55 protein-coding genes and 1 pseudogene (1 of these 56 cut by a window edge) are annotated in these 55,277 nt (G+C 63.9%); 20 read left to right on the top strand and 36 right to left on the bottom strand.

What is annotated here, in order from left to right; all coding sequences use genetic code 11:
* Positions 1–270, top strand: a pseudogene (locus tag FJ492_RS13290) (UTP--glucose-1-phosphate uridylyltransferase); the annotation flags it as partial.
* A gap of 82 nt (positions 271–352) precedes the next feature.
* Here the strand turns inward: FJ492_RS13290 and FJ492_RS13285 are convergent.
* Positions 353–2,128, bottom strand: coding sequence for an outer membrane beta-barrel protein (locus FJ492_RS13285; RefSeq protein WP_181166651.1), 1,776 nt, complete (start codon positions 2,126–2,128; stop codon positions 353–355).
* A gap of 249 nt (positions 2,129–2,377) precedes the next feature.
* Between FJ492_RS13285 and FJ492_RS13280 the strand changes: the two genes are divergently transcribed.
* Positions 2,378–3,379: a KpsF/GutQ family sugar-phosphate isomerase gene (locus FJ492_RS13280; RefSeq protein WP_140712800.1), complete on the top strand. Its 1,002-nt coding sequence runs from the start codon at positions 2,378–2,380 to the stop codon at positions 3,377–3,379.
* A gap of 202 nt (positions 3,380–3,581) precedes the next feature.
* On the opposite strand, the gene FJ492_RS13275 is transcribed toward FJ492_RS13280, so the two are convergent.
* From FJ492_RS13275 to FJ492_RS13210, 14 genes are all read right to left on the bottom strand, one after another.
* The gene (locus FJ492_RS13275) at positions 3,582–4,046 is read right to left on the bottom strand and encodes an NfeD family protein (protein WP_140712798.1); all 465 of its coding nucleotides are present in this window, start codon (positions 4,044–4,046) and stop codon (positions 3,582–3,584) included.
* 14 nt (positions 4,047–4,060) lie between these two features.
* On the bottom strand, positions 4,061–5,011 hold the full coding sequence (locus FJ492_RS13270; protein ID WP_140504234.1) for an SPFH domain-containing protein: 951 nt from the start codon (positions 5,009–5,011) through the stop codon (positions 4,061–4,063).
* 121 nt (positions 5,012–5,132) lie between these two features.
* Positions 5,133–6,344, bottom strand: a complete 1,212-nt coding sequence (locus FJ492_RS13265; protein WP_140770247.1) for an FAD-binding oxidoreductase — start codon at positions 6,342–6,344, stop codon at positions 5,133–5,135.
* 52 nt (positions 6,345–6,396) lie between these two features.
* A complete protein-coding gene (gene hemH / locus FJ492_RS13260; RefSeq protein ID WP_140770245.1) occupies positions 6,397–7,458 on the bottom strand; it encodes a ferrochelatase in 1,062 nt (353 codons plus the stop codon).
* Positions 7,459–7,604: 146 nt separating this feature from the next.
* Positions 7,605–9,659, bottom strand: a complete 2,055-nt coding sequence (locus FJ492_RS13255; protein WP_140770243.1) for a bifunctional UDP-sugar hydrolase/5'-nucleotidase — start codon at positions 9,657–9,659, stop codon at positions 7,605–7,607.
* Positions 9,660–9,848: 189 nt separating this feature from the next.
* Positions 9,849–10,229, bottom strand: a complete 381-nt coding sequence (locus tag FJ492_RS13250) for a hypothetical protein (protein ID WP_027146250.1) — start codon at positions 10,227–10,229, stop codon at positions 9,849–9,851.
* A gap of 187 nt (positions 10,230–10,416) precedes the next feature.
* Positions 10,417–11,862: a homospermidine synthase gene (locus FJ492_RS13245; protein WP_140770241.1), complete on the bottom strand. Its 1,446-nt coding sequence runs from the start codon at positions 11,860–11,862 to the stop codon at positions 10,417–10,419.
* 210 nt (positions 11,863–12,072) lie between these two features.
* On the bottom strand, positions 12,073–13,308 hold the full coding sequence (locus FJ492_RS13240; RefSeq protein WP_140770239.1) for a hypothetical protein: 1,236 nt from the start codon (positions 13,306–13,308) through the stop codon (positions 12,073–12,075).
* A 1-nt stretch (position 13,309) separates the two neighbouring features.
* Positions 13,310–14,239: a DUF3445 domain-containing protein gene (locus FJ492_RS13235; RefSeq protein ID WP_140770237.1), complete on the bottom strand. Its 930-nt coding sequence runs from the start codon at positions 14,237–14,239 to the stop codon at positions 13,310–13,312.
* The gene (locus tag FJ492_RS13230) at positions 14,236–14,523 is read right to left on the bottom strand and encodes a YciI family protein (protein ID WP_140770235.1); all 288 of its coding nucleotides are present in this window, start codon (positions 14,521–14,523) and stop codon (positions 14,236–14,238) included. The genes FJ492_RS13235 and FJ492_RS13230 overlap by 4 nt, the downstream gene beginning before the upstream one ends.
* A gap of 19 nt (positions 14,524–14,542) precedes the next feature.
* Positions 14,543–15,205 carry an aminotransferase class IV family protein gene (locus tag FJ492_RS13225; protein ID WP_140770233.1) on the bottom strand — a complete coding sequence of 221 codons (663 nt, stop codon included), beginning with the start codon at positions 15,203–15,205 and terminating at the stop codon, positions 14,543–14,545.
* Entirely contained in the window at positions 15,154–16,296 is a 1,143-nt protein-coding gene (locus FJ492_RS13220; RefSeq protein WP_140712782.1) for an aminodeoxychorismate synthase component I, read from the bottom strand. Before FJ492_RS13220 ends, FJ492_RS13225 begins: the two co-directional genes overlap by 52 nt.
* A gap of 168 nt (positions 16,297–16,464) precedes the next feature.
* A complete protein-coding gene (locus FJ492_RS13215; RefSeq protein WP_140770231.1) occupies positions 16,465–17,244 on the bottom strand; it encodes a proton-conducting membrane transporter in 780 nt (259 codons plus the stop codon).
* 358 nt (positions 17,245–17,602) lie between these two features.
* Complete coding sequence (locus FJ492_RS13210; RefSeq protein ID WP_181166650.1) at positions 17,603–19,444, bottom strand: M3 family oligoendopeptidase; 1,842 nt, start codon at positions 19,442–19,444, stop codon at positions 17,603–17,605.
* A 172-nt stretch (positions 19,445–19,616) separates the two neighbouring features.
* On the opposite strand from FJ492_RS13210, the gene FJ492_RS13205 reads away from it, so the two are divergent.
* Complete coding sequence (locus tag FJ492_RS13205) at positions 19,617–21,152, top strand: sigma-54 dependent transcriptional regulator (RefSeq protein WP_140712778.1); 1,536 nt, start codon at positions 19,617–19,619, stop codon at positions 21,150–21,152.
* Positions 21,153–21,560: 408 nt separating this feature from the next.
* A complete protein-coding gene (locus tag FJ492_RS13200) occupies positions 21,561–23,375 on the top strand; it encodes a DUF882 domain-containing protein (RefSeq protein WP_246676016.1) in 1,815 nt (604 codons plus the stop codon).
* A 249-nt stretch (positions 23,376–23,624) separates the two neighbouring features.
* Here FJ492_RS13200 and FJ492_RS13195 read toward each other — a convergent pair whose 3' ends face one another.
* Entirely contained in the window at positions 23,625–24,263 is a 639-nt protein-coding gene (locus FJ492_RS13195; RefSeq protein WP_140770227.1) for a 2-dehydro-3-deoxy-phosphogluconate aldolase, read from the bottom strand.
* Positions 24,264–24,463: 200 nt separating this feature from the next.
* Here FJ492_RS13195 and FJ492_RS13190 point away from each other — a divergent pair, with 200 nt between their 5' ends.
* The 4 genes from FJ492_RS13190 to FJ492_RS13175 all read left to right on the top strand — a co-directional run bounded on the left by FJ492_RS13190 (position 24,464) and on the right by FJ492_RS13175 (position 27,308).
* Positions 24,464–25,396, top strand: a complete 933-nt coding sequence (locus FJ492_RS13190) for a rhodanese-related sulfurtransferase (RefSeq protein WP_140770225.1) — start codon at positions 24,464–24,466, stop codon at positions 25,394–25,396.
* 116 nt (positions 25,397–25,512) lie between these two features.
* Complete coding sequence (locus FJ492_RS13185; RefSeq protein WP_140770223.1) at positions 25,513–26,250, top strand: tellurite resistance TerB family protein; 738 nt, start codon at positions 25,513–25,515, stop codon at positions 26,248–26,250.
* Positions 26,251–26,373: 123 nt separating this feature from the next.
* Positions 26,374–26,556, top strand: coding sequence for a hypothetical protein (locus FJ492_RS13180; protein WP_140745384.1), 183 nt, complete (start codon positions 26,374–26,376; stop codon positions 26,554–26,556).
* Entirely contained in the window at positions 26,553–27,308 is a 756-nt protein-coding gene (locus FJ492_RS13175; protein ID WP_140504205.1) for an SDR family oxidoreductase, read from the top strand. Before FJ492_RS13180 ends, FJ492_RS13175 begins: the two co-directional genes overlap by 4 nt.
* Here FJ492_RS13175 and FJ492_RS13170 read toward each other — a convergent pair whose 3' ends face one another.
* Positions 27,309–27,683 (bottom strand): YciI family protein, encoded by a 375-nt coding sequence (locus tag FJ492_RS13170; RefSeq protein ID WP_140770221.1) that lies wholly within the window; start codon positions 27,681–27,683, stop codon positions 27,309–27,311. It abuts the gene before it with no gap.
* A gap of 48 nt (positions 27,684–27,731) precedes the next feature.
* The gene (locus FJ492_RS13165) at positions 27,732–28,916 is read right to left on the bottom strand and encodes a pyridoxal phosphate-dependent aminotransferase (protein ID WP_140770218.1); all 1,185 of its coding nucleotides are present in this window, start codon (positions 28,914–28,916) and stop codon (positions 27,732–27,734) included.
* A gap of 82 nt (positions 28,917–28,998) precedes the next feature.
* On the opposite strand from FJ492_RS13165, the gene FJ492_RS13160 reads away from it, so the two are divergent.
* From FJ492_RS13160 to denD, 4 genes are all read left to right on the top strand, one after another.
* Positions 28,999–29,685 (top strand): GNAT family protein, encoded by a 687-nt coding sequence (locus FJ492_RS13160; RefSeq protein WP_140770216.1) that lies wholly within the window; start codon positions 28,999–29,001, stop codon positions 29,683–29,685.
* 14 nt (positions 29,686–29,699) lie between these two features.
* Positions 29,700–30,683, top strand: coding sequence for a cation diffusion facilitator family transporter (locus FJ492_RS13155; RefSeq protein ID WP_140712760.1), 984 nt, complete (start codon positions 29,700–29,702; stop codon positions 30,681–30,683).
* An 89-nt stretch (positions 30,684–30,772) separates the two neighbouring features.
* Positions 30,773–30,985, top strand: coding sequence for a hypothetical protein (locus FJ492_RS13150; protein ID WP_140745392.1), 213 nt, complete (start codon positions 30,773–30,775; stop codon positions 30,983–30,985).
* A 12-nt stretch (positions 30,986–30,997) separates the two neighbouring features.
* Positions 30,998–31,975 (top strand): D-erythronate dehydrogenase, encoded by a 978-nt coding sequence (gene denD / locus FJ492_RS13145; protein WP_140770214.1) that lies wholly within the window; start codon positions 30,998–31,000, stop codon positions 31,973–31,975.
* A gap of 40 nt (positions 31,976–32,015) precedes the next feature.
* On the opposite strand, the gene FJ492_RS13140 is transcribed toward denD, so the two are convergent.
* From FJ492_RS13140 to FJ492_RS13125, 4 genes are all read right to left on the bottom strand, one after another.
* Positions 32,016–33,191 carry a nickel/cobalt transporter gene (locus FJ492_RS13140; protein ID WP_140770267.1) on the bottom strand — a complete coding sequence of 392 codons (1,176 nt, stop codon included), beginning with the start codon at positions 33,189–33,191 and terminating at the stop codon, positions 32,016–32,018.
* Positions 33,192–33,205: 14 nt separating this feature from the next.
* Positions 33,206–33,874: a DUF1007 family protein gene (locus FJ492_RS13135; RefSeq protein ID WP_140770212.1), complete on the bottom strand. Its 669-nt coding sequence runs from the start codon at positions 33,872–33,874 to the stop codon at positions 33,206–33,208.
* 136 nt (positions 33,875–34,010) lie between these two features.
* On the bottom strand, positions 34,011–34,910 hold the full coding sequence (locus tag FJ492_RS13130) for a LysR family transcriptional regulator (RefSeq protein WP_027144786.1): 900 nt from the start codon (positions 34,908–34,910) through the stop codon (positions 34,011–34,013).
* 3 nt (positions 34,911–34,913) lie between these two features.
* Complete coding sequence (locus FJ492_RS13125) at positions 34,914–36,110, bottom strand: amidase (RefSeq protein ID WP_140770210.1); 1,197 nt, start codon at positions 36,108–36,110, stop codon at positions 34,914–34,916.
* Positions 36,111–36,652: 542 nt separating this feature from the next.
* Here FJ492_RS13125 and odc2 point away from each other — a divergent pair.
* Together odc2 and FJ492_RS13115 are read left to right on the top strand one after the other, a co-directional pair.
* The gene (gene odc2, locus FJ492_RS13120; protein WP_140504186.1) at positions 36,653–37,786 is read left to right on the top strand and encodes an ornithine/lysine decarboxylase; all 1,134 of its coding nucleotides are present in this window, start codon (positions 36,653–36,655) and stop codon (positions 37,784–37,786) included.
* A 264-nt stretch (positions 37,787–38,050) separates the two neighbouring features.
* A complete protein-coding gene (locus FJ492_RS13115; protein WP_140712824.1) occupies positions 38,051–38,605 on the top strand; it encodes an N-acetyltransferase in 555 nt (184 codons plus the stop codon).
* An 83-nt stretch (positions 38,606–38,688) separates the two neighbouring features.
* On the opposite strand, the gene FJ492_RS13110 is transcribed toward FJ492_RS13115, so the two are convergent.
* The 5 genes from FJ492_RS13110 to FJ492_RS13090 form a co-directional block, all read right to left on the bottom strand.
* On the bottom strand, positions 38,689–38,973 hold the full coding sequence (locus tag FJ492_RS13110; RefSeq protein WP_027144782.1) for an SCP2 sterol-binding domain-containing protein: 285 nt from the start codon (positions 38,971–38,973) through the stop codon (positions 38,689–38,691).
* Positions 38,974–39,161: 188 nt separating this feature from the next.
* Positions 39,162–39,683 carry a hypothetical protein gene (locus FJ492_RS13105; protein WP_140504183.1) on the bottom strand — a complete coding sequence of 174 codons (522 nt, stop codon included), beginning with the start codon at positions 39,681–39,683 and terminating at the stop codon, positions 39,162–39,164.
* A 29-nt stretch (positions 39,684–39,712) separates the two neighbouring features.
* Complete coding sequence (locus tag FJ492_RS13100; protein WP_027144780.1) at positions 39,713–40,138, bottom strand: hypothetical protein; 426 nt, start codon at positions 40,136–40,138, stop codon at positions 39,713–39,715.
* A gap of 13 nt (positions 40,139–40,151) precedes the next feature.
* Complete coding sequence (locus FJ492_RS13095; RefSeq protein ID WP_181166649.1) at positions 40,152–40,724, bottom strand: rod-binding protein; 573 nt, start codon at positions 40,722–40,724, stop codon at positions 40,152–40,154.
* 122 nt (positions 40,725–40,846) lie between these two features.
* A complete protein-coding gene (locus FJ492_RS13090; RefSeq protein ID WP_140770208.1) occupies positions 40,847–42,826 on the bottom strand; it encodes a BTAD domain-containing putative transcriptional regulator in 1,980 nt (659 codons plus the stop codon).
* A 173-nt stretch (positions 42,827–42,999) separates the two neighbouring features.
* Between FJ492_RS13090 and FJ492_RS13085 the strand changes: the two genes are divergently transcribed.
* The 3 genes from FJ492_RS13085 to FJ492_RS13075 are packed head-to-tail and all read left to right on the top strand — an operon-like array spanning position 43,000 to position 45,649.
* Positions 43,000–44,043 (top strand): DMT family transporter, encoded by a 1,044-nt coding sequence (locus tag FJ492_RS13085; protein ID WP_246676015.1) that lies wholly within the window; start codon positions 43,000–43,002, stop codon positions 44,041–44,043.
* Positions 44,040–44,735, top strand: a complete 696-nt coding sequence (locus FJ492_RS13080) for a hypothetical protein (protein ID WP_140770206.1) — start codon at positions 44,040–44,042, stop codon at positions 44,733–44,735. Before FJ492_RS13085 ends, FJ492_RS13080 begins: the two co-directional genes overlap by 4 nt.
* Positions 44,736–44,779: 44 nt before the next feature.
* Complete coding sequence (locus tag FJ492_RS13075) at positions 44,780–45,649, top strand: DUF1194 domain-containing protein (protein WP_140770263.1); 870 nt, start codon at positions 44,780–44,782, stop codon at positions 45,647–45,649.
* A gap of 29 nt (positions 45,650–45,678) precedes the next feature.
* Here the strand turns inward: FJ492_RS13075 and FJ492_RS13070 are convergent, their stop codons facing one another.
* The 3 genes from FJ492_RS13070 to flhA are packed head-to-tail and all read right to left on the bottom strand — an operon-like array spanning position 45,679 to position 48,900.
* A complete protein-coding gene (locus FJ492_RS13070; RefSeq protein WP_140770204.1) occupies positions 45,679–46,062 on the bottom strand; it encodes a hypothetical protein in 384 nt (127 codons plus the stop codon).
* 1 nt (position 46,063) lies between these two features.
* Positions 46,064–46,816, bottom strand: a complete 753-nt coding sequence (gene fliR / locus FJ492_RS13065) for a flagellar biosynthetic protein FliR (RefSeq protein ID WP_140745409.1) — start codon at positions 46,814–46,816, stop codon at positions 46,064–46,066.
* The gene (gene flhA, locus FJ492_RS13060; RefSeq protein WP_140770202.1) at positions 46,813–48,900 is read right to left on the bottom strand and encodes a flagellar biosynthesis protein FlhA; all 2,088 of its coding nucleotides are present in this window, start codon (positions 48,898–48,900) and stop codon (positions 46,813–46,815) included. The genes fliR and flhA overlap by 4 nt, the downstream gene beginning before the upstream one ends.
* 115 nt (positions 48,901–49,015) lie before the next feature.
* Here flhA and FJ492_RS13055 point away from each other — a divergent pair, with 115 nt between their 5' ends.
* The 3 genes from FJ492_RS13055 to FJ492_RS13045 all read left to right on the top strand — a co-directional run bounded on the left by FJ492_RS13055 (position 49,016) and on the right by FJ492_RS13045 (position 51,763).
* Complete coding sequence (locus FJ492_RS13055) at positions 49,016–49,315, top strand: putative quinol monooxygenase (RefSeq protein ID WP_140770200.1); 300 nt, start codon at positions 49,016–49,018, stop codon at positions 49,313–49,315.
* A 20-nt stretch (positions 49,316–49,335) separates the two neighbouring features.
* On the top strand, positions 49,336–49,665 hold the full coding sequence (locus FJ492_RS28765; protein ID WP_181166648.1) for a hypothetical protein: 330 nt from the start codon (positions 49,336–49,338) through the stop codon (positions 49,663–49,665).
* A 316-nt stretch (positions 49,666–49,981) separates the two neighbouring features.
* Positions 49,982–51,763, top strand: coding sequence for a chloride channel protein (locus FJ492_RS13045; RefSeq protein WP_140770198.1), 1,782 nt, complete (start codon positions 49,982–49,984; stop codon positions 51,761–51,763).
* A 23-nt stretch (positions 51,764–51,786) separates the two neighbouring features.
* Here FJ492_RS13045 and FJ492_RS13040 read toward each other — a convergent pair whose 3' ends face one another.
* The 6 genes from FJ492_RS13040 to FJ492_RS13015 all read right to left on the bottom strand — a co-directional run.
* Entirely contained in the window at positions 51,787–53,430 is a 1,644-nt protein-coding gene (locus tag FJ492_RS13040) for an MFS transporter (RefSeq protein ID WP_140770196.1), read from the bottom strand.
* Between the two features lie 184 nt (positions 53,431–53,614).
* Positions 53,615–53,881, bottom strand: a complete 267-nt coding sequence (gene fliQ / locus FJ492_RS13035; protein ID WP_013893193.1) for a flagellar biosynthesis protein FliQ — start codon at positions 53,879–53,881, stop codon at positions 53,615–53,617.
* 13 nt (positions 53,882–53,894) lie between these two features.
* A complete protein-coding gene (gene flgD, locus FJ492_RS13030) occupies positions 53,895–54,302 on the bottom strand; it encodes a flagellar hook assembly protein FlgD (protein ID WP_140504163.1) in 408 nt (135 codons plus the stop codon).
* Positions 54,302–54,745: a flagellar biosynthesis repressor FlbT gene (gene flbT, locus FJ492_RS13025; protein ID WP_140770194.1), complete on the bottom strand. Its 444-nt coding sequence runs from the start codon at positions 54,743–54,745 to the stop codon at positions 54,302–54,304. Before flbT ends, flgD begins: the two co-directional genes overlap by 1 nt.
* The gene (flaF, locus tag FJ492_RS13020) at positions 54,742–55,089 is read right to left on the bottom strand and encodes a flagellar biosynthesis regulator FlaF (RefSeq protein ID WP_140504160.1); all 348 of its coding nucleotides are present in this window, start codon (positions 55,087–55,089) and stop codon (positions 54,742–54,744) included. The genes flbT and flaF overlap by 4 nt, the downstream gene beginning before the upstream one ends.
* 32 nt (positions 55,090–55,121) lie before the next feature.
* Positions 55,122–55,277, bottom strand: the 3' portion of a protein-coding gene (locus FJ492_RS13015; protein WP_140504158.1) for a flagellar hook-associated family protein. The gene runs 888 nt beyond the window's last position; only the last 156 of its 1,044 coding nucleotides appear in the window; the start codon falls outside the window, past its right edge; its stop codon occupies positions 55,122–55,124.

The following is a 55,277-nucleotide window of genomic DNA, read 5'->3' as shown; positions in this document are numbered from 1 at the left end:
GAGATCTTTGGGATTCTGGATGGGCAGGAGAAGGGCGCCGGCAACGAGATCCAGCTCACCGCCGCGATGCTGAAGCTGGAGAAGCAGCAGGCCTTCTACGGCTACCACTATCAGGGCCGCACCTTCGATTGCGGTTCGCCGGAAGGTTTTGTCGAGGCCAATGTCGCCTTCGCGCTGTGGCGCAGCGACATGAATGAGAACATGGCCGGCGTCATCCGCACGCTTCTCGACGAGGTGAGCCCATCCGAGCGCCGCGGGGCCGCATTTTAGTCACCGCACTTTCGTCATCCTCGGGCAAAGCAGGAGCGTAGCGACGTCGCGGAGACCCCAGGATGACGAAGCTTATAGGCCTTCAGCGCTGCACTTTCACGCCGAGGTAGATGCTGTTGGCGGTGTAGTCGCGGCCGGGCAGGTTGCTGGTCAGCTTCTCGGTTCTCACCCGGGTGGTGAGGCCGGCATACCGGTTCAGCCACCAAGTCAGTCCGGCCTCCGCGCTCAAAATCCTGTCATGGCCGTCGATGCCGACATAGTCGCGCCAGTCCAGGCCCAGAGCCGCATTCGCGGTAAGATTGGATCGGATCACACGTTCGCCCGTCAGGCGTCCGGAGTAGAGGATATCGCCGCTTTCGCCTGACGTGGTCGTGGTCTCGACAGTTGTCTTGCCGGTCAAGCCGATCATGGTGCCGCGTTGCGGTGACCATTTGACATCCGCGTTGACGGTGGCCCCCGAAATCGCTTCCAGGCTCTTGTCGTCGACCGCTTCCCTGAGCCAGCCGGCCGAGAATTCACCCGACAGCTTCTCGCCCATGTCGAGCTGCAGGCCCGCGCGGGCGCCAAGCCGCGTCGAGGAGCGCTCGAAGCCTTCATTGTCGATGCGCTGGTCGTAGGCCCGGCGGCCGACCTCGATTTCGGTGAAGGGCGTGAGCGCCGGGGAAATCTCGTAGCCGGTGCGCAAGGTTGCTGTGTAGAGCGTGTTGTCCTGGTCTTTCTGCGACAGCGAGGTGCCGTCCGAGAGCTTGGCGTCGCCATAGAAGTCGTGTGAGACCGCCCCGGTCAATGTGTACTGCATCTTGCCGACCGCCTTCTCGACGCCGATGCTGCCGTCGATCGACTGCCGCAGGGGTTGGGTGCTGACGCCGGCGATGGCATCGGGCGAAGACGCGGATTCCGGCACGGCTTCGTAGCCGAGCTTGGCGATGGCGCGCATTTCCTTGTCGAGGTCGACATTGAGCTGGCCTTCGATGCGGCCCTGCGCATCGTGAACCCGGTAGCCCGACACCGTTTCGCGGAAAATGCCGTAGCCGTCGATGGTCGCGGAGTTTTCACGCCAGTCGGAAGCGGCGGTAAAGCGCAGCGCCGTCTCGGACAGCAGCGCCGATGTGCCGGCACTGCTTGAGTCGCCGTTCGTCGTGGCCGTCAATCCCTGTTCGATGGTCGGCCGGATGACGAAGGAGCCCCATTTGACCCCGGTGGCGGCGAACGGATCGTCCTCGGGTTTCTTGTTCCGGCCCTCGATCGCAGTGGTGCGCTCGGCGCCAGCGTCGAGTTTCTGCCTGTCCGCACTGTCGATGGTGAGTGCACGGCGGTTGGCCGCGTCCTGATCCGCCGCGATGCTGTCGGTGTCGTCCGTTGTGGCCGTCGTGGCAGTGGTGGTTGGATCCGTAGCCGCCGTAGTGCTCTTTTTCTTCTTCGACTTGTCGGCCGCCCTGTCCTTTGCCTTGTCGGCCGCATTCTGCCTGGCGATCGAAGTGCGGCGCGGCTTGGGCTGCGTGGGCGCATCAGCGGAGGTATCGTCGCTAGCCTGGGGCGGGTCGAAGACGCTGGTGGTCGAGTTCGCGGCGTCCGTGTCGTCAGGCACGGCGTCGGCGCTGGCCGGCAAATAGGTGCGCGCCGGCGCATTGTCCCGCGCGTCAGCGTTGGCCGCCGTTTGCTGGGCGAGAACCAGGCTTCCCGCCTTGCGCTGCTGGTCGGACAGGATCGCCGATTCGGATACTTCTCCACGCAGTTCCGTTTCCTGGGCATGGAGGGGCGCAGGGCGCAGCAAGGCAAGGATGCTGGTCGCCAGCAGCAAGGCGCAGGCCGCCTTGTCCCGTCGTCCTCTCAATTTTTCTGGCTGGACCCCGGACATCGCCACCACTGCTTGCGCGGCGCATGCGCGCCATACTTACCGAACCGTAAATGGGGATGGTTAATGGAGGGTTGAGGCGGCACGCATCCCCCCCGGCTCGAACGCGATTTTCGCGGGCGACAATGCCGGTCCGGGTCGTGCCCTCTGTCTTGATCCTTGTCCTTGCTCCAACCGCCGCACACTCGACCTTGATGCCGGAGGGCCATTTCCGTTGGACAGGCGGGCGGCAAAGCGCTAATCGCATGATCCATGCATGCGAGACCTCTCGATAAGAAGCCTCTGGACAGGCAAGCGTCGATCGAATCGGCGCTGAGAACGGTGGCAACTGAACAGGCCGGGATCGCGGCCCTTGCCGAGGCACTCGAGAACGGACTGGCAGCACCCTTTGCCCAGGCCGTCGAGATGATCTCGAAGATCGAGGGCCGGCTCATCGTCACCGGTATTGGTAAAAGCGGCCATATCGGGTCGAAAGTCGCGGCGACGCTGGCCTCGACCGGCACGCCGGCCTTCTTCGTCCACCCCGTCGAGGCCAATCATGGCGATCTCGGCATGATCGCCAAGGACGACGCCGTCATCGCGATTTCGTGGTCGGGCGAGAGCAAGGAGATGATGGGCATCGTCGCCTATTCCAGGCGTTTCTCCATCCCGCTCATCGCCGTGACCTCCGGAGAGACGTCGGCGCTGGCGCGCGCGGCCGACGTGGTGCTGCTTTTGCCACGCACCCCCGAGGCATGCCCGCATGGCCTGGCGCCGACGACATCGACGCTGCTGCAACTGGTCATCGGTGACGCGCTGGCGATTGCGCTGCTCGAGGCGCGCGGCTTCACGCCTGACCATTTCCGCACCTTCCATCCCGGCGGCCAGCTCGGCGCCAACCTGACCATGGTCTCCGAGATCATGCGGGCCGGCGACCAGATGCCGCTGGCTTCGCTCGGCACCAAAATGCCGGAAGCTGTGATGACATTGTCGCAGAAGAAGGTCGGCTGCGTTCTGATCGTCGACGCGAATGGCGAACTGGCCGGGATCATCACCGACGGCGATGTCGCGCGCAACCTGCACCGCAACCTGGCCGACGTCATCGTCGACGACGTGATGACCCGCACGCCCAAGACGGTCGACCCGCAGACGCTTGCAGGCACGGCCATCGCGCTGCTCAACGAGCACAATATCGGCGCGCTGGTGGTGACCAGGAACAACATGCCGCTGGGCGTGGTGCATTTCCATGACCTGTTGCGCATCGGCGCTGCCTAAGGCGTGTCGGTATTCAGGTCAGGCCGGCCTGCGGACGGCAGCCTCCTGCGCTTCCCCGTTCTACTGCGTCGCAGTAGAACTGAGCTCACGGACTTAATGCCCGCTCCGCTCCGGTTCTCGGAAGCCACCATTCTCGGCTCGGCCTGACCTGAATCTCAACACACCTCGTGCCGGTGCTATTCAGGTATTGGGGGCCGGAAACTCAGACCTGTTCCACCGTCAATTCCAGGTCGGTGTCGGCAGCGGCGGTGACGCGCACCTGTGTGCCGGCGGGCAAATCCGGGCCGGAAACCCGCCACAGCGTGTCGCCGAGCTTGATGCGGCCGCGGCCGTCGCGGATCGGCTCGGCGAGCGTCGCCATCCTGCCGATCATCTGCGCACCACGGCGGTTGAGCAGCGGCTGATCGCTCGGCTGGTCGTGTCCGCCCATGAGTTTCTTGCCGGCAAAGGCTGAAACCAGCGACAGCACGAGGAAGAGCAGCACCTGGACCTGCCATGTCCAAATGGCGGCACCCCAGACCAGCAGCGACACCGCGCCGACGATCAGAGCGGCGATGCCGATCCAAAGCATGAAGAAGCCCGGCGCGATGACCTCTACCACCAGCAGCACGAAGCCCAGGACCATCCAGTTCCACGGGCCGAGTTCAGAAACGATGCGGTCGATCATGAGAGTGGCCTATCTCAATTCTCGCTCGGGCGGACCACCGGCGGGCGGGCTGCCTGCCTCTGCGCACCGGTCGTGCCTTCGCTGCGGAAGACCTCCTTGGCGATTTCGCCAATGCCGCCAAGTGAGCCGATCAGAGACGACGCCTCGAAGGGCATCAGCACGATCTTGCTGTTGGTGGCGGTGCCGATCTTGCCCAGCGCCTCGGTGTATTTCTGGGCGACGAAGTAGTTCAGCGCCTGCACGTCACCCTTGGAAATCGCTTCCGACACGACCTGGGTGGCGCGGGCTTCGGCTTCGGCGGAGCGTTCGCGCGCCTCGGCATCGCGGAAGGCGGCTTCCTTGCGGCCCTCGGCTTCGAGGATCTGCGACTGCTTGAGGCCCTCGGCGGCCAGGATCTGCGCGCGCTTGTTGCGCTCGGCGGTCATCTGGCGGCCCATCGATTCGATGAGGTTGGCCGGCGGGTTGATGTCCTTGATCTCGACGCGGGTGATCTTGATGCCCCACGGGTGCGCCGCCTCGTCGACGACGCGCAGCAGGCGCTCGTTGATGGCGTCGCGGTTGGACAACAGCTCATCGAGGTCCATCGAACCCATGACGGTACGGATGTTGGTCATCGTCAGGTTGAGGATGGCGTTCTGCAGGCCGGCAACCTGATAGGCGGCCTGTGCCGCATTGAGGATCTGGTAGAAAGCGATGCCGTCGACACCGACGATGGCGTTGTCGCGGGTGATGATCTCCTGGCTCGGAACGTCGAGCACCTGTTCCATCATGTTCATCTTGGCGCCGATGCGGTCGACGAACGGCGTGATGAGGTTGAGGCCGGGGCTCAGTGTCTTGGTATAACGACCAAAGCGTTCGACGGTATAGTTGTATCCCTGCGGAATTGTCTTGATGCCCTTGAACAGCACCAGCACGACAAGCGCGACAAGAACAACGATCGCAATATCGAAACCACTGAAATCCATTTGGCTCTCCCTCAGAGGCAGGCCGCGCAAGCCATTCCCGCGCAGCCAACTTCACCAAAGACTTAAGTGTGTTTCAAGAACGTTACAATCAGGTGATGAGGGATTGTTTGCGAGTATACACTCAGCGGTTGAAGGCAAACAGGCTTGCATCCGTGTCTTCAAGCCCGTCGATCGACGCCGAGACGATCTCCGCAGCGATCCGCGAGAAGGTGATGCCATTGCCGCCATAACCCAACACGGCGTGGATGCGCGGGTGCCTGGGAATGGCGCCGATATAGGGCAGGCCTGACGTCGTGATGCCGAAGGAGCCGGCCCAGGCAAATTCGGGCCTGACGTCGAGATGCGGAAACATCAGGCCTAGCTTTGCGGCGATGCGTGCGCTCTTGTCGCCGATCAGTTCATCGCGCCGCGTCTCGTCGATGAAATCCTCGTCCTCGCCGCCGCAGATGACCCTGCCGTCGACCGTTGCCCTGACGTAGAGATAGGGATCGGAAGCTTCCCAGACAAACGCCGCACCCGGCCAGAGTTTTCGCGTTTGCGGGCGGGTTGCGATCGCCCATGTCGATATGACCCGGTGAGCAGCCGCCGGCACCATGTCGACCAGTTCGTAACCCGTGGCCAGGACAACATGCCGTGCCGTGATGGCAGGGCCATCCCTGGTCGTCACGATCACCTCGTCGGCACTGTCCTTGATCGCCGCCGCTTCGACCGGCGTATAGAGACGTGCCTTGCGCTCCCGAGCCTTGAGTAGCAACCCGGCCGTCAGCTTGCGCGGGTCGAGCGCGATGTTGCCATGGCTTAGGATGGCGCCAGCGCGATCGATGCCGAATGTTTCGGCCAATGGCGCCGGTGTGAGATAGGTCGCGCCGATGCCGGCCATCTGCCGCGCCTCGGTTTCGTCCCGGAGTTCCGAGGGGCCGAGCGCGGTACCGGCCAAATAGAGCGATTGGGTGCGGCTCATGCCGCATTTGAGGCCGAGTTCGGCGATGCGGGCGGCGAGATTGGAAATAGCCAGCCGCGAACGTCGCCAGGCCTGCCGTGCCTGGGCCGTGCCAATCATCCTCGACAGAGCCGAAAGCGGCTGGTCGATTTCGAACTGCACCAGCGCCGTGGTTGCCGCTGTCGATCCTTTCAGCGGCCCCCGCCGGTCGATGCAGATCACGGAGTGACCATCCGCTGTCAGCGCCTCGGCCATCATGGCGCCGCTGATGCCCATGCCGACGATCAGCACATCGGTCTTGACGTCCCGGATCAGACTGCCCGTCGGCACCGCGGGCGCCCGATAGGCGGACCAGACGGGCCGGCCAGTGCTGAGGTCGAGTTTGCGGAGCATTGAATTCTCCGGAGGCGCTGCTCAACGCTTCGGAGCTTGTGTTGTTCCGGCGTCAGACCCAGCCCGACAGTTCGCGCCGCACCATTGCTTCGATCACCGCCATACCCTCGGGGCTGTCGTTGAGACAAGGAATGTGGGCGAAGTTTTCGCCACCGGCATGATGGAAGGTCTCGGCTGCTTCGCGGCCGATCTCGTCCAGCGTCTCGATGCAGTCGACGGAAAAGCCTGGATTGACGATGGCAATCGATCTGATGCCGTCCTTGGCCAGTTTCTCGACCGTCTTGTCGGTGTAGGGCTGCAGCCACTCCTGCGCCCCGAAGCGCGACTGGAAGGTGGTGATCAGCTTGTTCTCGCCCCAGCCGAGTTTCTCGCGCAGCAGCCGCGTCGTATGCAGGCAATGCGCCCGGTAGGGATCGCCCTTGTCGGAATAGGGTTTCGGGATGCCGTGATAGGAGGTGATGACCACCTCCGGTTCGAAATCGAGCGTCGCCAGATGCCGTTCGATCGAACTGGCGAGCGCTTCGATGTAGACCGGCTCGGCATAGTAGGGCGGCACGCTGCGGACGGCAGGTGCCGCGCGCATCTTCATCAACGCCCGGAACAGCTGGTCGTTGGCGGTTGCCGTGGTGGTCGCCGAATATTGCGGATAGAGCGGAAAGCTCAGGATGCGGTCGCAGCCTTGCGCCACCAGCCTTTCGGCGACGCTTGATGTCGAAGGGTTGCCGTAACGCATCGCCCAGTCGACGATGACATTGGGCAAGTCGCGCAATGCCCCGGTCAGCTTTTCGGATTGCGCGCGCGTGTAGGTGCGCAAAGGCGACTCGTTCTTCTCCCGGTTCCAGATCCTGGCATAGTTGGCACCCGACTTCTTCGGCCGCGTGGTCAGTACCAGCCCATAGAGGATCGGATACCAGATCGCCTTGTTGAGCTCTATGACGCGCGGGTCGGACAGAAATTCGCGGAGATAGCGCCACATAGGCTTGAATTCGGTACCGTCGGGCGTGCCGAGATTGACCAGCATGACGCCGACCTTGCCGGCCCTGGCCGGCGCGTGTCCCGCCGTCGCGGCGACCGGCTTGACCGTCTTGGGGTCGACAACATTGGTAGGCGTCATAAGGGTTCTCCGGAGACGGCGTGAAACTAGTGATGGCGCGCCGCTTTTCAATGCTGCGTCTGGCCGCACCATACCGCCTTTCCGTCTGGAAAAAGAACACTCGCCAGGTTTCCCCGGCGGGTGTTCTCGCTGGAAGCGAAATGAGGTTACTTCGCGGGGATGGTCAGTGTCGCGCCCGGCGCAAGCCGATGCGGCCTTTGACCCTTGTTCGCCTCATAGATGAGTTTCCACCTGGTCGCATCGCCATAGGCTTTCTTTGCCAGATCCCAGTAGGTATCGCCGGCCACGATGACATGGCTGCCGGTGGCTGGCGCGGCTTCAGCGGGCGTTGTCGGTTCTGCTGGCGCCGCCGAAGCGGGAGCGGCAGGCGCGGGAGCGGTCTCGGCAGGTGCCGGCGGCGGGGGTGCCTTTTCCGTCGATATGGCTGGCGGCGTGTTGGCGATATCGCCTGAGTTGGCAGGCAGTTCAGGCATCGCCGGTGCGGCCGGTTTGGCGGCTTCGGCCGGTGCCGGCGCTGCCGGTGCGGTCTCCGCGGGCTTTGCTGGTTCGGCAGGCTTGGCCGGCTCGGCGGCGGGAGCTGCCGCTGTCGTCGCGGCGATCTCGGTGATACGGCCGTCGAGCTTTGGCGTATAGGGCCGGTGGGCGCCGAGATAGTCGGCGACGACCTGTTCGAGGCCAGGGCCGTAATCATAAGCATTCCTGGCCTTTTCGGCGAAGACCTTGTAACCGTCGCCGCCCTGGCGGACATAGTTGTTGGTGGCGACCAGATAATCCTTGTCGGGATTGATCGGCGTCCAGGCGCCGTTTTCCATCACCTCCACCGACTTCACGCGGCCGGCATTGGGCGCGACCGACCTGTCGAAGGAATATTTGAGCCCCGCGACCTGCGGGAAGCGGCCGGCGCCGTCCTCGATCTGGCTGAGACCGGCTTCGAGCCCGGCGACCAGATCCTTGCCGGAAATCTGGAAGGTCGCCAGCGTGTTCTGGAACGGCAGCACGGTCAGCACCTCACCCATGGTGACGGTCCCCTTGTCGATCGAGGCGCGCAGGCCGCCACCGTTGGAGATAACGATCTCGACGCCCTGTCCCTTGACGCGGTCGAGTATGGCGTCGGAGACGAGATTGCCCATCTCGCACTCCTTGGCGCGGCAGCTTTCGCGGCTGCCGTCGATCACGTCGGTCGTCTCGGCCACTTCCTTGTTCTTCAGCGCCTCGATCGGCGCGCCGAGTTCCTTGATGCGGGCGAGCACCGCGGGATCGGGCGTGATCGACTTGTCGAGATAGATCGGGTCGCCGCTCGCCGATTTGACGACGCCATTGTCGTCGAACACCACCTTGAACTCGCCGAGATATTTCGAATAGGACGCCGCCTGCACCACCGGAACCTTGTAGCCGCCAGGGTTGTCGACCATGGTCGGGTAGGGGCCAGCCGCCTTCGGATCGGTGTTGGACAGGAGCGTGTGGCTGTGGCCGCCGACCACGACGTCGATGCCGGGGATCTTGGCAATGATGTCGCGTTCCCTGTTGTAGCCTATATGGGTGACGGCGATGATCTTGTTGACGCCTTCTCCCTTAAGTTTCTCGACTTCGGCCGTGATCGACTTGACGTCGTCCTCGATCGTGATGTTGGGGCCGGGGGAGGCGAGTTCGGGCGTGTCGTTGGTGACGGCGCCAATGATGCCGATCTTCTGGCCGCCGACCTCGATCACGATCGACGGCTTGACGCGGTCGCCGAGCTTGGACTGCGCGTTTGCCTTGACGTTGGCGCCGAGCACCGGGAATTTGATCATGTCGAGGAAGGGCGCAAGGGCGGCTTCGCCGTCGTCGAATTCATGGTTGCCGAGCGCCATGGCGTCGAACTTCATGTCGTTGAGGAACTCGCCTTCGACCTTGCCCTTGTAGGTCGTGTAGAACAGCGAGCCTTGGAAATTGTCGCCGGCGCTGAGCAGCAACACGTTCTGGCCTTCCAGCTTCTTGCGTTCCTGGGCGATGGCGGTGATCAGCCGGCCGGCGCCGCCGATGCACTCGCCCTTGGTCTCCTCCTCGGCAGAGCAGGTCGACTCATATTTGTTGTTGCCTTCGATGCGGCTGTGCCAGTCATTGATGTGCAGGATGTTCAGTGTGTAGTCGGCAAAGGATGCCCCGGCCGACAGGCCAAGCGTCGACGCGGAAAGGGCGGCAATGGCGGCAAGCTTCTTCATCTTCGTCTCCCGGTAGGCTGATCGGACGCGTCTACGCCCTTGCTTGACTGGGATAGTACAGCCAGCGTTTCGATCATGTTCCCATCGCGTTCCGGCTGACGCAAGCGGAAATGCGGCGGTATTTCCAGGCGCAAAAAAGGACGGCGACCAAGCGGCCGCCGTCCTTTGTGACTGGAATGTTCGCCGGGTTCAGGTGCGCCGCGTCAGCACGAAATTCTGGCCGGCGGAGCTGGTGCAGTTGAGCTGGCTGGTAGACACCATCAGACAATTGAAGCTCACCGGGGTTTGGCGGATCAGCGAGGTGCCGTTGATCTGCACCGACGTGGCGCCGGTCATCGTGTAGCTGCCGTCGGCAAGCTTCTGTCCCGTGTCGGTGGCGACGGTCGTGAAGGTGCCGCCGCCGGTGAAGGTCGACAGGCCGGTACCCTTGGCATCGATCCAGGAACCTTCGACGCCTTTCGGCGTGGCAGCCATCGGCGGCTGGTCGGGACCGCTGGTGGCACAGGCAGCAAGCATCGAGGCAAGGGCACCCGCCATGCCCATCGAAAGAACTTTGCGCGCAATCGTCATATGAAATCCTCTCCAAACGCGTCGGTCCAAAAATCGGGCCGATTTCTGGGAAGCACGACGCGAACGTCCAAAGTGCTGGGGTATGCTTTAAGCGTCCAACGGACGCACATCGCCACCCCAGGCCGCATCCCTTCAATCGCCCGATTTCCGGGCGATTGCAAGGCAATGGCACATGGTCCGGGTGATGCTATCGGACGAGGATGTTGCGGAATTGCCACGGGTCGCTGCGGTCGAGGTCTTCCGGGAAAAGGCCCGGGCGTCTGTCGAGCGGCGTCCAGTCGGTATAGTAGCCCTTGACCGGTCCGAGATAGGGCGACTGCACGTCCAGGCAGCGCTTGTAGTCCATCTCGTCGGCCTCGACGATGCCGGCGGCCGGATTTTCCAGCGCCCAGACCATGCCGGCCAGAACCGCCGAGGTGACCTGCATGCCGGTGGCGTTCTGATAGGGGGCCAGCTTGCGCGCCTCGGCAAGCGACAGCTGGGAACCGTACCAGTAGGCATTCTTGTCGTGGCCGTAGAGCAGGACGCCGAGTTCGTCGACACCGTCGACCAGTTCGTTCTCGTCGAGCACGTGGTGCACCGGCTGCGGCTTGCCGGCGGCACCGAACATCTCGTCCAGCGACAGCATGGCATCGTTGCAGGGATGATAGGCGTAGTGGCATGTCGGGCGGTATTGAACCTTGCCCTTCTTGGAGTGCACGGTGAAGAAATCGGCGATCGAGATCGCCTCGTTGTGCGTCACCAGCAGGCCATATTGCGGTCCCGGCGTCGGGCACCAGGAGCGCACGCGGGTGTTGGCGCCAGGCTGCTCCAGATAGATCGCGGCCCTGGAGCCGTGCTTGTGCTTCTTGCCGTTCTTGGGCATCCAGGTCTCATGCGTGCCCCAGCCGAGCTCGGCCGGCTGCAATCCCTCGGAGATGAAGCCCTCGACCGACCAAGTGTTCCAGAACACATCCATCGGCTTGGGCTTCTTGGTGCGCTGGGTGTCGCGTTCGGCGATGTGGATGCCCTTGACCCCGGCCTTCTTCATCAGTTTCCCCCAGCCCTCGCGGTCTTCCTGCGCCGGCTCGGAGAACTCCATGCCAAGATCGGTGGCCAGATTAACCAGCGCCTGCTTGACGAACCAGGACACCATGCCGGGATTGGCACCGCAGGTGGAGACGGCGGTGGCGCCGCCGGGCTTGTCGTGCTTTTCCTTGAGCAGCGCCTCGCGCAACGCATAGTTGGTGCGGCTGGCATTGTCGGCCTTGGCGTCGAAATAGAAGCCAAGCCAGGGCTCGACGACGGTGTCGATGTAAAGCACGCCGAGCTTGCGGCAGAGTCGCATCAGGTCCACCGAGCCGGTGTCGACCGACAGGTTGACGCAAAAGCCCTGGCCACCGCCATTGGTCAGCAGCGGCGTCAAAAGCTTCTTGTAATTCTTCTCGGTCACCGCTTCCTGGACGAAGGTGATGCCGCGCTCGTCGAGCAGCTTGCGATCGGTATCGCGCGGATCGACGACCGTCATGCGCGACTTGTCGAACTTGAAATGGCGTTCGATGAGCGGCAACGTTCCGTGTCCGATCGAACCAAAGCCGATCATCACCACGGGGCCGGTGATCTCACCGTAAACGGGCCAGTTTTCATTCGCCATTTTATCGAGCACTCCTTCAAAACCCAGGAAACCGGGAAACACGCGCAAAACCGGGCATTTTTTGGCCGGCGGCCATGCGCTACATCACAGATCATTGTCACAAACCAGCAAAAAGCGCCAACCACAGCCCGGGCACCATTGGCCACTTGGTTAAGGACGCCAACCTGCCGCGGCCGATTGGGCCACTGCGCTCTCGATGCGCTTTCCTGGCTATAATCGGCCAAGCAATCGTGCAAATTCCGGCTTCAACAGGGCGCTGGCATCGGCGGCGGGCAATTCCAGAAAGTCGCCTCCGCAGACCTGGATGGCATGAGGAAGACTTTGCAGTCCAAAGACCAGGCGTTGCGTGTCGCCGTCGCGTTTGACGCTTGCGGCGAGATATTCGCCAATCAGTTCGTCGGTGCCGCATTCAGCCTCGAAACCGGCATCCGTCGGCTCCGTTCGCTTCTTGCGCCGTTCGTCGACGAAGGCGATCAGCGAGGGGCCGGGCTTGCCGTTGACGGTGTCGGTAAACATGTCCTGGAGACCGAGCAGAGCGCCGCGGCGGATATCCATCGTGTAGGCGGCCGAAAAGTTGTTCGGATACGCGCCACGGCAAAAGAGGCTGCCGGATTCCCGCCAGCTCATCAGTTGCGGGGTCAGCGAAGTGACCTCGGACGTGCTGTCCTCATAGCCGCCGAGCGTGCCGTCATCCGTGGTGGCGACAGGGCTGCCCTCGTAAAAGCCTGCGTAACGAAGGGCGGCACAGTTCAATGCGTCGAGGCTGGCGTGCCAGTGCCGGTTTTGCAGCAAGGCATTCGCCGCTTCGGCCGACGTCTCACCTGACAGTTCGACGATGCGCGGCATGGCAAATTTGGTGCGGGGATCGACGACGTAGCTGTAGGAGGCATCCGGCCAACCGGCCTTGTTGCCGACCTTGGGCGCAAAATCCAGCCGCAGATAATCGTAGGGCGACGCTTCCATGGTGATCGGCGCGTCGTCGCCGAAGAATTTAGTTTCGGTGAAATCATGGAGGTCGAACGGGCGCGAAGCCGGCGTCTGCGTCTGTTCGCGGGCCGAGATCCGGGTCAGTTTCACGGGCCGCGTCTTTTTGCCGTTCCAGGTGCCTTCCAGCGTCTTGCCCTTGTCAGCCGAGGCAAGGCGCCAGATGGCTGCGGCGGGTGCTGCCTGACCATTGCCGCATTGCTCGGCGCCGCACACTTCCTCCTCCGCCAGTTCGAACCGGCGCCCTTTGCGCGGCCTAGCCTGCAGTGGGATGTCGACACCTTGCGAGCGGTAGAAATAGCGTCCGGCGAGCGGCCCGTCCGACGCCGACGGATCGCTGGTGAATTCGACGACGATGTCGGCTGATCCGATTTTGCCGGCATAAGTCACAGGCTCGGCTTGAGCTGCCGCGACAACGAAGACAAGCGCGCCGACAAGCGGTGGCAGATTGCGAACAGACATTTTACCCCCGGGCCATGGCTTTCAGATAATCCGCCAGTCTGTCACGGTCGGCGGTCAGGCCCTTGTAGTCAAGCTGCGTCTGGTCCAGCGCAATGAGCTGGTCGGCGAAGGAGACCGCCAGCGTTGCCCGTTCCGGGTGCCGCGCCAGCACGGCGAGCGGGTCGAGATGGATGCGGATGGTGAACAGGACATCGCGCGAAGCCGGCAGTTTGCGCAGCGTCTGACGCTCGACGCGGATGAAGGCGTGCGCCTTGACGTCACCGTCGCGGAAACGCGTCGGCCGGCTGGTCGCGCGGTCGATGCGCTCGACATTGGACAACGGATGGTAGAGCGCGTCGCCTGACTGGATCGACCAATTGTAACGCTCGACGGCCTGGCCCTGCAGGCCATCGAACATCCGGTTGATGAGATCGGCCGGCCTTGTGCCCGGGCCGAAGCCCGGCACCGGCTCGTGGATCCGCTGCAGCGGCCTGCCGAATTTTTCGGTGAGCGACCAGGACGAAGGAAAGCACAGCGAACCCGCGGCCAGACGCCAGCCGTCTTCGCCCCGCCGCATGAGGATCAGGTCTTCCTGGACCAGCAGCGAGGCCGCGACCAAGGGAGCGCCGATGAGGCTGGAAGGGATGGCGGGATGGCTCGTCGTGCCCACGACCGCAACGCCCGCATCGCTGCGCCGGTGGGTGTCGGGAAATCTTTCCGGCAGGTAGGCGGCGAGCAAGTCGAGCACCTCTTGCTGGGCAGCGCGCGTGCCGTCCTCCTCGACGAAGACGCGCGCGGGGATTTCGTCATAGAGCCGGCGCTTTTCGGCGAGATAGGGCAGCAGGTGACCGTCGACCTCGATCCAGTTCGCGGGGTCGAGCGGCTTCAGCCCGATGGTGAAGAGTTTCGACGAGCCATCATAGGGCGTGTGGGTAGGTTGCCGGAAACTCATGCCTCTTTGAACGAGCCCAAACCGGCGGCGGTCATCCGCGCTATGAATTCGGTGATGTCGTAGTCGGCGGCGCCCGCCTGGGCGAAAGGATCGGCTGCCAACCTGGCATCGAGCAGTTCGCGGGAGCAGCGTGCGATGATGACGCCGCCGGTTCTTGGCCGCTTAGGCCCGGACGCAACGAAGATGCCTTCGGCGTAACAGGCTTCCAGCCACTCGATATGGCCTGGCGCCAAGCGGTCGATCTCGGTCAGCGGCACCTTGTAGTTCAGCGACACGACGAACATTGCATTCTCCGGGCTTGGGTCACGCCAGCCTGGCGGGGATCAGCCCGCGCAGCGAATTGCCGACGAACAGCGCCTTGGCGGATTTCAGGTCATCCAAGCTGTAGATCGCTTCAGTGGCGCGGCCTTCATCCAGAAGCACCGCGCGCAATACGCCAGGCAGCAGGCCGCAATCGAGCCGGGGCGTCGCCAGGATGCCGTCGCCGAAATCGGCGAAGACATTGGTGATCGTGCCTTCGCAGATTTCGCCGCGCTCGTTGGCCAGCAACACCTCATCGGCCTGGGTGATGAGATATTCGGAGCGGGCATGGGTGTAGAGCTGCCGCCGGCTGGTTTTGTGGCGCAGCAGCATGTTGCTCGAAGCGAGCCTCGTCCATGCCAGCCGCAGCGCCCACACCTTGTCGGCGGCAAGCGGTTCATAGGGCTGCGCCGAGGCGTTGGCCTCGCCATCGCGCGACAGAGCGAGCCGCGTGCGTATGGCGATGGGTGATCGATCGACTGCGCCGCTCAGGGCTTCGCCGACCTTTTGCGGATCATAGCTGAAGCCCAGTTCCGCCGCCGATGCATAAAGACGTGCAAGATGGCGATCGAGGCGCAGGAAACCCGAGGCGGGTTCCCAGCGCATGGTCTCGATCAGCTCGAAATCGGCGGCGTCCCCGTCGCGAAGCGGGCTTTGAGCAGACATTCCTGGTACTCCTCTTTCGCGACCGAATCGAAGACGATGCCGCCGCCGACGTTGTAGACGGCCTCGCCGCTGGCAAAGAGCGAGATGGTACGGATCGCCACGGAAAAGCGCATCGTGCCGCCGGGTGCGATCCAACCGATGGCACCGCAATAGACGTCGCGGGGCGTGCCTTCGAGATCGTGCAGGATCTCCATGGCGCGGATCTTCGGCGCGCCGGTGATCGAGCCGCAGGGAAACAGCGCCGCGAAGATCTGGCGTATCGAGAGGCCGGGCAGCAGCTGGGCCCTGACGTCGCTCACCATCTGGTGCACGGTCGGGTAGGTCTCGATGCGGAACAGTTCCGGCACCTCCAGCGTGCCGACCTCGCTGATCAGCGATATGTCGTTGCGCAGGAGATCGACGATCATCCGGTTCTCGGCCTGGTTCTTCTCGTCGTTGCGCAGGAAATTCTTCTGCCGCTCGTCCTCGTCCCTTGTCGCGCCGCGCGGTGCGGTACCCTTCATCGGGTGCGTTTCGATCCTCCCCGCCGCATCGATCTCGAAGAACAGTTCGGGCGAGCGCGACAGAACGATGGGATCGCCGAGCGCGACCAGCGCGCCATATTTCACCGGCTGGCGTTCGGTCAGCGCGTCGAAGGCGGCGAGCGGATCGCCGGACCATTGCGCTTGCACCGGAAAGGTGAGGTTGCCCTGGTAGCAATCGCCTTGCCTGATGTGCCGGTGCAGCCGCGAGAACCGCTTCTCGTAGTCCTCGAACGACCACGTCGCCCTTGCATCGAAGATCGGGCCGTTGGTCGGCGTGCTTGGCGGCGGCACCGCCTCTTCATCGGGAGCATCGAAGACTCCGAGGCAGACCAGCGGGGCCCGGCGCCGGCCCGGGAGAAGGGGAACGAGTTTCGGCTCGAGCAGGTAACCGGCCTCGTAGGAGAAATAACCGGCCAGCCATTTGCCGGCGTCGTGCGCGGCCTGCGCTGCTTGCAACGCGGCCGGGAAATCCTTGGCCTCGTGCGCGACGATAACATCGGCCGGCCGCTCGAAAACGAGCTGGCGCGCGCTTTCGTCGTTGCGGAAAATTGCGGCGGGCAGGGACATGGGAACCGGGATCGATGTAGCCGACGATCGCTCTATATGGGGGGCCGGGCGCACGCAATCGAGGGAACGGCACCCTGTCCCTCAAAGCCGACCTTTGCCGCATCGAACCTTGCGATCAAAAAGAAAGCGGCGGCGCCCTTGGCGCCGCCGCCACATGGTCCCCATCGTTCAGGTGTTGCTGGCGGTTCCGGCCGTTGGAAACTGCCTGGCGAATTCGGCCTCGTTGCCGGCAGCGAGCAGCTTGGCCTGCTCGATCCAGCGTTCGCGCGCGATGCGGCCGTCGAAGTTCATGACGTCCTCGATCCGCTTGATGTCGGCTGATGTCCAGGCGGCGATCTGGGCGAAGCTGGTAACGCCTTGCGCCTTGAGCAGCTTTTCGTTGACCGGGCCGATGCCGATCAGCCGGCGCAGATTGTCGGGCTTGCCCGACGCCGGCTTGGCTGCTGCTGTTGCGGCCTTCTTTGCGGCGGGCGCTGCCTTGGGCGCGGCCGAGGTCTTCGCCGGAGTTTTGGTCGCTGGAGCCTTGGTCGGCGAAGCCTTGGCCGCCGGTGCCGAAGCGGTTGTGGATTTGGCCGCCGCGGGCTTCGGCGCCGTCTTTGCCGGGGCGGCCTTCGCGGCGGCTGGCTTGGCTGTCGCCGGAGCGGATTTGCCAACGGCAGGCGTCGACATCAGGGCTGCCGGTGGCTGACTTGACGCCTTTGCTCCGCCGGCGCCCGACGAGGCCTGCGCCTCGCGCAGCTGACGCTCGAGATCGGAGCGGGTCTTGCCGCATGCATTGAGTTCGCCGGTCAGGCGGTCGCTGTCGGCGCGCAGCTTGTCGCGCTCGCTGCGGGTGCGATCGACGTCGCCGCGCAAACTGTCGAGTTCACCGCGCAGACGCCCCCAGATGAACCAGCCGACCAACACGCCTACCAGGAACGCCAGGACCACGTAGAAAAAAGTGCCCATTGTCTCTCTCCAGTCAGATCCGTCTGCCGTGGGTCAAGACCTTCGGCGCAGGACTACTCGATGATGGTTCCGCGGTTCGCGGAACAGCCGGCTTCGGTTCGAGCTGTCGGCGATCGGCTTTGCCTGCCCATGGCCAACGGCCGTCGTCGCGTTCGCCTGGGCGCACGGCCGGCCGGGACTTTCCCTCGCCGATCCGCATGCGCTCCGGCTGAGCTTGAAGGGAAAGCTACCATAGAGCTTGCGGAAAGCTATGGGAAAACGTTCCCGGAGAGTTCTTCAAGAACAAATATTTAGGCCAAGAATAGCGCGGCCCAAACATGCATTCCGGCTAAACTGTTCTTGCCGGGCGAGAGGCGACTCAATCGTCCAGCGTTTCCAGTTCGTCGATCAGGCCGCCGATCACGGCGAGCCCGATCTGCCAGAAGGCGGGGTCGGTGGCGTCGAGACCGAAAGGCGCCAGAAGCTGAGAATGATGCTTGGTGCCGCCGGCACGCAGCATCTCGAAATATTTGTCCTGAAAGCCGCGCTCGGCATTCTGGTAGACCGCATAGAGCGAATTCACCAGACAGTCGCCGAACGCATAGGCATAGACGTAGAAGGGCGAGTGGATGAAATGAGGGATGTAGGTCCAGAACACCTCGTAACCCTCGCGCAACTTGATCGCCGGTCCCAGGCTCTCGGCTTGCACCTCCAGCCAGAACTGGCCGAGCCTGTCGGATGTCAATTCACCGTTGCGACGCTCGGCATGCACCTTGCGCTCGAATTCATAGAAGGCGATCTGGCGTACCACCGTGTTGATCATGTCCTCGACCTTCTGGGCGAGCATGGCTTTGCGCTCGCGCCGGTCGGTGGTCCGCTCGAGCAGCGAGCGGAAGGTCAGCATCTCACCGAAGACGGACGCCGTCTCCGCCAGAGTCAGCGGCGTCGAGGCCATCAGCGCGCCCTGGCCGGCGGCCAGCACCTGATGCACGCCGTGCCCGAGTTCATGCGCCAGCGTCATCACATCGCGCGGCTTGCCCATGTAGTTGAGCAGCACATAGGGGTGAGCCGATGGCACGGTCGGGTGGGCAAAGGCGCCGGGAGACTTGCCCGGACGCACCGGCGCGTCGATCCAGTTGCGGTCGAAGAAGGTGCGCGCGATCTCGGCCATCTCGGGCGAGAAGCGGTGATAGGCCGACAGCACGGTGTTCCTGGCCTCGTCCCAGCCGATCACCGCCTGCGGCGTCTCCGGCAAGGGCGCGTTGCGGTCCCAGTGGTTCATCACCTCCATGCCGAGCCAGCGCGCCTTCATGGCGTAGTAGCGGTGCGACAGGCGCGGATAGGCCTCGCGCACCGCGATGGCGAGCGCATCGACCACGCCGCGCTCGACGCGGTTGGCGAGGTGGCGTGAATCGGCGATGTCCTCGAAACCGCGCCAGCGGTCCGAAATTTCCTTGTCCTTGGCCAGCGTGTTGGTGATCAGCGTGAAGGTGCGCAAATTCTTGCGGAAGGTCGTGGCCAATGCCTCCGAGGCGCGCCGGCGAACATCGCCATCGGCGTCCTGCAGCCGGTTGAGGGCTGGCTCCAGCGTCAATTCCTCGCCGTCGACATCGAAGCGAAGATCGGTCATCGTCTCGTCGAACAGGCGGTTCCAGGCGCCGCGCCCGGTGATCGATTTTTCGTGGAAAAGCTGCTCGACGCGGTCCTCGAGCTGATAAGGCTTGTCCATGCGCAGATCGAGCACCCACGGGCGGTAATGCCCGAAGGCGGGGTCGCTGGCCAGCGCGCTTTCGATCGCCGCATCGTCGATAAGGTTCAGCTCGAGCGCGAAGAACAGAAGATGCGCGCTGGCGTCGGTCATCTTCTCCTGGATGTCGCCATAGAGCTTGGCGCGCTGCGGATCGGCGGTGTTGCCGGCATAGACGAGGCCGGCATAGGAGACGATGCGGCCGATCAGTTCCTCGAGTGCCTCGTAGGCGGCAAGCGCCTCGCCCAGCCTGCCGGCGCTGCCGCGCCCGGCCTCGGCGGCTAGCGTGCCTTTCCAGCGGGCCTCGAATACGATGGCGTCGGCGGCCGCTTTGGCAATGTCGCGCTTCAGTTCCGGCGCCTCCATGCCGGCATAAAGATCGGCGAGGTTCCACTCCGGCAGATCGCCAAGCCCGGCCGCCGCACCCTGACCGGACGCTGGCGCCGCAATCCGCCGATCAAACATCATGCGCATCGACATACCTTCTTTGAATCAAGTGACCGGAATTACCGAGCCGGACTCAACGCGAATGGAGAAGCCGGTCAAATCCTAAGGAATTCGTTCACCGGGTTTTTTGAAACCTTATTTAGAACCCTGTGCCAAGATGATCCATGGGGAATTCGGGCCCGGGCAAACCAAGACAGTCATGACAGGTTCCATACTCATAGTCGATGACGATCCCGTGCAGCGGCGGCTGCTCGAGGCGGCGGTGACTCGGTTCGGCCATACCGCAATCATCGCCGATGGCGGTGCTGCCGGCCTCGAAGTCCTCGACGGGCCTGGCGCCCGCGACGTCTCGGTCGTGATCCTCGACCTTGTCATGCCCGGTCTCGACGGGATCGGCGTGCTGAAGGCGATGCGCGAGCGCGACATCAGCGTGCCCGTCATCGTGCAGACCGCACAGGGCGGCATCGAAACCGTGGTTTCGGCGATGCGCCACGGCGCTTTCGATTTCGTCGTCAAGCCCGCTTCGCCCGACAGGCTGCAGGCCTCGATCTCCAATGCGCTCAAGGTCGAGGCGGTCGAGGGCGAGGTCAAGCGCACATCGCGCAAACGCGGCGGGCTGCTGACCTTCAGGGACATGATCACCCACAGTCCGGCCATGGACAGGGTGATACGCCTCGGCCAGAAAGCGGCGGCCTCCAACATCCCGATCCTAATCGAGGGCGAATCCGGCGTCGGCAAGGAGCTGGTGGCGCGTGCCATCCAGGGTAGCGGCGACCGCCGCTCGAAACCGTTCGTCACCGTCAATTGCGGCGCCATCCCCGACAATCTGGTGGAATCCATCCTGTTCGGACACGAGAAAGGCTCGTTCACCGGCGCCACCGACAAGCACACCGGCAAATTCGTCGAGGCGCATTCCGGCACGCTGTTCCTCGACGAGATCGGGGACCTGCCGCTCGACGTCCAGGTCAAGCTGCTGCGCGCGGTCCAGGAGGGCGAGGTCGATCCGGTCGGCGGCCGCTCGACCGTCAAGGTCGACATCCGGCTGATCTCAGCGACGCACCGCAACCTCCTGCAGCAGGTCAAGGACGGCAAGTTCCGCGAGGATCTGTTCTACCGGCTCAACGTCTACCCGATCTTCGTGCCGCCGCTGCGTGACCGCCGCGACGACATTCCCCATCTGGTCACGCATTTCATGGAAAAGATGGCGCCCGCGGACCCGCGCCATCGGCTGAAAGGCATTTCGGCGGCGGCACTTGCGGTGCTGCAGGCCTATGACTGGCCTGGCAACATCCGGCAGCTCGAAAACGCCGTCTTCCGCGCATCGGTGCTGTGCGAAGGCGATGTGTTGACGGCCGATGATTTCCCGCAGATCCGCGCGCAGGTGGAAGGCACTGTCAATCTTGAGGTGGACGACACGTTCGAAACCAGCGGCGCTGCGCCGCCGCTGGCGCCGCACGACGAGGACGTCGTGCCCGACGAGACCGCTCCGGCAACTGTGCAGCCGGCCGGGGCGCAGCCCCGCTTCGGCACGCTGCGGGCGCTCGACGAGCGCGGCAATGTGCGTGCGCTGGCCGACGTCGAACTCGAAATGATCAAGCTCGCCATCGATCACTACAACGGCCAGATGAGCGAGGTCGCCCGCCGGCTCGGCATCGGCCGCTCGACGCTTTACCGCAAGCTCAAGGAATACGGTATCGACCCGGAAACCGGCCGCGTCGACAGGCTTGCATCCTGAACCGCAAGGCCGGGACCAGCTTCCCTCGTCATTATGTGGGCTGCAGAGTGCCTTCCCGGACTATCGCGGGCCGGAGGCGGCACTCGATGTGGGTATTGTTCACGCATTGAGGCCAGTGGTAACAGATCGTGTTCGGCCAAAGCCGGAATTCTGATCTAAACCAGCGGTTTACCAAGAAACCGCGCGGACAATTTTTGACGGGATATCGCCACGGTGTTACCGCATTTCGGCTTCAATAAGCGATGATTAACCATTAGGATCGATATTCGGATGTGAAAACGACACGTCCGTTTGGGCAAATCCGGGGACAAACGGCAGCCTGCAAGGCCTTTTGATTTGAACAGAATCGAACGATTCACAAACGGGCGGCACTATCATTTGAGCGTCTGGCCGAGATGGTTGGCGGCGGTGATTGTCGCATTTGGTTTTGTTGCCGCGGCCGCCACGGGCGCCCAGGCCGAAGTTCGTTCGCTAAAGCTCTACCACCTCCACACGCACGAGAAGGCGGAGATCGTCTACAAGCGCAATGGCCGCTACGTTCCCGAGGGCCTGAGGAAGATCAACATCATCCTGCGCGACTGGCGCCGCAACGAGCCGACCAAGATGGACCCGCGTCTGCTGGATCTGGTCTGGGAGGCTTATCGCGAAAGCGGCGCCACCGATTATATCCAGGTCGTCTGCGGCTACCGCTCGCCCTCGACCAATTCAATGCTGCGCAGCCGCAGCCGCGGTGTCGCCGAGAAGAGCCAGCATATGCTTGGCAAGGCGATGGATTTCTATATTCCCGGCGTGCCGCTAAAGAAGCTGCGCAACATCGGCCTCAAGATGCAGGGCGGTGGCGTCGGCTATTACCCGACCTCCGGTTCGCCGTTCGTCCACATGGATGTCGGCAATGTGCGCCACTGGCCCGGCATCAGCCGCCAGGAACTGGTCAGCCTGTTCCCCAATGGCAAGACGCTGCATGTGCCGAGCGATGGCCGGCCGCTGCCCGGCTATGAACAGGCGCTGGCCTCCTATCAATCACGCAAGGGTTCCGGCACACCGAATATCGAGATGGCCAGCGCCGGCGGCAGCGGCAAGAAATCCGGCGGGTTCCTCTCTGCCTTGTTCGGCGGCGGTGGCGACGACGAGGCCGACGACAGCGCCGACGTGGAGACCGCTTCGGCCGCACCTGCGCCCAAGGCTAGAAATCTGAAACCGGCCGCCGCCGCCAAGAGCAGCAACGTGCCTGGCATCGCCATCGTGGCCCCCGAGAATGCCCAACGGGCCGACATTCCGCAGGTTGCCGACGAGCAGGCTCCGGAACCGGAGAAGAACACGCCGGAGACGATTATCGCGGCGCTGCCGGCCAAGGAAATCCCGCTGCCCGATTTCGCGCCGCGGCCGAAGGCCGATGTCGGCGCGCAGCCGCCTGAGAATGTTCCCTTCGCCACGGCGGATGCGACGGCCACCACCGAACAGGCAGTGGCGACGGCTCAGGCACCGGCGAACATGCCTTTCGGCAAGTCCGATCCGGCAGCCATCGCGGAAGCCGCGGCCGCCGATCCGGCGCAGGTCGCCGTCAACAACATCCCACTGCCGACATGGCGCCCCGAGCGCTCGCTGCCGGCGGACCTCGCACCGCCGCCCAGCAAGGATGTGCTGATGGCGCTGGCCGAAACGGCTGACCAGGGCAAGACCGCGACGGATGCGTTCTCCGTGCTGCCGACAGCGCGTCCCGAGCCGACCAAGCTGGACGCCGTCAAGGCCGTGCTCGACCAGGCCAATGCCCAGGTCGGCACCGCCGACGAATATCAGGTGGCCTCGTTGGCCGAAGAACCGCGTTCGGCCTTCAACGATCCGTCTGGTGTCGATGGGGCCTCGCCGCGCCAGGCTGTTGCCGCCCGTCCTGCCGGTTCCGATCCGGTCGCCGCGATCGGCGCTGGTGTGAAGACGACCCGCAAGGAAGCCAGGGCCACCGTCCGCGACCAGAAACCCGGCCCCAGGGCCGTAGTGGTTGCCGCTGCTCCGCAGGCCGCCCGCTGGGCGCTGACCAGCGGCGAAAACGTTGCCGCCGTTTCGAGCGCGACGACCGCGCCGGGTTACGCCTACAACATCGTGCATACGCCGCCGAGCGAGGTCTATACGACTGGCTTCCAGGCGGGCAACCAGATGGCCGACGCCAACCGTTTCACCGGCAATGCCGTCAAGTTCCTGTCGGTCGCCCGTTTCCAGACGAAGTAGCGAACAGCCCGGAATATTGCTGAAGCCGCGCCGGGCGACCCGCGCGGCTTTTTGCTGTCCAGAGGTGCGATGCAGGTGGTGCCTTATGCCGCAGGATCACATGATGAGAAGCACTGCCGCACCAGGGTCGTGACGTGCTGGCGGCACCATCCCAAGCAGACGGTCAACGGTCTGCAACTGATCGCACCCCAGTGGTCAAAGAGGCCCGGTCGACACCAGTCGGCCGGGTTTTCGGGCCGTCCGGAAAGGTTATTTCGCGAGTTTGCTGGCGGCGCGTGCGAGCGCTTCGATCTCGTCCCACTTGCCGGCCTTGACCATGTCGTCGGGCGCGACCCACGAGCCGCCGACGCAGATGACATTGGGCAAAGCGAGATAGTCGGCGGCGTTCTTGCCGGTGATGCCGCCGGTCGGGCAGAATTTGACGTCGGCCAGCGGCGAGGCGAAGGCCTTGAGCGAGGCGATTCCGCCGGACTGTTCGGCGGGGAAGAATTTCAGGAAGCGCAGGCCGGCTTCGCGCGCGGTCATGATCTCGCCGGGCGTGATGGCGCCGGGCAGCAGCGGAACCTCGCTGCCGGCGGCGGCGGCCAGAAGCTCGCGGGTGATGCCGGGGTTGACGATGAAGCGCGAACCGGCACCGGCTGCCTCGTCGAACTGCTTGCTGTCCAGAATGGTGCCGGCGCCGACGATGGCCTCCTCGACCTCGCCCGCCACGCGACGGATCGCTTCGAGCGCATCCGCGGTCCTGAGTGTGATCTCGATCGCGGGCAAACCGCCGCGCGCCAGAGCACGGGCCAGCGGCACCGCATCGGCTACATTGGCGATCTTCAACACCGGAATGACAGGCTGGCCATTCAGGAGCGACAGGAGTTTCTCGGTCTTGCTGGGCATCTGTCTCTCCTTGTCGAGGGCCGCATCTAGCGAATTTCAACCGATTAGCAGACGGGTATTGCCGTGTCCACGAAACCGGTCGCGGCGCGATGTCACGTATTGTCGCCGAGCTTAAAGGTTCTTTCCCGACAAGGCCATGACGAGCAGCCCGACCCGTTTCGCCTTGAATCGACGTCTACGAGCGTCTAGTTCCTCTGGCGATGACAACTCTGCCCGCGCCATCCCAGCCAGTCCGCGTCGCTGCACTCTACCGCTTTGCCCGGCTTGAGGCTTTCGAGGCATTGCGCGCGCCGCTTGCGGCCTTCTGCTGCGGGCGCGGGATCAAGGGCACGCTGCTCCTGGCGCATGAGGGCATCAACGGCACCGTCGCGGGCAGCGAGGAAGCGATCGCCGCGCTCATCGAATACATCGAAGCGATCCACGGCCTGTCGGGTCTCGAGGTCAAATACAGCAGTGCCGCGGCCATGCCGTTCCATCGCATGAAGGTGCGGCTGAAACGCGAGATCGTCACCATGGGTGTCGAGACCGTCGACCCGGCGAAAAGCGCGGGCACCTATGTGGAGCCAGGCGACTGGAATGCGCTGATCTCGCAACCCGATACGATCGTCATCGATACGCGCAACGCCTATGAGGTCTCGATCGGCACCTTCAAGGGCGCCGTCGATCCGGCGACGGCGAGCTTTCGCGAATTCCCGGCCTGGGTGGAAGCGCACCGGGCAGATCTCGAAGGGCGCAAGGTGGCGATGTTCTGCACCGGCGGCATACGCTGCGAAAAGGCGACCGCTTATGTGAAGTCGCTCGGCTTCGAGGATGTGTTCCACCTCAGGGGCGGTATTCTCAAATACCTCGAGGAGATTCCAGCGGAGCAGAGCCTGTGGGAGGGCGAGTGCTTCGTCTTCGACGAGCGGGTTTCGGTGTCGCACGGCCTCGCGGAGGGCGACGCGGAACTCTGCCGCGCGTGCCGCCATCCGCTGACGGAGAGCGAGCTGGTGTCGCCGAAATATGCCGCCGGGGTTTCGTGCCCGCACTGCTTCGACGCCCGCTCGGATGAAGACCGCGAGCGCTACGCAGAGCGCCAGCGGCAGGTCGAGCTCGCGCAAGCCCGGGGCAGGGGACCGCATATCGGATCCTGATGGAGGCGCGGGGCCGGGCAAACCGGGGCCGTCTGTCATTGCAATGTCAAGCTTTGGAACCTACGTCTTCGGCGTCGAAACCTGCCCGTTCGGCCGGGCAAATCCTGGAGGCATTGATGTTCGATCCCAAGAAGCTTCTCGACGATCTGCTCGGCTCGCAAATTCCCGGCACCAGCGGCACGGTCCGCGACAAGGCCGGGCAAGCGGTGCAGATGGCCAAGGACAATCCGCTGGCCGCCGGTGCGCTGGCTGCCGTGCTGCTTGGGACCGGCGCCGGCCGGCAGGTGACGGGTGCCGCGGTGAAGCTCGGCGGCTTGGCCGCCATCGGCGGTCTCGCCTACAAGGCCTATCAGAACTACAAGGCCGGCAACGCACCGGAACAGGCGCCTGCCGCCGGCGAGCCGGAATTGTTGCCGCCACCCAAGGACACCGCCTTCCACCCGTCGCAGGCGCCGCAAGGCGAGGATGAGTTCACGCTGACCCTCGTGCGGGCGATGATCTCGGCGGCCAAGGCCGACGGCCATGTCGACGACGAGGAACGCCAGAAGATCGCCGGCAAGCTCAACCTCGCCGGGATCGGCACCGATGCGGAAAAATTCCTGATGGCGGAGCTGGAGAGCCCGCTCGACCTCGACACGCTGGTGGCCGGCGCCAGGACCGACGCGCAGAAGCTCGAGCTCTATACGGCGTCGCGCCTCACCATCGACCCCGACACCCGCGCCGAGCGCGGTTATCTCGACCTGCTTGCCGGGCGGCTTGGCCTGCCGGATGCGCTGATCGACCATGTCGAGGCGACGGTTTCGGCGGCGAAAGTGCCCGCCGCCAAGGGTACGTCACCCAATCCGCAGAGGTAGCCCGGATTGGCACAGAGGGCCCTGGAGGCGTTTACCTTTCGTTAACTCAGGAAGCGCATCATTCTACACAGTCGGATCGGCTTTTCCTCCTCCCAAGCCCGGTTCAGATCAGGGCGGTCGCCAATGACCGCCCTTTTTGTCGGCGCTCGCCGGCTTCCCTCCAAAGAAACGGGTTTCACTTTTCGAGGGCATGTCCCGGTGGCCGCGCTTGCCATCGCCGCCATCATTTGCGATGCCTTCTCCACCCGAACCAAACTTGTAGATCAGGCGAGCATGCACAGCGCTGCCGGAGGACAACTGCCATGACCGAGCAAAAAACCGCCATCGTCACCGGCGCCGGCACCGGGATCGGCAAGAGCGTCGCCACGGCATTGCTCAAGGCGGGCTGGAACACGGTGTTCTGCGGGCGTCGCAAGCCGGTGCTGGATGCCGCGATCGCCGAGATCGGCCCGACCGACGCCAGGGCTTTGGCGGTTTCCTGCGACATCAGCAAGGCCGGCGAGGTCGACGATCTGTTCGAGACGGTGGCGGAGGCTTTCGGCCGCGTCGACCTGCTCTTCAACAATGCCGGCATGGGCTACAAGTCGACGCCCATCGACGAGATCCCGGTCGAGGTGTGGAACGATATCGTCGGCGTCAATCTCACGGGATCTTTCCTTTGCGCGCGCGCCGCCTTCGGCGCCATGCGCAAGCAGAAGCCGATGGGTGGCCGCATCATCAACAACGGCTCGGTGTCGGCTTATGCGCCGCGCCCGGGCTCCGTGCCCTATACGGCGACCAAGCACGCCATCACCGGGCTGACCAAGACGCTGGCGCTGGATGGCCGCCCCTTTGACATCGCCTGCGGCCAGATCGACATCGGCAATGCGCTGACCGACATGGCGCAGCCGATGACCGTGGGTGTGCCGCAGGCCAATGGCTCGATCGCCGCCGAGGCGGTGATGGACGTCCAGCGCGTTGCCGACGCCGTCGTCCACATGGCCAGCCTGCCGCTCGACGCCAATGTGCTGTTCATGACGGTGATGGCCACCAAGATGCCGTTCGTGGGCCGCGGCTGATCAGGCGCCCCCCAACGGTGCGCCAGGCAGATAGAGCGCGATAGGACGGATCTCGTAGACGGCGGTCGGATTGACACGGCGCAGGTCGCGCGCGATGGCGATGGCGTCGTCGCGCGTGGCGCAGTCGACGACGTAGAGACCAAGAAGCTGTTCCTTGGTCTCGGCGAACGGCCCATCAATGACGGTCCCCTCGCCTGGCCCGCGCAAGGTGAAGGCCGATCGTGTCTCGCCCAGCCGCGCCGACGGGCCAAGGCTGCCGTCCGCGTAGAGCCCGTCATGGATCTTGAGCAACTCTGCCATCAGCGCCGCATCTTCCTGCGGCGTCAGCGCCTTGATCGCGTCTTCCACATGATAGGCGAGAATTGCATAGAACATCCGATGTCACCTCTCTTGTCGTGACTGTCCTGGAAAGAGCCCGTCGGCTCACTTCGCCAGAAACGTTCCGATCCGCTCCAGCGCCCGCAAAATGTTCTCCTCGGAATTGGCATAGGAGAGCCTGATGTACCCTTCGCCAAGAATGCCGAAATCGGGACCGCCGATCAGCGCCACGCCGGCTTCGTCAAGCAGGGCCGAGGCGAGTTTCTTCGCTTTCCAACCGGTCTTCGAGACATTTGGGAAGGCATAGAACGCACCCTTGGGCGTAATGCAGGAGACGTTTGGCAGGGCGTTCAGGCCTTCGACCACGATCTTCCGGCGGTTGTCGAAGGCGCGCATCATCTTGTCGACGTCGTCCTGCGGGCCGTCGATCGCGGCGATGCCGGCGAACTGGCTCGGCGCGTTGACGCAGGACCAGCAATTGACCGCCAGCTTGCGTACCTTGTCGTAGAGATGGCCGCCCTTGTCGCCGTTCGGCCAGATCGACCAGCCCATGCGCCAGCCGGTCATCGCCCAGGTCTTCGACCAGCCGTTGAGCACGATCAGCCGGTCGCGGATCTCGGGAAAGCCGAGCAGCGAGCAATGCGTCTCGCCGTCATAGGTCATGACGTCGTAGATCTCGTCGGAGAGGATGGCGACGTCTGGGTGCTTCTCCAGCCCCTTGACCAGTTTTTCAATCTCGGCCCGGAGCGTGACGCCACCGGTCGGGTTGGCCGGCGAGTTGAGGATCAGGAGCTTGGTCTTCGGCGTGATCAGCGCCAGCGTCTCTTGCGCCGAGAAGGCGAAGCCGTTCCCCTCGCGCATCGGCACGGGAATGGGGGTCGCACCGGTGAATTCGATCATCGAGCGGTAGATGGGAAAGCCGGGGTCGGGATAAAGGATCTCGGCGCCCGGTTCGCCGAACATCAGGATGGCGGCGAACATGGTCGGCTTGCCGCCGGGCATGATCATCACCGCCTCGGGCGAGACCTCGACGCCGGTGGTGGTCAGCGTGCGGCGCACCACCGCCTCGCGCGTCGCCAAAAGGCCGTTGGCCGGCGTGTAGCCATGGTGGCCGTCACGCAACGCCTTGATCGCCGCCTCTACGATGTGCTGCGGCGTCTTGAAGTCTGGCTGGCCGATGCCGAGGTTGACGATGTCGCGGCCCTGCTGGGCAAGTGCCGTTGCTCGCGCCAGCACCGCGAACGCATTTTCCTCGCCGAGACGGTCGAAGGCCGAAATCGTGTGGAGCATTTTTCCCGTCCCTGTGGTTCTTACTGTGCGGCAGCGTTTTTGTGAGCGTCCGCTCGCAAATGTCAACGGATTGGAGCTTTCGGTGTCGGAAAATCTCAAAGACTGGCAACCGCGTCCGTGCCCGGAGCACAAGGTGCTGGAGGGCCGCTATGTCAGGCTCGAGCCGCTGAGTGCCGCGAAGCACGGCGACGGCCTCTATGAAGCCTCGGCCGTCGCCGATGTCGACGGCCGCTTCGCCTGGCTACCCGATTATCCGCCGGAAACCCGCGCCGCCTTCCAGCCCTGGCTGGACAAGGTGGAGGCCAGCGAGGATCCACTGTTCTTCGCGGTCATCGACAAGGCCAGCGGCAAGATCGCGGGACGCCAAACGCTGATGCGCATCGATCCGGCCTATGGCGTCATCGAGATCGGCAACATCTACTGGGGACCGCTCATCTCGCGCAAGCCGGCGACGACGGAAGCGCAGTTCCTGTTCATGAAATACATCTTCGACGAACTCGGCTATCGCCGCTACGAATGGAAGTGCAACAACCGCAACGAGCCGTCGAAGCGCGCGGCGGAACGGTTCGGCTTTAAATTCGAGGGCATTTTCCGCCAGCATCTCATCGTCAAGGGTGAAAACCGCGACACCGCGTGGTATTCGATCATCGACAAGGAATGGCCGGCTCTGCGCAAGGCTTATGAAGCCTGGCTCGATCCAGCCAACTTCGACGCCGATGGCCAGCAGAAGCGCCGCCTGGAGGATTTTCGCGCGGAATTCGGCGCCTAGCGGGAGTTTGCCATTTGGCGCATACCCACGACCACAGCGGGCACGACCACGGCGGGCATGACCACGGCGCCGGCCATGTGCATGGTTCGACCGACAAGAAGCGCGTGCTGATCGCGGCTTGCCTTACCGCCGGCTTCATGGTCGCCGAGGCGCTCGGCGGCCTGTTTACGGGGTCGCTGGCGCTGCTGGCCGATGCCGGCCACATGCTCGCCGACGCCATTGCGCTCGGCCTGGCCTGGTATGCCTTCCATCTGGCAGGCCGGCCGGCGACCGGCCAGCTCACCTACGGCTTCGGCCGGGTCAAGACGCTGGTGGCTTACACCAACGGCATCGCCATCTTCGTCATCGCGCTGTGGATCGTCTACGAGGCATGGAATCGCCTGCTGACACCTGCACCGGTGCTGGGCGGTCCGATGCTGGTGGTGGCGATCCTCGGCCTGCTGGTCAATATAGGCTCCTTCCTGGTGCTGCATGGCGGCGATCGAGACAACCTCAACATGCGCGGCGCCATCCTGCATGTGCTTGGCGATCTGCTCGGCTCTGCCGCCGCGATCGTGGCGGCACTGGTCATCCTGGCGACCGGCTGGACGCCGATCGACCCGATCCTGTCCGTGCTGGTCTCGCTGCTGATCCTGTCCACCGCCTGGTCGCTGATGCGCGCCGCCGCCCACGTCCTGCTCGAAGGCGTGCCGCCAAGCCTCGATCGCGACCTGATTGCCGGGGATATCCAGGCAACGGTCAAGGGCGTGCGCGAAGTGCACCATATGCATATCTGGTCGATCGACGGCACGAGCAGCATGGCGACGCTGCATGCCTGCCTTGACCAGGGCGTCGATGCGCATCAGGCGGTCAGCGCCATCAAGAAGCGGCTTGCCAGCGAGCACGGCATCAGCCATGCCACCGTGGAACCGGAATTCGGCCACTGCGCCGACGATGGCGACGGCCACGACCATAAGCATGAGCACGATGCGGCTCCGCATCACGGCCACTATCACTAGGCCCGATCAATGATCATTGACCGGACCTGCCTCAGGAGTTCTCCAGCTTTGAAACTCAGCCCGATGAACGATCGCCGGTCCGGTGCGGCATGATGGACCGCGACACGCGCAATGCGGCCATCGCGGCGGTCTGGATCATGCTTCTGTTCGGTATTGCCGCTTTCTACCTGCCGACCGTGATGTTGGCACTCGGCAACTATTCGACCGTGCTGGCGGGTATCTTCGGCACCGCCTTCGTGCTGGCGTTCTTCTTGGTGTTCTGGCTGCGCGCGCGTAGCCAGCGCAAAAATCGACACAAGTAAGGGATATCGGACATGCGCATTCTGATCACTGGCGCGGCGGGCATGGTCGGCCGCAAGCTCATCGCCCGGCTGGCCAAGGACGGCACGCTGCGCGGCAAGAAGATCACCGCGCTCGATCTGCACGACATCGTGCCGCCGCAGGCGCCAGCCATGGCCGGCGTCAGCGTCGCACCGCACACGGGTGACCTTGCCGAAGCAGGCGCCGCGGAAGGCCTGGTTGCGTCGCGGCCCGATGTCGTCTTCCACCTCGCCGGCATCGTGTCGGGTGAGGCGGAAGCGAATTTCGAACTCGGCTACCGCGTCAACCTCGACGGCACGCGCGCGCTGTTCGACGCCATCCGCCTGGCGGGGTTCGCGCCGCGCGTCGTCTTCACCTCGTCGATCGCGGTGTTCGGCGCGCCGTTCCCGGATGTCATTCCGGACGAATTCCACCCGACGCCGCTGACCTCCTACGGCACGCAGAAGCAGATGAGCGAAGCGCTGCTCGCCGATTATTCAAGGCGCGGCTTCTTCGATGGCATCGGCATCCGGCTGCCGACGATCTGCGTGCGGCCGGGCAAGCCGAACAAGGCGGCCTCTGGCTTCTTCTCCGGCATTATCCGCGAACCGCTGAGCGGGCAGGAGGCGATCCTGCCGGTGCCGCGCTCGGTGCTGCACACCCATGCCAGCCCGCGTTCGGCGGTGAATTTCCTGATCCACGCGGCTGGCATCGACGGTGCCGCCGTCGGGCCGCGCCGCAACCTGACGATGCCGGGCGTCGCCGTCACCGTCGGCGAGCAGATCGAGGCGCTGGAACGCATCGCCGGATCGAAGGCGGCAAGCTTAATCCGCGAGGTGCCCGACGAGACAATCTGGGCGATCGTCAAGGGCTGGCCGACCCGGTTCGAGGCGCGGCGGTCAAGGGAGCTTGGCTTTAGTGCCGAGAAAAGTTTTGATGAGATCATCCGCGTTCATATCGAGGATGAGCTGGGCGGCAAGATCGCCGGTTAGGCGTTGCGGCGGCTATCCCGTTCCAATGGGTTGGATGGGTCTACCCGCCGCTCGCCAAGCTGGCCGACAGCAGTAACAATCCAAACAGGAACACGAAGGCCGCGCCGCCGATCTCGACGATCGAGTGGATGCGGTTACCCATGCGGCCGCCGCCCGCGAAATACACCGCCCAGTTCTTGGCTGTCACGGCCAGCGTCGCCAGCGCCGAGACGGTGATGGCGGTTCCAATCGACATCGCCAGCACCGACAGCAGGCCGCCGAGCCAAAGCCCGTTGAGAAGTGCGAAGCTCAGCACGATCAGCGCGCCGGAGCAGGGGCGGATGCCGACCGCCGCCACCGCCGACCAGGCCGTGCGCCAATCGAAGCGGTCGCCGGACAGCATCGCCGGATCGGGCGCATGCGAGTGGCCGCAGGTTTCGCAGACCTCGCCGCCGGCGTGGTCGTGATGCGCATGATCGTGCGCGCCATGGTCGTGATGATCGTGCGAATGGCCATGCGCATGATCACGATCGTCATGCGCGTGAAGTGCATGGGAATGTGCGTGCGCAGCATGGTCGTGGGCGCCATGCGAATGGCCGCCGACATGAGAATGGCCCGCGTGGGAATGACCTGCGTGAGCCGCGGACAGGCTGTAGGCCGGCCCCTTGCCAAACAGGCGCAGGACGGCTGGACCGAGCTTGCGCCACAAAAGCCAGGCGCCAAAGAGGGTGACCAGGGCAAAGCTCATGATCTCCATGAACCAGGCCGCATCGGTCATCGAGATGGTGGTGCCGCGCAGGACGAAATAGGCAAGCAGCATCACCAGGATCGCCGTCAGGCCCTGCAGCAGCGCCGAGACGAAGGACAACAGGATGCCGCGCTTCAGCGCCACTTCGTTTGCCACCATGTAGGAGGAGATCACCGCCTTGCCGTGGCCGGGGCCGGCGGCATGGAAAATGCCATAGGCGAAGGACAGGCCGATGAGCACCCAGAGCTTGCTGTTGTCCTGGCGCATCGCCTTCATGGCTGTCGCCAGCGCGCGATAGAATTCCTGCTGCCTGAGATTGATCCACATCAGGATATGGGCGAACGGACCGGTGGTCGGCGCCATGCCGTCATTGACGCCGATGCCGAGCGAACTCTGGGCGTGCGCGGCATTGGCGAAATGCATCACGGCAAAGGTGAGGGCCATCAGGCCGAATGCCAAACGCAAGGACGGTTTCGAACAGTTCCCGATCAGGTTCACCGGATCTATCCTTCTGGCTGGCAGGTCAGTTCGAGCTTGGTGGCAAAGATCTTGCTCATATCGGTGCCTGTCGGATCGTTGAAGAAAGCATCCGTCAGGGTCTTCTGGTTTTCCTTGATCGCCTCGTCAGGGTCCGGCCGGACGACCTTGCTCGTGCAATTCGACGGCAAGCCTTCAACCGTGATGTTGGAATCCTCGGTGAAGTCGATCGCCGTGTAGAAGGTCGGATCGTAGACGCCGATGTCGATCGTGCCGGTCAGCTTGATCGGCACCTTGGGTTCGGACTCGAACAGGATGATCAACTGATCGTTATCGAAATTGGCCATCAGATGCGGCGGCGGCACCATCGTCACGTCCTTGCCGTTCTGCGTGACGAGCTGGAAATAATTGAACTCGGCCAGCGAGGCATGAACGGTATCGGCGACCTCCTTCAGCTCCTTGTCGTCAAGCTTCAGGTCGGAGTTCTTGTCGAACTCCATCATCACCGTACTCGAAAACAGGTCGTCGAAGCGCCACAGATGACGCAACGCTTTCACACTTTGGTGATCCGGGGAGAGGATCACGTCGAGGCGTGCCTCGGCGAAGACGTGCGGATGCACCTGGGCGGGTCCTGTCGCGGCAAAGGTCGCCGCCAAGGCCGAAGCCAGCATGATTGCGTGCCGTTTCAAATGCATTCGCGGTCGCGATTCCCTTGGCTTTCGGAGAGAGTTGTCGAAGGTTACCAGAAAGGGGGCGAAATTGGGACCGCCAGTGCGTGTCGCCCAAAGTGCGACGCGGTTTTGGGACGACGACACGCACGCTGAAGCGGGGTCAGGCGCTCTCGCGGGTCCTGAACCACTGCACCAGGAAATCGACGAAAACGCGCACCTTCGCCGGCAGATAGCGGCGGTGTGGATAGACGGCGAAGATGCCGCCGCCCGACAGGATGCGGTCGTCGAGCACCGCCATCAATTGGCCGCTCTTGAGGTCGGGCGCGGCGATGAAATCCGGCAGGATGCAGAATCCAAGCCCCGACAAGGCCGCGGCGCGCGCCGCCATCGGGCTGTTGACTTCGATCGGGCCCGACACGGCGATGCTCACCGGATCACCATTGTCGCCCTTGAACGGCCAGTTGTTCAGGCCGCGGCCATTGGTGTCGACGATGCAGGGCATGTGGCCGAGATCCTGGGGCCGTGTCGGCATGCCATGCCTGGCGATCAGTTCGGGAGAGCCGCAGAGCTTGATCGAAAACGGCGCCAGCCGTCTGGCGATCAGCGACGAATTCTCCAGCCGCGAGATGCGCACCGCGAGGTCGAAGCCTTCCTCGACCAGATCGACGAAGCGGTCGTCGAGCTGGATGTCGAGCACGATGTCGGGATATTGCTTGGCGAAGTCGATCAGCGACTGGCCGATCGGCGCGTCGGCGAAAGTGCGCGGCGCCGACAGCTTGATCCGGCCGCGCACATCGCCCGAGGACTCGCGCACGGCGTCGGCCAGGCTGTCGACCTCGCGCACGATCTCCGAGGCGCGACGGTAGTAGGTGTGGCCGGCCTCGGTCATCGAGAACTGGCGCGTGGTGCGGTTGAGCAGCAGCGCACCGAGTTCGTCCTCCAGCTCGCGCACATATTTCGACAGCAGCGCCTTGGAGCGGCCGATTTTGCGCGCTGCCGCCGAAAAGCCCTCGGCCTCGACGACATCGATGAAGGCGCGCATGCGGGTCAGTGTATCCATTGTTCAGGCTCTTTGTGCTGCGTCGAGAAGTTTTCGGCCGAGCCGTATCAGGGCTATGTCGCTGCCGGAAGGGCCAAGCAGCGACAGGCCGAAAGGAGCGCCGGCGACCGAGCCGATCGGCAAGGTGATTTGGGGAAAGCCGGAGAGCCCGGCCAGGCACAGAAGATGCAAGGCGCGCTCGCGATAGGCCTGGAACTGCTCGGGTGTGCTGTCGACGTAAGGCGCCGGGCCTGGCACCGTCGGCAGGACAAGGAAGCCGTCCTTGCCGAGCAGGGCACTCAATTCGCCGCGAAAGGTCAGCCGGCGCACTTTTTCGGCCTGTGCCGTCCGGTCGTCGACGGCACGGCCGAAGCCGAAACGCTCCTCGACCCCGGGGCCAAGATCGCGCTCGCCGCTGGTGATCCATTCGCCATGCACCGTCCAGGCCTCGCTGGCCTGCAGCCGGCGAAAGCACCAGTAGAGTTCATCCGGGGGAGAGCTGAAGCACGTCGTCGGCGTCGCCGGCGTGCCGAAAACCGCGCTCGCCAGCGCCTTCATTCCCGCATATTCTGCGAGTGCCGGCCGGGCGACCATTTCGTCCAGCCAGCCGAGCGTCAGCGGGCGGTCGAGCGCATGCGGGTGCGGGTCGCGGCCGAGCAGCAGCTTGCCGACTGTCTCGTAGGTTTCGATGCCGTCGGCGAACCAGCCGAACGTGTCGAAACTCGGCGCCAACGGCATGGTGCCCTCGAGGGAAATGCGGCCATGCGTGGTGCGGAGCCCGATCAGCCCGCAGAAACTCGCCGGCGCGCGGATCGAACCACCGGTGTCGGACCCCGTGGCGATGTCGACCAGCCTACCCGCCACCGCGGCCGCCGACCCGGACGACGAGCCTCCGGTGACGCGGTCGGGAGCCGCGGGATTCGCTGGAAACGGAAAATGCGCATTCTGGCCGAACAGAGCGAAGGCGAGCTCGTCGGTCTGGGTCTTGCCGACGAAACGCGCGCCCGCGTCGAGAATCATCTGCACGGCGGGTGCCGTGCGCGAAGCGGCGTGGCCTTCGGCGAATTTCCGCAAATTGCCGCAACCGGTGCGATAGCCGGCAACATCGTAAATGTCCTTGACCGCCAGCCGCAGGCCGGCCAGGGGCCCAAGCTCGGCATGCGCCACCGGTATCTGGCGAAGATCGAGAAAGGCGTTGAAGGGGCCGTGCGTGCCTGTCATCGTTCGATATCCGGATACGGTTGCGCCAACATTGTTCGATGCCAGATATTTTACAACCTGGGATACGATTTTTATTGATTGTGAAATGCTTCGCCCCTATATCGCGCTTGCCCAAAGTCGCACGTGCCTGTGGGTGTCCGCCGATCCTCGAATGGTGAGGGAAATCGGTAAGGTAACTGGAGCCAACCCCTCCAGTCGGTTTAGCGGCCAACCGCCAGACCGAGGACACCTTGAAGCAACGACGGTGCGGGCCTTTCTGGTTCTCTGCCGGTTGTCCAAAGACCGGGGTTACTGAAGAGGCACACCTTCATTGCCGGCAGTGCGGAACGGGGTTCTCCCAATCCAAGCCAAGGCAGACAAAGCGAACCGAAGCCGGGCAAGGCCAAGGTTCATCGCCGCGAGACGGCGTTTCATGGTTCCGGGGTCTCCACCGGCTGGTTCCATGGATTTTCCGTCCCGCCTTTGTTTGACCGCGTGTTCGCGAGGCCGAAAGCCCGTGTCCGCACCCCTGTGCGCGCCGAAAGGCGCGATGGAGAAACCCGATGGCTACACAGCGCATCCTCGACTTCCTCGCCACCCGACGTCCGTCCGGCCCCTGCCTCGTCGTCGACCTCGATGTCGTGCGCGACAATTTCCGCGCCTTCGAGAAGGCTCTGCCCGATTCCAGGATCTACTATGCGGTGAAAGCAAACCCGGCGCCGGAAATCCTGCGCCTGCTTGCTGCGATGGGCTCGTCCTTCGACACCGCTTCCGTTGCCGAAGTCGAGATGGCGATGGACGCCGGTGCGCCGGCGGACCGCATCTCCTTCGGCAACACCATCAAGAAGGAGCGTGATATCGCACGCGCCTACCAGCTCGGCATCAAGCTGTTCGCGGTCGACTGCGTCGAGGAGGTCGAGAAGATCGCCCGCGCCGCTCCAGGCGCCCGCGTGTTCTGCCGCGTGCTGACCGATGGCGAAGGCGCCGAATGGCCGCTGTCGCGCAAGTTCGGCTGCGTGCCAGCGATGGCCGTCGACGTGCTGCGCCATGCCAAGGGTCTCGGCCTTGATGCCCATGGCGTGTCGTTCCATGTCGGCTCGCAGCAGACCGACCTGACCGCATGGGACCGTGCTCTGGCCGACGCCAAGAAGGTGTTCGCGACGCTCGCCGAAGAAGGCATCGTGCTCAAGATGGTCAATATGGGCGGCGGCTTCCCGACGCGCTATTTGCGTGACGTGCCGGCGGCGCAGGCCTATGGCCAGGCGATCTTCTCGGCGCTGCGCAAGCATTTCGGCAACGCCATTCCCGAGACCATCATCGAGCCAGGCCGCGGCATGGTCGGCAATGCCGGCGTCATCAAGTCGGAAGTCGTGCTGATCTCGAAGAAGGCCGACAACGACAATGTGCGCTGGGTGTTCCTCGACATCGGCAAGTTCGGCGGTCTGGCCGAGACGATGGACGAGGCGATCCGCTACCCGATCGTCACCGCGCATGACGGCACCGAGACCGCGCCTTGCGTGCTCGCCGGCCCGACCTGCGATTCGGCCGACGTGATGTACGAGAAGACGCCGTATCCGCTGCCCCTGTCGCTGACCATTGGCGACGAGGTGCTGATCGAAGGCACCGGCGCCTACACGACCACCTACTCGGCGGTCGCCTTCAACGGCTTCGAGCCTCTCCGATCCTACGTGATCTGACGGCTCGTTAGAGCTGTTCAGATCATCCGGCGCGGGCGAAGCGATCGTCCGCACCGGCTCGCCTGTGGAACAGATATCCGCTCGTGAAGGATTGCGGAAATGGACGTTGCGAATTTCATTGTTGAAGCTGGACAGCGCGATTGGCTGATCTCCCCCCTCGAGGGGGAGACGGCCGCCAGGCCAGAGGGGGTCTCCTCCACTGCTGCGGCCTCTCTTCGCGCCGGCGCTCTGCGCGCACCGACCCCTTCTGTCACCTTCGGCGACATCTCCCCCTCAAGGGAGGAGATTAGCGTCGTCGCAGAGACCTCGGCCGACCTTGCAGCGCGCGAGGCACTGCTCGACGAGGCCATGGGGCCGAAGCGCAAGACCAAATCGTCGGAGAAGTTGCGGCGCGGCCGCCGGCCCTCGGAGGGGCTGGCCTTCGTCGCGCGCGATGCCTCGGGCGGCTTGGCCGGCACGGTGCGGCTATGGGACGTCACGCTGGGCGAGGGCGGTCCGGCGCTGCTGCTTGGCCCGCTCGCCGTCGACCCGTCGCTCAAGAGTGCCGGCATCGGTTCGGCGCTGATGCGCCATGCCATCGCGGAAGCCGCGCGCCTCGGCCACGCGGCGATCCTGCTGGTCGGCGACGAGCCCTATTATGGCCGCTTCGGCTTTTCGGCCGCCAGGACCGGTGCGCTCGCCATGCCGGGACCTTACGAGCGGCACCGCCTGCTGGCGCTGGAACTGGTGGAGGGCGCGCTCGACGGCGCCGAGGGCACGCTGAAGGCGTCCGGCCGCAAGCTAAAGGCACAGGCGCCGATCCTGGCGCGTGAGGCTTAAGCGCGACTTGCCCTTCAAACAAAACGCCGCCTGAAAAGGCGGCGTTTTTATCACCTAAAGCCGCTTCTGGCGGCCGCGTCCGTTCAGCCGATCAACTGGCTCAGCGCCATGGCGACGGTCATGTCGCCTTCGACCTTTATCTTGCCGGTCATGAACGCCATGGTCGGGTTCAGGTCGCCCGCGATCAGCGAATCCAGATCGTCGAGCGACAGCTTGATGGTGCAGTCGGCGGGAGCGTCCGTGGTCGAGACGGTTGCGCCGTCGATGACGATGACGCCGTCGCTGCCGGTGTCGAATTTCACGGAACGATCGAACCCGCTGCTGGCCACGCGCGACTTGATCTTCTCGGCAATCTCCTGAACGCTCACGCTGTTCTCCTGTCTGGTTGCATTCTGTCGCGCAACGGCACTTCGGTCCAGCCGAAGTCCATGCGGCATCACTGGCGATCACGATCGCTGCCGCATATAGCTTTGGATTGACGTTTACGTCAACGCGAATTGCAGGAATCGGCCCCGACGCCGACTGCTATCGGGACCACCGGCACCGGGCCGATAGTTCAATGCGCGCTGACCGGCTTAGGCGTCGCGGGCGCAGGGGTGCTGGCATCCTGCCGTCGGCGCAGCCAGTTGTCGCGGATCTCATCCTTGCTCAGGAAATTGACCTGATCGATCAGGACCTCATGCACCAGGGTTGCGCCGACACGTGTGTTGATCGTGTCGCGGATGGCGGCGCGAAAGGCGTCGAGGTCGACCGTCGCCTTCTTGCTGAAGTCGATCTGGGGGTGGGCGTAGAGATAACTGTAGACCTCGTCTGTAATCAGCGCCTCGGCTGGGATCGACAGCTTCTTTATCTGTTCCGGCTCGACGGTATAGACGAGCTTGGCCAGGAAGTAGCCGTCGATCTTGGAGTCGTGGATCAGCGGCACCGAAATGACGTCGGTCTTGACGTAGTCCAGCCCGCCCAGCATCGGCTTGGGTTTCTCGCCTACGCCGCGTTCGCCAGCGGCCTGGAACGAATAGAACACCGCGCCGAGCGTGGCGGCGCAGATCCAGACCGCTATGGCGATGACCTTGATCATTTTGAACCCGAGCCCGGCATCGCCGCGCTCTAACCCTTCTGCCTGCCGAACTCGCCGGCGGAGTAGGTGCCGTCGGTTTCGGCGCGCTGGATGGCGCTGCGCAGCAGGCCGGCAACCTCGTTCACGGCGCTCAGATGCGCCAGGATCGCGGCCTCGTTCTTCGCCAGCTTCTGGCGCAGCCGGGTCAGGCCCTCGCGGTGCTGCTCGAGGAATTCGGCCTCGCTGCCGCCCTTCATGGCGCGGGTCAGCTCGTAGAGATAGCGGCTCTTGCGGGCGTTCGACGCCTTGAGGTCATAGCTTGTATCGCTGCGGATGCCGGCGGTCTCTTCCTCGACCACCTCCTCGATGCGGCCGATGATGGCGGCAAGGTTTCCAGGCCGCGCGAACGGGGTCGGTGCGTCCGACGCGGTTGCTCGCGCTGGCAGGTTGGCGGTGAATTCGGAAGAGTCGGCCATGGTGTTTCCCAGTCTAGATCTTGATGTCTGTTTTTATGGTTGTCTCGTCGCCGGTCATCGACCTGGCGGCCTTGCGCTGCAATTCCTGGACGAGCGAGGTGGACAGACGGGTCTGCTGGTCGATCTCGGTCTTTTCCGGTCCATTCGAAACCGGACCGATCGGTACCGTGCGCTTGCCGTCCATGTAGTGGTCGGCAAGCAGCGACTTGGCGATGCCGATGCCGCCGCGATCGGCCATGGCGTCGGCGACGCGCTCGGCGAGCTGCGATTTCCACATGTCGCCGGCGAGACCCGTGCCGTAGACGCCCTCGGTGTCCTTGGGCAGCATGTTCTGGATGAAGGTCTGCAAGACCATCGCCTCGAACTTCTTGAATTTCTTGGCCGGGTCGGCCGTCGCCGCGGCCTTGTCAGCCGTCGCGCGCGACAGGATCGAGCCGGCATCGACCGAGGCCGCGGTGTCGACCGAAAACGTGCCGGCGACGTTCCCGGCGCGCTTCGTCAGCGCGGCGCGGGCAGCCTCGATATCCATCGGATCGGCAGCTCGGGCGACATCCATCACGATGTCGCTGGGTGGAGAAATCGCCAAGAAGGTCCGCCTTTTGCCGGGTTTCCTTAGCCATGACCATGCCTCAACAAGCTTGTGGCAGGCTTGCGGGGAGGCGGGCTTGATCTGGTTTCTCCGGGTCCACGCCGCCCTGCCAGCTTCCGTCAGGAAGCAGGAAGGCCAGCTCTCGACAACATTTCAAGGAATCTCGCGTGATGATGATCCTTCACATAGCGCGGCACAAAGCCGGGGCAGACATTGCCCAGGTTGAGATGAGGAAGTTGTGACAGGCAATGGTGTATGGCCCGTGAGGCTTCTTCGTTGTTTCCGGTCGCCGACGCGGACGCGGCCCAGTAAAGGGCACCGCGAACAAATCCCGGCTTTGTCCTGACCACCCTGCGGGCGACTTCGAGCGCCCGCCGATCGTCGCCGCCCGCGAACAGTGCGACAACCAAGCCATGATGACGCCAGAAATCGATGACGTCATGCGTTCCGAGCCGGATTGCCTCGTTCGCCTCACGCACTGCTTCGTTTACCTGTCCGCGCAATGCAAACAGCATCGAAATGTCGCCGTGGCCGGTCGGATAGCTTGGATTGAGACTGATCGCGTGCTGACATTCGGCGATCGCTTCGTCGATGCGGCCACAACTTTCGAGCGCGAATGACAGGATGCAGCGGGCAATTTCGTCGTCAGGCACCGCCCGTACCGCCGCCGCCGCAAGCTCGACCGCCCGCTCGATCTGGCCCGGCTCCCTGGGCAACGAACCGAACGCCACGCCCATTGAAATTGTAATCGAGAGCGTCCGCTTCGCACGAGCGTTGTCGGCGCCTATCGAGACAGCTTTCTCCGCAAGCTCTAGCCCGATCAAAAGCGAGTCCCGGGTCATCTCAAAGTACTTCATCAAAGCTTCGTTCACCAACCTGCGCACTTCGGGGGGACCAGGCGGGCTCTTGTCGCGGACTTTCCAGTTGGTCAGTTGAAGGTCGAGGATCACGGCCAAGACAACAGACTGTGCGATCCTGTCCTGGAATTCGAGCGCATTCTCGGAGTGCCCGTCGAACTTCTGGGCCCAGACGTTGTGGCCGCCAGCGGCATCGACAAGCTGGATATTCACCCTCAGCCCATTGCCCGATCTCTGGACGCTGCCGCTAAGCACGTATCGCGCGCGGAGCGTTCCCGGGATCTTTGTTCCTTCGGCACCACTTTTCTCCGCGGGTGGCGGCGCGGAGAGCACGACGTAGTCAGCCACTTCGGAAAGAGCCGTGGTGATGTCCTGCACGAGCCCCTTGGAGAAAAAGTCGTCGCCTTGCTTTCCGGTCAGGTTGATGAAGTCGGCAACGCTGATCGATGGGCGCCCGTGGCGCTGGTTGGCTGGAACAGCATTTGCCGACTGTGTATTCGACGCCGTGTCGGCAGACAGCATGGATTGCCAAAGCGCTCGCGTCTCCGGGCCGACCTCGACCCCGAACTCTTTCTTCAAAATGCTTTTGCAAACTTCGTATGTCCTGATCGCCCTGTCGCGTTGACCCGACGCGAGCAGCAATTCCATCTTGAGCCGATAGGACTCTTCCCGCGTCGGCTCCATGACGAGAACGCGATCGACCAGTATGATTCCGGTTTCCGCGTCAACGAGACGGGCCAATTTTTCGAAAGCTTCAAGTGCGCGGCTCAGCAATCTGTCGCGTTCGGATGTGACCCAGCCATCGAACCCATCGCTTCCCAGATAAAACCCGTCGAGGAACGGCCCGGTGTAGTTCGCCAGGGCCTTTTCGAGCTCCGGCACGGAACGGGCCGTGAGGCCTGCTTCGAACTCGTCCACGTCAACCCGAACCGCGTCTGGCGTGAGGCCAATCGATTCCCCGCGGGAATGGATAAGATTCACGCCTGCCCGCGATAAATCCCGGCGCAGAATACTGAGGGTTTGCCGCAGACTGTTGCGGGAGTGCTCGCTATCGCTGTCACTCCAGAATAGATCAGCCAGTCTCTCCCGTGTCGCTGCCATGCCTGGAGACCGGGACAGATAAGCGATGATCGCAGGCCCTCGTTTTCCTGTCAGCCGGAGCGAATCCGCCGTGGCATTTTCGATCCTGAAACCACCGAAGAGCGAGATTCTATTTGTCTTGCCCTTATCTTCATTTTGCATTTGCTCTCCCCGCCTGACGAAATTCTAACTCAAAACTAACGCTTCGCAAACAGTAGCGCACCACCCTCAAGCGCTGCCGTGATGCAGGATCGTCTAGATCCGGCGAGTAAGGGCGGCCGAGTCACCAAGACCTTGGCTTGAGGGGGTGCCGGGTGTCTGAGACCAGAGCCAATTTGCTGCTGCTGTTGCCGGCCGCTTTATGGGGCCTCGGCAATGTCGCGCAAAAGACGGTGCTTGCTCACCTTGATGCTCTGAGTGCCGTCGGCCTGCGTTGCCTGATCGGCGGACTGCTGGTGCTGCCCTTTGTCTTGAAGGAAAGGAGACTGCCTGCCGGGCCAGGCTATTTCTCCAGCCTGACCAAGGTGGGTGTGTTGTTCGCGATCTCCATCACGCTTCAGCAGCTTTGCTATCTCGGCGCCGCGGTCACGAATGCAAGCGTGATAACACCACTGGCCGCCTGGCTGCTCATCGGCGAACGCCCGACGGCGAACCTTGCCGTAGCTGCCGGTTTGGCCGTCCTTGGTGCCCTGCTTTTGTCCGACGGAATCGACGGTTTCGGCGGCGGCGATCTCACCGCTATCCTGTCGACCGCCTGCTATGCGCTCTGGATGGTCGAACTTGGCCAGCACATGCCGGCCCATCAGCGACCGTTCACCGCCTCGGCGGCACAATTCCTCGGGACGGCGGCCTTCGCCCTGCCGCTCGGAGCGCTGCAAGGCAAGCTATCGCCGGCCGCTGTATTCGCGGCTGGCCCCGAATTGGCGGTCCTCGGCGTGTTCTCCACCGCGATTGCTTTCGGCATACAGACCGCCGCCCAACGCTTCACCACCGCCAGTCATGCCGCCGTGATCGTCAGTGCCGAAAGTGTCTTCGGGGCGCTCGCAGCGACGATCTTCCTTGGCGAACGGAGCTCACCCGCGGCCGCACTGGGTGCCGCGATCATTCTCGGTGCGATCCTGTCCGTTGCAGCGAACGGAACGCCGCGGGCACCCGTGCCCGCGCTGGCCGGCCCGATTCCTTTGATGCGGCGCCTGTCGTCGTGGCCGCGCCCGCACTCAGGGCGGGCGATCGTTCCGTCCCCAATTCAGGTTCAGTGGAGATACGTCATGATCCTTGCCGTTGATCAATGCGTATTCCAAATCCGACCGCCACTCGGCATGGCCTCAAACGACCCGGCAGCGGTCGCTGCCGGGCTTGTCGCGAGGTCGCCGCGATGACCGCTCGGGCAGCTCCGATCGCATATCTGGTGGCGGCGCCTCGCGCCCGCGTGAAGGGACCCGGCGGCTATTACAACAGCGGCAATGCGCTCGGCATCGTCGTGGGTGTCGCAATTCAGATTGCCACGGTGCCGGTCGGATTGCACGAGGGAAGCGCCGTCACCACCGCGGTGATGAACTATTTCGCCGGCAGCCATGGCAGTGTTTCGCTGGCCCTGGCTACCCTGGTTTTCTTCTTGGGCGGTGAGGCCTATCACCGGGCATGGTCAGGGCCGGATGCTCCCGATCCCGCCCTCAACCGTCTGGGCGACTTCCTGTCAGGCATAGGTGCGCTCGGGCTCGGCGCTGCCCTGCTGCTGCTCGGCGATCCCTTACTGGCGGCGACTTCCGGCCTGCTGCATGCGTTGGGTAAATTCGGCAGCGCCATTCATGGGACGGGCACGCCGCTTCCGTTATGGCCGGTCGCCTGGCCCGATCCCTTCCGTAGTGCAGTGCTCGCCAGCCGGTTGCCGGCAATGCTGGCGACAACCGTAGCCCTCGGGGGGACCTTCCCGCGGGTCTGGTCGGGCGAGTCCTTCGCGGCGCTCGCCATGCAACTGACTTTGCTGGGCTGTTACCTTCTATGGACCAAGGCGGATCTGCTGCTGCTCGGCGCGCGGAGCAAGGCTCTTCGCGAGATTTCCACACGTTGAAAAATGACTGTTCGAAAATGCCCGTTCTTGAGATGGAGAATAACATGTTGGGTAGTATGCATCGGGGCGTAGGTGCCCTGTCCGTAGCGGCCTCTTTTCGCGAGCAGGCGTGCGCGATATGCAGGGGCACCCTGACATCGGCGACAGAGCGGTCAGCCGAAGGGCCGGCAAAGCGTGCCAGCCTATTTTTGGCGCTGGTGGGGACACTTGCAGCTTCGGTGGGTTGGGCGCCGCGGGTCTGGGCGGCCAACGTCGATGTTGCCGTAGTATTCGCTGTCGATTTCTCATCCTCGATTGATCCAAAGGTCGCCGATCTACAGCGCGAAGGTCATGCCGCGGCACTCACTTCTCCAGAGATCATCGCCGCCATCGCGCGCAATTACGTCGGCTGCATCAGCATTGCCTACTTTGAGTGGTCAAGTCCCGGACACTCACGCGTCGTGCTGCCGTGGACAAACATCTGCGGGCTGGAAGACGCCAGAGCGGCCGCGTCGGTGATCAGCAAGAAGGGAGATACCGGCTTCGCTCGCCGGGGGCGGAGCGGAACGTCCGTATCGTCGGCTATTGACGTCGGTAGCCTTCTGCTCGATCAGTTTCCGGGAACGGCAGCAAAGAAAGTAATCGACATCTCGGCCAACGGCGAGAATAACGATGGGCTTCCTGTTCAGCCGAGCAGGCTGAACGCCGTTGCCAAGGGGTATACGATCAACGCGATCGCCATTCCAATGCAGGATGAGGATCCCGATCAACCGTTGGCATCCTATTTCGCCAAATCGGTCATTGGCGGTTCCCAAGCCTTCGTTATAACGCCGAAGGGACCGAGCGACTATGTGATGGCCCTTCGCCGCAAGCTGGTTACGGAAGTAAGCATGGACGTTAGCCGGCAGGCGGATGGACTCTCCACGCAACCTTGATGAGTTCGGGCCAACGATCGGGCTCGGCACTACTCCTCGCCCCGCTTCTGGGCGATCAGATCCAGGCGCTCGCGGTCTGATCTCTCGCGTTCGTCGCGGTTGCGCACGTCCTTGTAGACGCGCTCGACCATGTTGGTGCGGGCGCTTGCCGCGGCGATGAGGCCGGCTTCTTGCCTCGCGCTTTCCAGGCTTTCCTCCTGGCGCACGACGGCCTGGGCGATGCGGCGATGATAGAGATCGGGGAACAGGCCGGAGAGGGAATTGTCCTGGTCGAAATGGCCGATCAATTCGCGGGCTTCGGTCTCGGCGGCGTTTGCCGCGGCGACGAAGGTGGCGTGGCGGGTTTCGTGCAAGGCTTTCAGCTGTTCCTGCACCTTGACCAGTTTCCTCAAGCGGTCCTTGCGCATGCTCATGTCACCTTGCCAGTGTGAGGTCGACGAAGCCGTCGACGAACAGCGACAGCATGGTGCCGATGGCGAAATAGAAGATCAGCATGCCGCCGGCGATGACGAAGGGCTGGGAGATGAAATAGATCGGGATCTGCGGGGTCAGCTTGTTGACGAAGCCGATCGTCAGATTGACGAGAATGGCATAGGCGACGAACGGGCTGCCGAGGCGGATGACCAGGAAGAACGTGTCCGACACGGTGTCGGTGATGTCGACCAGTGCGGCCTGCGGGTTGAAGAAGACATTGACCGGCGCGACCGTGTAGGACGTTACCAAGGCACGGACGATTTCGTGGTCGAAGTCGAAGACGAACAGCATCAGCAGCGCCGAGAACGAGATGATGGCGGCAAGGGCCGCCTGGGGTTCCGGCTCCTCGATCGCCGGTCCGCCGGAGCCGCCATAGCCGATCAGCATGGCGATGGCCGAGCCCATGAAGCGCAGCGCTTCCATGTAGAGCCTGGTCATGGCGCCGATCAGTCCGCCGACCAGCAGCTCCGAGATGATCATCGGCACCAGGATCTGCGGGCGCGGATCGACGAAGGGAAAGATCTTGTCCCACAGGAAGGCGAGCAGGCCGCCGGTGGCGGCGACCGCGACGAACAGCCTGACCTGGACCGGGATGCGGGCGCTGGACAGGCCCGGCATCAGCATGAAGCAGGCGCCGATGCGGCAGAAGGCGAGGAACGCCGCGATGACGACGGCCTGCGAGAGAACGCTCACGATATGGTCCCGAGCACCCTGATCTCGACGCCCTTGGCGATTTCGACATGGGAGAGCACCGGCAGCGTGGTGAACAGGCGCTCGATGATCATGCGCACATAGGGGCGCGCGTCGGGCGCGGTGACGAGGACGAAACGCTCGCCGGCTTCCAGATGTTTCTTGATCGCCTTGGTAGCGTCCTGGCCGAACTCCTCGAGCTGGCGAGGATCGATGTCGAACTCGCGCACCTCGCCCTTGGCATCGCGCTTGAGGCTCTGGTGGAAGGCGAGGTCCCAGCGGTTACCGAGGCGCAGCACCTTAAGCACGCCGCCTTCCGAGAGGTCGCCGCAGATCTGCTGGGCCATGCGGATGCGTACATGCTCGACGATCTGCTCGGTGCGGCGCACATGCGGCGCGATCTCGGCAATGGCCTCGATGATGAGGTGCAGATTGCGGATCGAGACGCGTTCGGCAAGCAAAAGCTTCAGCACCGCCTGCAGGCCGGGATAGGAGATGTGGGTGGTGCAGATCTCCTCGGCGAGCTTGCGGTATTCCTGGTCCTGGCGTTCGAGCAGCGCCTTCATGTCCTTGTAGGAGAGGAGCTGCGGCAGGTTGTTGCGGATGACTTCCGAGAGATGGGTGAGCAGAACCGACATGTTGTCGGCGAAGGTGAAGTTCTCGCGCTTCAGATCCTCGGCGAAGGTCTCCATGACGGAATAGGCGCGCATGCCGAAGGCGGGCTCGCGGATCTCTTCGCCGGGGATTTCGGGGATGTCGCGGTTGCCGAGCAGCACCATGATCTCGCCGACCCGCATCGAATATTCGGCGACCACGGTGCCGTGCACCTTGATCTGATAACTTTTCGGCGGGATGGCGAAGTCGTCGGCGACGCGGACTTCCGGCACGACGAAGCCGTATTGCTGGGCGAATTTCTTGCGCATCTTGGACATGCGGAAGACCAGTTCCTGATGCGAGACCAGCAGCCGGGTCGAAAGCTGCTTGCCGATCAGGAGTTCGATCTCGGCTGTGGCGAGCGAGGCCTTGACCGAATTCTTTTCTTCCTCGGCCTTGGTCGCCTTCTCCTGGCTTTTCAGCGCCTCGGCCTCGGCGACGGCCCGGTTGTGGCGCATCGGAATGACATAGCCGAGGCCGGCCATGCCGGCGGCCAGCGCGAAGAACGGGAAAAGCGGCAGGCCGGGCATCAGGCCGAGCAGCACCAGCAGTGCGGCCGCCACGTAGAGCGCGCGCGGATGGGCGCCGAGCTGGCCGAACACGGCCTGGTTCGTCGAGCCGCGCGTGCCGCCCTTCGACACCAGCAGGCCGGCCGCCAGCGAGACGATCAGCGCCGGAATCTGGGTGACCAGACCGTCGCCGACAGACAGCTTGATGAACACGTCGGCGGCCTCGCCCATGCCCATGCCGTGCCTGATGTAGCCGATGGCGATGCCGCCGACGATGTTGATGGCGGTGATGATGAGGCCGGCGATGGCGTCGCCGCGCACGAATTTCGAGGCGCCGTCCATCGAGCCGAAAAAGGAGGATTCCTCTTCCAGTTCGCGGCGGCGCAGCTGCGCGGTCTTGTCGTCGATCATGCCGGCGGAGAGGTCGGCGTCGATCGACATCTGCTTGCCGGGGATGGCGTCGAGGGTGAAGCGCGCGCCGACCTCGGCGATACGGGTGGCGCCCTTGGTGATGACGATGAAGTTCACCACGATCAGGATCATGAAGACGATAAGGCCGATGACGAAGTCGCTGGCCATGACCAGCTTGGAGAAGCCGGCGATGACATAGCCGGCGGCGTGCGTGCCCTCATTGCCATGCGACAGGATCATGCGCGTGGTGGCGATATTGAGCGACAGGCGCAGCATGGTGGCGATGAGCAGCACGGTCGGGAACGAGGAGAAATCCAACGGCCGCTGGATCCACAGCGCCACCATCAGGATCAGCACCGAAAGTGCGATCGAGAAAGCTAGCCCGATGTCGATGAGAAAGGCCGGGATCGGCAGGAACAGCACGGCCAGGATGATGACGATGCCGAGCGCGAAGAAGATGTCGCGGCCGTTCTTGGCCGCCACGCCGGGCTGGATGCTTTCGCTGATCGCCATTCTCGTCCTCGAACCACAGGGCTGCCGAGCATGCGACAGCCCGGCGAGGGTAGCTGGCCAAGCTTGCGCGAGGGTGGGAGAGTGGCCGGATCGACTCTCTCGCGAAGGACAATTCATGCTGCTGATCATCGGTACGATCCGCCTGCCGCCCAACAGGCTCGACGAGGCCAGGCCGGTAATGGAACGCATGGTTCGCGCCAGCCGCGCCGAGGACGGCTGCCTTGAATATTCCTATGCGCAGGATGTGCTTGATCCCGGCTTGATCCGGGTCACCGAGGCATGGCGCGACAGGCCGGCACTCGATGCGCATTTCCGCTCGCCGCACATCGCCGACTGGCGCGCGAGTTGGCCGGGCCTCGGCATCGGCCAGCGCAATCTCATGCTCTACGAGGGCGGTGAAGCCATGCCGACCTGAGCGGTCCGGCGCCCGGATCCTTGCCGGCCGCCAGCAAGCAATCAGGTCTCGGCCGTGTCTGCGGTGGCAACGCCGACCAGCCACCGCCTGACGGCTCGTTCCTCCGGCGCCGACAGGCCGGCGGTCAGTTCGCTCTCGATTGCATGCACACGGTCCCAGCATCGCCGCAGCAGGGCCTGTCCGCTGGCGCTGAGCTCGATATGCTGGATGCGGCCATGGACAGCGTGCGGCTTGCGCTGGACAAGGGCGTGCCCGGCATCTTCAACGTGGCCGAACCCGATGAGGCCGTCTCGAAGCGAAAGGCGGCCGAGGAACTCGGTTGGCGCGCCGATTTCCGCTTGCCCGCCTGAACCAATCCGCCCGGAGACATCGACATGATCAGCAATCAGGCCCGTTTGCGAGCGATCCATCTCGTCGCCGAGAATGCCAGCACCACCGAGCCGGCCGAACTGCTGGCGACCTTTATTGCCTACGACGATTGCGGCCGCTGACGATCCCGGATTGACCACCGCGCCGGTGGCTTTCCACGCCCGGGACGGGAACGGCCGGGTCAGGCGGCATCGCGGCCATATTGGCGCCTTTGATGTCGGCATTGTGGTTGTCACGACGTGCCGCCCGGCGTATCAGGCGGGTCTTCCGTTGCCTTGATATCGGCGAGCCGTCCCGGTGCTTTCCAGAAACCAACCCCAAGTCTACGCCCGCCGGCTGCGCGCGGTGCTTCTGAGGTCAGTCCCTCTCTTGGAGGCGCGCGGCATCGCCGTGGTCATCCTGGCGGGCATTGTCGGCATCATGGCGGGCATACTGGTCACCGCGATGAGCCAGATCGTGCAGGACCTGCACGGGCTGCTGTTTGGTGTCCAGCCCGGCGGACGCCTGTCTGGCATGTTCTCGCTTGCCAATCCGATGCAGGCGCTGATCCCCGCGATCGGCGGCATCCTGCTTGGGATATCGGTGGTCTGGCTGAGGCTTCGGAAATTCCGCACGCCGGTCGACCCGATCGAGGCCAACGCGCTCTATGGCGGGCGCATGTCGCTCACCGATACCTTCATCATCGTCGTGCAGACGATGATTTCCAGCGGCTTCGGCGCTTCGGTCGGCCTGGAGGCCGGTTATACGCAGATCGGCTCAGGGGTCGCCTCGCGGCTGGCGCGTGCCTTCCGATTGCGCCGCAACGATGTCCGCATCCTCGTCGGCTGCGGCGCCGCCGGCGCCATATCAGCCGCCTTCGATGCGCCGCTGACCGGCGCCTTCTACGGTTTCGAGCTGGTCATCGGCATCTACTCGGTCGCCAATGTCGCGCCTGTCTTGACCGCCGCGATCTCGGCGTCGCTGACAGCGGAAGTGTTCGGCGGCGTACCGTTTCCGCTCGAGCTTTCAGGGTTGCCGCAACTCACCGCCAGTCAATATGTACCATTCCTGTTGCTCGGCCTGCTTGGCGGCGCGGCCTCGATCGCCATCATGCATCTGGTGACGCTGATCGAGCGCGGGTTCAACAGGCTGTCCGTCGATGCCTCGCTGCGCCCCGTCATCGGCGGTGTCCTGGTCGGCCTCCTCGGCCTGATCACGCCGCAGGTCCTGTCCAGCGGCCACGGCGCGCTGCATCGCGAGTTCGCCATGAATTACGGGCTGGCGGTGGTGGCCAGCGTCTTCGTGCTGAAGCTGGCGGCGTCGGCCATCTCGCTGGGCTCGGGCTTTCGCGGCGGACTGTTCTTCGCCTCGCTGTTCCTTGGGGCGCTGCTCGGCAAGTCGTTCGCCGGTGTCATGGCGCTCGTCTCGCCGGCGACCGGCATCGACCCTTCCGTCGCCGCCGTCGTCGGCATGACGTCGCTCGCCGTCGGTGTCGTCGGCGGCCCGCTGACCATGACCTTCCTGGCGCTGGAATCGACCCGTGACCTGACGCTCACCGGCGTGGTGCTGGCCGCCTCGATCATGGCGGCGATCCTGGTGCGTGAGACCTTCGGCTACTCGTTCTCGACCTGGCGCTTCCACCTGCGCGGCGAGACGATCCGCAGCGCCCACGATGTCGGCTGGATGCGCAGCCTGACCGTCGGCTCGATGATGCGCAAGGACATCAAGACCATCGACGCCTCGACGACCCTGGCCGCCTTCCGCAAGGAATTCCCGCTGGGTTCGGCCCAGCGCGTGATCGCCGTCGACCCGGGGGACGAGTATGTCGGCGTGCTGATCGTGGCCGAACTGCACAGCGATCCCTCCGGAGGCGAGGTGCCGGTGCGCGATCTTGCCCAGTACAAGGATGCCGTCCTGGTGCCCAGCATGAACGTGCAGGCCGCCGCCGAGACCTTCCAGCGCGCCGGCGCCGAGGAACTGGCCGTGGTCGAGGACTTCGCCGACCACATTGTGCTCGGGCTTCTGACCGAGGGCCATTTGATGCGGCGCTATGCCGAGGAACTCGAAAAGGCGCGCCGGGACCTGTCGGGGGAAGGGTAAGGAGCCCGCGGTCTCCGAACTCGTCAGTGCTCGATCGGTCCCTTGGCCGGCACCAGCGCCGTGCCGGCGGTTGTCGGACGCTCGATGACGCGGCGCACGCGCGGCGGCTCGTCGCCTGAGTGCAGCGCCCGCAAGCGTTCGCCGACCATGGCGTCGGCATGGGTGATGCGGCCATTGTGCCTGACATATTCGAGCCAGGTCGGCGTGTGATAATGCTCGATCCAGATCGACGGATTTTCGAGATCGCGCGCCAGCGTCCAGTTTCGGGCGCCGTCGCGGCGGCGGATGCGCCCGCGCTCGGCCATGGTGGCGAGGAATTCCGCCTCGTCCTCGCGCCGGATCACATATTCGATCATGATGGCGATCGGACCGCTGCGCGGCTTCAGGTCGAGGGCGAGGTGCGGCTCCTTGAAGCGGTTGAGCGGGTCCAGGTTGAGCACCTGCTGTTGTGGTAGCGGCAGCACGAGACCGATGGCACCGCCGGCCAGCATGGCGATGGCCGCGGCGATCAGCGCCGTCTCGGCGCCATGCGCGTCGGCGACCACACCCCAGATCCAGCTGCCCAACGCGATGCCGCCGAAGGTGGCGGTCTGGTAGACCGACAGAACCCGGCCGACCACCCAGCGCGGCGTCGCCATCTGCACGGTAACGTTGAAATGCGAGAGCGCAATCACCCAGCAGGCACCGCCGACGAGCAGGCCGAGCGAGGTCTGCCAGGCATGCTGGCTGATGGCGGCGTTGAAGGCGCAGGCAGCGAAGCCGGCGAAGGCACAGCGCACCATCGTCTCGCTGGAGAGCAACTGCCGAAGCCGCACACTGATCAGCGCGCCGCCGACGGCGCCGATGCCGAAGGCGCCCAACATGATGCCGTAGGTCAGCGCGTCGCCCTTGACAACGTCGCGCGCCACCAGCGGCAGCAGCGCCAGCACCGCGCCGGCGCTGAAGCCAAAGGCCGCGCCCCTGACCAGCACCTTGCCGATGTTGGGCGACATGGCGACGTAACGCAGGCCGGCGCCCATGGCGGCCCCCAATGACTCGCGCGGCAGGGTCGAGACCGGTAGATCCGGCTTCCAGCGTGCCAGCACGACGATGAGGCCGACATAGCTCACCGCGTTCGCCGCGAAGGCGGCGGCCGCACCGGCGGCCGCGACGATGATGCCGCCGATCGCGGGGCCGACACTGCGGGTCAGGTTGAAGCCCATGGAATTCAACGCCACGGCGGCAGGCACCTTGTTGCGCGGAACGATGTCGCCGACGGAGGCTTGCCATGACGGGCTGTTGAGCGCCGTGCCGCTGTCGATCAGGAAGGTGAAGGCCAGCAGCGTCCACGGCGTGATCAGGTCCAGATAGGTGAATACGGTCAGAAGCACCGAAACGACCAGCATGAAGGTCTGGGCGACCAGCATCACCTTGCGGCGGTCGAAGCTGTCGGCGATGGCGCCCGCGACAAGCGCGAACAGCATGATCGGCAAGGTGGTCGAAGCCTGGACCAGGGCGACCTGATAGGGCGAGGTGGCGATGGTGGTCATCATCCAGGCGGCGCCGACGCCCTGGATCAAGCCGCCGAAATTGGAGACGAGACTTGCGCCCCAGACGGCGCGGAAGATGCCGTGCCGGAACGGCGCCAGCGCCGAGACGCTTTCGCTATCCGGCTTTTCGTCAATCATGGGCGGGTTCCTGCCACGGCGTGCCGATCCTTGCGGTGATCCGTTTCCCCGCATGATTTGCCGAAACTATGGCATCACGGCGCAAAGGGCGAATGCCTTGCGGGCAAGATCATGGTCCAACAAGGGGATAGCGAAGGGCCACACGCTCGTGCCGGAAGGCGCCGAGCACCCTTTCTGGAATCGCTCAGAAACCGTTCTGGATGCGCTCGAAGATGACATTGGTGAAGGCCGATATCTGGCCGCCGATGAAGGGGCCCGTAAGCGCCACCACCAGCATGATGGCGACGATCTTGGGCACGAAGGTCAAGGTGATTTCCTGGACCTGCGTCAACGCCTGGATCAAGGCTATGCCGATGCCGACGGCCATTGCGACCAGCACCACCGGCGCGGATGCCGTCAGCACCGTCCAAACCGCGTACTGGACGATGTCGAGAGCGTCGGCTTCGTTCATGTCGGCGGTTGGCCTAGCTCGCCGGCTTGATCGACACGCCCGCGCCGACGGGGACCTGGGTGCCGTCCTGCAGCACTGCGATCAGTCCGCTGCTTGCGAGCGTCACCGAAGCCACTATTCCGGTGGTCTTGCCGTCGGCCGACGTGATCGAGCGGCCGATAATAGCGTCGGCCTGCGACAGCGCCGAGGACTGCATGATCTGGTCGAGCTTGGTGTTGCTCTGTACCGATTGCTCGACCTGGGAGAAGGTGGCGAGCTGGGCGACGTACGCCGTCGAATCCATCGGCTTGGTCGGATCCTGGTTCTTCATCTCCGCGATCAGAAGCTTCAGGAAGGACTGATAGTCGACCGCTGTCTTCGAGGTCGACTTGGTGGTCTGGTTGGCGCCAGCCGGTATCGTCGTCGTCATGTCCACGGTCATCAGTATCGTGCCCCCACGGCCAGCGGGCGCGCGGCACCCTGAACGTCGTCATTGCCGCCAAGCGCGCGGCGTTCGAGAGGATAAAGCGAACGGATCGCCTTCAAGGCCTCGTAGATGTGATCCTCGCCGACCATGCGGTCGACCTGTTTCAGCGCGTTGCCGATCTCGGCGTCTTCGAAACTTGCAATGAGCAGCGGCAGCGAGCGGCGGAACATCTCGCGTGCTTCATCGGCACCAGCGGGGTTCATCAGCATGACCTGCACGATGAAATAGAGCTGCCGCAATGGCGTCGACGCCTCGTTGGCCTGGATCACATGGCTCTCGAGCAGGAACTGCACGTCGTTCATCAGCTCGACGGTGACCTTGCGGTCGACGCGGAGGACCGCGCCGTTGATGTAGATCTTCTCATTGGGCTTCAGCGATATCTTCAGCGTGTTCGTCATTGAATGCCGTCGCGGATGATCTGGGACACTTCGATCAGCCCCTCGAAATTGTCGGTACGGCCCTGGCGGATGTCCTCGGCCTCGCGCAGCAGCCACAGGCCGATGGAAATCAGGTTGGCGCGCAATTCCTTGGGGAGCGCATTGTCGCTGGAGCCAAGGTCTTCGACGAAGACAGTCCAGACGCGGTTGGTGAAATTCAGTGCCTCCACGGCCTCCATCGAATCCTGGCCGGCCACCGCCGCAGCCGACAGCATGTCGATCGAGCGGGTCAGCAGCTCGCGCTCACGGTCCTTGGCGTCCGTGACGGAGGTGCTTTGGACGTCGGCGTAGGAGAATTGGTACATCGTTGGCTCTACCGTTCCGGTTCAGAGTGCTTTCAGGTCAGGTAATTCAACAGGCTGAGCTGCTGCAGGCGCGCCGTCAGAGCGAAAGACGTCTCGATATGCTGCGTCAGGTCGGCGACGCGGGTCGCGGCTGCGGCCGGATCGACTGCTTCGAGATCCAGAATGTGCCGTTCGAACAGGTCGATCTG

This window comes from Mesorhizobium sp. B2-5-4 (genome assembly GCF_006441095.1).
GTDB lineage: Bacteria > Pseudomonadota > Alphaproteobacteria > Rhizobiales > Rhizobiaceae > Mesorhizobium > Mesorhizobium salmacidum.
Note: the sequence above shows the minus strand (reverse complement) of the source record. Positions and strands in the feature narration are given on the sequence as shown.

What these genes read in the sequence shown, in the direction of transcription:
- FJ492_RS13285 (WP_181166651.1), bottom strand. Translation starts at nt 2,128, where the DNA reads ATGTCCGGGGTCCAGCCAGAAAAATTGAGAGGACGACGGGACAAGGCG.
- FJ492_RS13280 (WP_140712800.1), top strand. Translation starts at nt 2,378, where the DNA reads ATGCATGCGAGACCTCTCGATAAGAAGCCTCTGGACAGGCAAGCGTCG.
- FJ492_RS13275 (WP_140712798.1), bottom strand. Translation starts at nt 4,046, where the DNA reads ATGATCGACCGCATCGTTTCTGAACTCGGCCCGTGGAACTGGATGGTC.
- FJ492_RS13270 (WP_140504234.1), bottom strand. Translation starts at nt 5,011, where the DNA reads ATGGATTTCAGTGGTTTCGATATTGCGATCGTTGTTCTTGTCGCGCTT.
- FJ492_RS13265 (WP_140770247.1), bottom strand. Translation starts at nt 6,344, where the DNA reads ATGCTCCGCAAACTCGACCTCAGCACTGGCCGGCCCGTCTGGTCCGCC.
- hemH (WP_140770245.1), bottom strand. Translation starts at nt 7,458, where the DNA reads ATGACGCCTACCAATGTTGTCGACCCCAAGACGGTCAAGCCGGTCGCC.
- FJ492_RS13255 (WP_140770243.1), bottom strand. Translation starts at nt 9,659, where the DNA reads ATGAAGAAGCTTGCCGCCATTGCCGCCCTTTCCGCGTCGACGCTTGGC.
- FJ492_RS13250 (WP_027146250.1), bottom strand. Translation starts at nt 10,229, where the DNA reads ATGACGATTGCGCGCAAAGTTCTTTCGATGGGCATGGCGGGTGCCCTT.
- FJ492_RS13245 (WP_140770241.1), bottom strand. Translation starts at nt 11,862, where the DNA reads ATGGCGAATGAAAACTGGCCCGTTTACGGTGAGATCACCGGCCCCGTG.
- FJ492_RS13240 (WP_140770239.1), bottom strand. Translation starts at nt 13,308, where the DNA reads ATGTCTGTTCGCAATCTGCCACCGCTTGTCGGCGCGCTTGTCTTCGTT.
- FJ492_RS13235 (WP_140770237.1), bottom strand. Translation starts at nt 14,239, where the DNA reads ATGAGTTTCCGGCAACCTACCCACACGCCCTATGATGGCTCGTCGAAA.
- FJ492_RS13230 (WP_140770235.1), bottom strand. Translation starts at nt 14,523, where the DNA reads ATGTTCGTCGTGTCGCTGAACTACAAGGTGCCGCTGACCGAGATCGAC.
- FJ492_RS13225 (WP_140770233.1), bottom strand. Translation starts at nt 15,205, where the DNA reads ATGTCTGCTCAAAGCCCGCTTCGCGACGGGGACGCCGCCGATTTCGAG.
- FJ492_RS13220 (WP_140712782.1), bottom strand. Translation starts at nt 16,296, where the DNA reads ATGTCCCTGCCCGCCGCAATTTTCCGCAACGACGAAAGCGCGCGCCAG.
- FJ492_RS13215 (WP_140770231.1), bottom strand. Translation starts at nt 17,244, where the DNA reads ATGGGCACTTTTTTCTACGTGGTCCTGGCGTTCCTGGTAGGCGTGTTG.
- FJ492_RS13210 (WP_181166650.1), bottom strand. Translation starts at nt 19,444, where the DNA reads ATGCGCATGATGTTTGATCGGCGGATTGCGGCGCCAGCGTCCGGTCAG.
- FJ492_RS13205 (WP_140712778.1), top strand. Translation starts at nt 19,617, where the DNA reads ATGACAGGTTCCATACTCATAGTCGATGACGATCCCGTGCAGCGGCGG.
- FJ492_RS13195 (WP_140770227.1), bottom strand. Translation starts at nt 24,263, where the DNA reads ATGCCCAGCAAGACCGAGAAACTCCTGTCGCTCCTGAATGGCCAGCCT.
- FJ492_RS13190 (WP_140770225.1), top strand. Translation starts at nt 24,464, where the DNA reads ATGACAACTCTGCCCGCGCCATCCCAGCCAGTCCGCGTCGCTGCACTC.
- FJ492_RS13185 (WP_140770223.1), top strand. Translation starts at nt 25,513, where the DNA reads ATGTTCGATCCCAAGAAGCTTCTCGACGATCTGCTCGGCTCGCAAATT.
- FJ492_RS13180 (WP_140745384.1), top strand. Translation starts at nt 26,374, where the DNA reads ATGACCGCCCTTTTTGTCGGCGCTCGCCGGCTTCCCTCCAAAGAAACG.
- FJ492_RS13175 (WP_140504205.1), top strand. Translation starts at nt 26,553, where the DNA reads ATGACCGAGCAAAAAACCGCCATCGTCACCGGCGCCGGCACCGGGATC.
- FJ492_RS13170 (WP_140770221.1), bottom strand. Translation starts at nt 27,683, where the DNA reads ATGTTCTATGCAATTCTCGCCTATCATGTGGAAGACGCGATCAAGGCG.
- FJ492_RS13165 (WP_140770218.1), bottom strand. Translation starts at nt 28,916, where the DNA reads ATGCTCCACACGATTTCGGCCTTCGACCGTCTCGGCGAGGAAAATGCG.
- FJ492_RS13150 (WP_140745392.1), top strand. Translation starts at nt 30,773, where the DNA reads ATGATGGACCGCGACACGCGCAATGCGGCCATCGCGGCGGTCTGGATC.
- denD (WP_140770214.1), top strand. Translation starts at nt 30,998, where the DNA reads ATGCGCATTCTGATCACTGGCGCGGCGGGCATGGTCGGCCGCAAGCTC.
- FJ492_RS13135 (WP_140770212.1), bottom strand. Translation starts at nt 33,874, where the DNA reads ATGCATTTGAAACGGCACGCAATCATGCTGGCTTCGGCCTTGGCGGCG.
- FJ492_RS13130 (WP_027144786.1), bottom strand. Translation starts at nt 34,910, where the DNA reads ATGGATACACTGACCCGCATGCGCGCCTTCATCGATGTCGTCGAGGCC.
- FJ492_RS13125 (WP_140770210.1), bottom strand. Translation starts at nt 36,110, where the DNA reads ATGACAGGCACGCACGGCCCCTTCAACGCCTTTCTCGATCTTCGCCAG.
- odc2 (WP_140504186.1), top strand. Translation starts at nt 36,653, where the DNA reads ATGGCTACACAGCGCATCCTCGACTTCCTCGCCACCCGACGTCCGTCC.
- FJ492_RS13105 (WP_140504183.1), bottom strand. Translation starts at nt 39,683, where the DNA reads ATGATCAAGGTCATCGCCATAGCGGTCTGGATCTGCGCCGCCACGCTC.
- FJ492_RS13100 (WP_027144780.1), bottom strand. Translation starts at nt 40,138, where the DNA reads ATGGCCGACTCTTCCGAATTCACCGCCAACCTGCCAGCGCGAGCAACC.
- FJ492_RS13090 (WP_140770208.1), bottom strand. Translation starts at nt 42,826, where the DNA reads ATGCAAAATGAAGATAAGGGCAAGACAAATAGAATCTCGCTCTTCGGT.
- FJ492_RS13080 (WP_140770206.1), top strand. Translation starts at nt 44,040, where the DNA reads ATGACCGCTCGGGCAGCTCCGATCGCATATCTGGTGGCGGCGCCTCGC.
- FJ492_RS13075 (WP_140770263.1), top strand. Translation starts at nt 44,780, where the DNA reads ATGTTGGGTAGTATGCATCGGGGCGTAGGTGCCCTGTCCGTAGCGGCC.
- FJ492_RS13070 (WP_140770204.1), bottom strand. Translation starts at nt 46,062, where the DNA reads ATGAGCATGCGCAAGGACCGCTTGAGGAAACTGGTCAAGGTGCAGGAA.
- flhA (WP_140770202.1), bottom strand. Translation starts at nt 48,900, where the DNA reads ATGGCGATCAGCGAAAGCATCCAGCCCGGCGTGGCGGCCAAGAACGGC.
- FJ492_RS13055 (WP_140770200.1), top strand. Translation starts at nt 49,016, where the DNA reads ATGCTGCTGATCATCGGTACGATCCGCCTGCCGCCCAACAGGCTCGAC.
- FJ492_RS13040 (WP_140770196.1), bottom strand. Translation starts at nt 53,430, where the DNA reads ATGATTGACGAAAAGCCGGATAGCGAAAGCGTCTCGGCGCTGGCGCCG.
- fliQ (WP_013893193.1), bottom strand. Translation starts at nt 53,881, where the DNA reads ATGAACGAAGCCGACGCTCTCGACATCGTCCAGTACGCGGTTTGGACG.
- flgD (WP_140504163.1), bottom strand. Translation starts at nt 54,302, where the DNA reads ATGACCGTGGACATGACGACGACGATACCGGCTGGCGCCAACCAGACC.
- flbT (WP_140770194.1), bottom strand. Translation starts at nt 54,745, where the DNA reads ATGACGAACACGCTGAAGATATCGCTGAAGCCCAATGAGAAGATCTAC.
- flaF (WP_140504160.1), bottom strand. Translation starts at nt 55,089, where the DNA reads ATGTACCAATTCTCCTACGCCGACGTCCAAAGCACCTCCGTCACGGAC.